The following is a 57,671-nucleotide window of genomic DNA, read 5'->3' as shown; positions in this document are numbered from 1 at the left end:
ATTTAATGTTGTTATTTTATATATATATCTTAAGAAAAAGCTTTTTATACCAGTCACAACCTTTATGGAAAACAGAACAAATACAATTGAAAATAATATTAAAACATCGGTAAATAAAAAGAAGGAAGCAGAAGAGCTTAAAAAACAATATGAAGAAAAGCTTAAGGAGTTAAATGAAGAGGGAAGAAAAATAGTTGAGGAATATAAAATTAAAGCCCAAAGCATTCACGATGAGATTGTTGAGGCAGCAAAAAAAGAGGCAGATTTTATAAGGCAGAGGGCAAGAGAAGATGCAGAACTTGAAATGGAAAGGGCACAGGATGAAATTAAAAAGCAGATTGTATCTTTATCGCTTTTAGCTGCTGCAAAGGCAATTGAAAGGGAACTTGATGAAGAAAAACATCATGCACTAATTAGGGAATTTATAAATAGGGTAGGTGCATAATATGCATGAAATAGTTGCGGCAAAGTATGCTGAGGCACTTTTAGAAGAGGCAAAAGTAACAGGAAATTTAAAGGAATGTGTTGAGGATCTTGATAATTTTTGCAAACTTCTAAAGGAAAATAGTCAGTTTTATGAGTTTTTAGTACATCCAGAGATAAAGGATGATGAGAAGATAAATATAATAAACAGTTCATTAAAGGGTAAAACACCAGATGAACTAATAAGAACAATAATTCTTCTTATAACCCACGATAGAATAGAGGATATATTCCTTGTTAATGAGGAGTTTAAATATAGGTATTATGAACATATTGGAGTAAAGTTTGCACTTGTAAAAACAGCCATAAAATTAAATGATGAAGAAATAGAAGCTTTGAGAAGTAAACTTAAGAGAAAGTATAATTGTGATATTGAGATAGAGAATATTGTTGATGAGTCCTTAATTGGAGGAGTATATCTTAAGGTATCAGATGAAACAATAGATGAGACAGTAAAGGGAAGGCTTGAGAGGATAAAGAAGCAACTTCTAAAGAAGGATGAGGTGATAATATGAGCATAAGACCTGATGAAATAACAAGAATATTAAAAAGGCAGCTTGAGGAATATGAAAACAAATTTGAAATAGAGGATACAGGCACGATAGTTCAAATTGGAGATGATATTGCAAGAATCTATGGTTTAAATAACTGTATGTCAGGAGAACTTTTAGAGTTCCCAAATGGAGTATATGGTATGGCACTAAATCTTGAGGAGTCAAATGTAGGTGCAGTTCTATTTGGAAATCAGCAGGGGATAAAAGAGGGAGATATAGTAAAAAGAACAGGAAAGGTAGTTGAAGTTCCTGTTGGAGAAGCTTTAATAGGAAGGGTAGTAAATGCATTGGGTGAACCAATAGATGGGAAAGGCCCAATAAAGACAACAAAAACAAGACCAGTTGAGACACAAGCTCCAGGAGTTATAGAAAGAAAATCGGTAAAAGAGCCTATGCAGACAGGTATAAAGGCGATAGATTCAATGGTTCCAATAGGTAAAGGACAAAGAGAACTTATTATAGGAGATAGACAAACAGGTAAAACAGCAATTGCAATAGATGCGATTATAAACCAAAAGGGTAAGGACGTAATATGTATTTATGTTGCAATAGGACAAAAACAGTCAACAGTTGCCCATATAGTTAACACATTACAACAGGCAGGTGCAATGGACTATACAATAGTTGTATCAGCTTCTGCATCTGATACAGCACCACTACAATTTTTAGCTCCATATGCAGGTTGTGCTATGGGGGAAGAGTTTATGTACAATGGAAAACACGTTTTGATAATTTACGATGATTTATCAAAGCACGCGGTGGCATATAGAACTATGTCACTACTATTAAGAAGACCACCAGGACGTGAAGCTTATCCAGGGGATGTATTCTATTTACATTCAAGACTTTTAGAGAGGGCTGCAAAGCTTTCGGATGAATTAGGAGGAGGTTCTATGACTGCTCTTCCTATAATTGAAACCTTAGCAGGTGATGTTACTGCATATATTCCAACAAACGTAATTTCCATTACTGATGGACAGATATTCCTTGAAACAGACCTTTTCTTTGCAGGGGTAAGACCTGCTATAAACCCTGGTATATCAGTTTCACGTGTTGGAGGTTCTGCACAAATTAAAGCTATGAAGCAGGTTGCAGGTATGCTAAGAATTGAGCTTGCACAATATAGAGAGCTTGCAGCATTTGCACAGTTTGGTTCAGACCTTGATAAGGAATCAAGGGCACGAATTGAGAAGGGACAAAGACTTGTAGAAATCCTAAAGCAGGAGCAGTATTCACCTATGCCTGTTGAAGAACAGATAGCTATTTTATATGCAGCAATAAATAATTATTTAAATGATATTAAAGTTGAAGATGTTAGAAGATTTGAAAAGGAATATTTAGATTTTCTAAAAACTCATAAGAGAGAAGTTTTAAATGCAATTGTTGAGAAAAAGGAATTAACAGATGAAATTAAGAAGATGTTAGAGGATGCTATTAACGAATTTAAGGGTAATTTTAAATAATATACCCTTCTGGAGGTGTTTTTATGGCAGGAGGGCTAATTGACTTAAAAAGAAGAATAAAGTCAGTACAGAATACTCAAAAGATTACAAAGGCAATGGGGCTTGTTGCAACATCAAAATTTAAAAAGGTTAGAGCAAGGGCTGAAAAGAATGAGCCATATATAAATAAATTCAATGAGGTCATAAAGACATTAGCATTAAGTCAAGATGCAGAGTCAAGTATATATTTTAATAAAAATAAGGTTGATACGGATTTATATATAATTATAACTTCTGATTCGGGGCTATGTGGCAGCTATAATGCAAATGTTATAAAAAGAGCCCTAGAAGATATGGAGGGTAAAAAGGTTAAGCTATTAACTGTTGGGGAAAAGGCAAGGAGCTTTTTTGTAAGAAGGGGATATGATACTATTGCAGAGTATGTAGAGGTTGGCGATTATCCTGTTTATTGGGATGCTGTAGATATTATGAAACACGCAATAGACTCCTATAAAAATGGCGAGGTTAGAAGTGTAAAACTTATTTATACTAAGTTTTATTCGCCTGTTAAACAAGAGGTGGAGGTTTTAAAACTTCTTCCACTTGAAAAGCCAAAGGATAAGGTAAACAGGGAATTTGAGTTTGAACCAAGAGCCAGTAGGGTTTTAGATTATATTTTTCCAAAGTATCTTAACAATATGCTCTACTATGCTATTTTAACAAGTATTGCGAGTGAATATGCAATGAGGATGAATGCTATGGATAGTGCAACTAAGAATGCACAGGAGTTATTGAATAAGCTGCAAACAATGTATAATCGATTAAGACAGAGCAGCATAACTCAGGAGATAACAGAGATTGTAAGTGGTGCAGAAGCATTGAAGGAGTAGGAGGGATAGTGTGAGTAAGGGAAAGGTTGTACAGGTAATTGGACCTGTTGTTGATATAAGGTTTGAAGAAGGCCATTTACCAAGTATATATAATGCAATAAAAATAGATAACAATGGAAAAGAGCTTGTTGCAGAGGTTATGCAGCATATTGGAGATGATACGGTAAGAGCTATTGCTATGGATTCAACTGATGGACTTGTACGTGGTGCTATGGCAGAGGATACTAATGCACCTATATCAGTACCTGTTGGTGATAAGACATTGGGTAGATTATTTAATGTTTTAGGAAAGCCTATAGACAATTTAGGAGACGTAGAGGCAGAGGAATACTACTCAATTCATAGAACACCACCAAGTTTTGAAGAACAATCTGTTCAACCAGAGATGTTTGAAACAGGTATTAAGGTTATAGATCTTCTTGCACCATATCAAAAGGGTGGAAAGATTGGTCTATTTGGTGGTGCAGGAGTAGGAAAGACAGTTTTAATACAGGAGCTTATAAATAACATAGCAAAACAGCACGGAGGACTTTCTGTATTTACAGGAGTTGGAGAGAGAACAAGAGAAGGTAACGACCTTTATAATGAAATGAAGGAATCAAAGGTTATAGATAATACAGTTCTTGTGTTTGGACAGATGAATGAACCACCTGGAGCAAGAATGAGGGTTGCTCTAACAGGGCTTACAATGGCAGAATATTTTAGAGATAAAGGTCAAGATGTGCTTTTATTCATAGATAATATATTTAGATTTTCACAGGCAGGTTCAGAGGTTTCAGCATTGCTTGGAAGAATTCCATCAGCAGTTGGATATCAGCCTACTCTTGCAACAGAGATGGGTGCACTTCAGGAGAGAATTACATCTACAAAGCACGGTTCAATTACATCTGTTCAGGCAGTATATGTTCCTGCAGATGACTTAACAGACCCAGCACCTGCAACAACTTTTACACACCTTGATGCAACGACAGTTTTATCAAGGTCAATAGCAGAGCTTGGTATTTATCCAGCAGTTGACCCACTTGATTCAACATCAAGAATACTTGATCCAAGAATAGTTGGTGAGGAACACTATGAAACAGCACAGAGGGTAAAAAATATTCTTCAAAGATATAAGGAGCTTCAGGATATAATTGCAATACTTGGGATAGATGAACTGTCTGAGGAGGATAAGCTTGTTGTATCAAGGGCAAGAAAGGTTCAAAGATTTTTATCACAACCCTTCTCAGTAGCAGAACAATTTACAGGTATAAAAGGTAAATATGTACCTGTAAAGGAAACAGTAAGAGGATTTAAAGAGATACTTGATGGAAAATACGATAATATTCCAGAAGCAGCCTTCTTTATGGTTGGAACTATAGATGAGGTTGTTGAAAAGGCAAAGGCATTAGGATATGAGGTATAAGAGGTGATGTTATGGCTAAATTTAGCCTGGAGATTGTTACACCAGATAGAAGATTTTTTAAAGGAGAAGTAGATTCGTTAATTGTAAGTAGCCTTGTTGGGAAAATGCAGTTTCTTGCAAACCACACCCCCTATGTTGCCGCACTTTTACCTGATGTTATAAAGATTACACAAAATGGCTTTAATAAGTATGCTGTTATTGCAGGAGGTTTTATCGAATTTATAGATAATGAGGCAATAATAATGGCAGATGCAGCAGAGTGGCCGGAGGAAATAGATAGAGAAAGGGCAGAGGAAGAGCTTGATAGAGCAAGGAAAAAGCTTCAGGCAAAGGATGAAAATATTGATTATCTTAAGGCAAAATTAAAGCTTATGAAGGCAACGGCAAGATTGAAGGCAAGTGATATAATGAACAAAAAATAGAAAATTTGAATAAAACCACTTTTTCATGGACATACTCTTTTATAAAAAGGGGAGGGTGTTAAAATGAAAAAGTGGTTTTGTTTATTATTAGTTTTAATCATTCTGATTTTTTCATTTTGGAATTATCAAAATAAAATTTATTCAGACATTATTGATGCTTGTTATGAAGCAGGTGGTGAAACAATAAATATACAGTTAGAGGGAAGTAGTTTTCTATCAGGTTATAATGATAAATATTTGTTATCAAAAGAGCTAATCAGTGGTTTTGATGTCATATCCTATGAATATACACAAACAGATGAAGAATTTCTTCTTAATGCAATCATACCAAGCGGTTACATAACAGTAAGATTAAGGGATGTAGAGAATAAAATTTATGCTTCCTTAACAGTTTCACAAAATGCACATAATGTGAATATAAATAATATTAAGCAGACTATTTTTATTAACTTTATAAGACATAGAGCAATACCTAAATTTTCAATACTGGTTGTAGGAAGGTTTAATGGAAGATTAACAACAGCACAGATGAAGGAAAAGGCAATTGAAATATTAAAGAGTAAAAGGGCTATTTTTGTAGATGGGATTGAAAATGAAAACTTGGTTAGCGTATCTGCTTTTTTACCAACTTTAGAGGAGAGAAAGAAGTGTGAAGATAGGTATATAAACTTAAACATAGCCTTAAGATATAGTGATTTAAATAAATGCACATATATTTGGATTGGCAGTCCACTTATATTTGAAGAGTATTAATTTTTGGAGGAATATATGATGGAAAGGATTGTTGTAAAAGGAAATAACAAATTAAGAGGAACAGTAAAAATAAGTTCGGCAAAAAACTCGGTGCTCCCTATTATTGCTGCATCTATTTTATGCCACGAGAGATGTGTTATAGATGATGTACCAAATCTTGATGATGTTAAAGTAATGTGTAGTGTACTTGACTCTTTGGGTGTAAATATCAATATGGATATTAATAAAGGTATAATAGAAGTTAAGGATGGTTCTTTAAAAACATTAGAACCTCCCTATGAACTTGTAAAAAAGATGAGGGCATCTTTTTTAGTTTTAGGTCCAATACTATCAAAATATGGAAAAGCAAGAATTTCAATGCCAGGAGGATGTAATATTGGAAGTAGGCCTATAGATTTACATCTAAAGGGTTTTTCACTTCTTGGTGCAGATATAAATATTGGACACGGATATGTGGAGGCGGAGTGTAAAAAACTTAAGGGGAACAAAATCTATTTAGACTTTCCATCAGTTGGTGCAACAGAAAACATAATGATGGCAGCTGTTTTAGCAGAGGGAGAAACAGTAATTGAAAATGCAGCAGAGGAACCAGAGATAGTTGATCTTGCTAATTTTTTAAACAGAATGGGAGCAAATATTTTAGGAGCTGGAACTGACACAATAAGAATTCAGGGTGTGAAGGAATTAAAGGGGACAATCCATCAGCCTATACCAGACAGAATAGAAGCTGGAACCTATATGGTAGCAGCTGCAATTACAAGAAGTGATTTAATAATTGAAAATGTAATTGTAGAGCATATAAGACCTATTATAGCAAAGCTTGAGGAATGTGGAGTAAAGGTATTAGATGTTCCAGGAGGAGTTAGGGTTATAGGAACAGATAATCCTAAACCAGTTGATATTAAAACTTTACCTTACCCAGGATTCCCCACAGATATGCAGGCACAATTTATGGCATATTTATGTACTGTTGAAGGAACATCTATTGTAACTGAAACAGTATTTGAAAATAGGTTTATGCACGTAACTGAACTTAAGAGAATGGGAGCAAATATAAAAATAGATGGTAGAAGTGCTGTTATTGAAGGGGTTAAAAAACTAACTGGAGCAGATGTTAGAGCAACAGATTTAAGAGCAGGAGCTTGTTTGATTTTAGCAGGACTTGTAGCAGATGGTGTGACAACAATTGGAGATATTCAACATTTAGATAGGGGCTATGTTGATATTGTAGGCAAGATGAAGTCTATAGGGGCAGAAATTGAAAGGGTGTAGGAAGGTGCCGTAATGGCACCTTTTGTTTTTTGGCATTGTACCCCCCATAAAGGATTTATCTGGCATTTGTTCATTTGAAAGAGCCCATTGAAATCTTTTATAGGGCTTTTTCATACTTTGGCTAACGAGTGTTTTTTTAACAATTTGAGATGCTGTAATGGCACCTTTTGTTGTTTAGGAATAAATAGAAGAATAGTGAAATAAAATTGTAGTAGAACTTTACGAGGGGGGATTAAGTGAAAAGGGTAACAGGCTTTTTTTTATTTATTTTATTTTTAATGATAGGTATACCCCTAATCATTTCTGGAGGTGTTAGAGAGGATACAAAATTACCCTATTACATATCAAAGATTCAGCAATTTGTACCAGAACCGCTAAAAAAGCCACAGGTTGAGGACAAGCTAAAGGAGGAAAAAAGTGATAAATCAATAAAAATAAAGGTTTTTATTGAAGGACAGAACAAAATAGTTGAATTAGAGCTAGAGGACTACATAAGAGGTGTTGTAGCAGCAGAAATGCCTGCAGCCTTTGATATAGAGGCTCTAAAGGCACAAGCCATTGCAGCAAGAACCTTTGCCTTTGCCAATTTAATTCAAAATGGTGGTTCGGGCTGTGCAAAACATAGCGGTGCTGATGTATGTAGTACTGTTCACTGTCAAGCTTATGTTACAAAGGAGGAGAGATTTAGAAATTGGCCAGCCTCTATGGCAAATGAATATTGGAATAAATTAACGCAGGCAGTTTTAGAGACTAAAGGGATGGTAATAACATATAACAATGAGGTTGCAAGACATATAAAATATCATTCTACAAGCAATGGTAAGACTGAAAACAGCATATATGTTTTTGGATACCAAGAACCATACTTGGTGAGTGTTGAAAGTCCCTATGAGGAGGGAACACCAAGTTTTTCATCAAAGGTTGTTATGAAGAAGCAGGAGTTTATAAGAAGAATAAAAGAATTAAATCCTGATGTAAGTATTAGCAGTAATAATTTAGCAAAGCAAATAAAAATACTTGAATGGACAGAGGGAGATAGGGTTAAAACAATAAAAATAGGAAATAAAACATTTTCAGGAATAGACATAAGGTGGGCTATGGGTTTAAAGTCGGCTTCTTTTACTATAAATATTGACAGTAAAAATGTTACATTTAATGTAAAGGGCTATGGTCACGGGGTAGGGATGAGCCAGTGGGGAGCAAATGAAATGGCTAAAAGAGGTAAAAAATATGATGAGATACTAAAGCATTATTATAAGGGAATAGAAATTAAAAAAATTGATGAATTGGTGAATAAAAAACAGTAATTAAGAGCATCTTACTAAATGTAAGATGCTTTTTTATTCTTATGTATAAAATGTCACAAACTGGAGAAAATACTAATGGAGGTGTTGATAGTGGGAGAAAAAAACATTTTCAAAAAATCAAAATTCTTTAACAAAGACAGTTTCTATGTAATTTTATTTATCTGTCTTTGTATAGTAGCCGTAGCAGCAGTGTTTATTACAAGGAACAACGAAAGGAATATATCCAATAAGTTAGGTGATTCAAAGCTTACTGAAGAAAAGAAGACAACACAACCTAACAATGAACCAACACTAATCGAAGAAAAGACAAAGAACAAGACTGTTCCTGCTTCAAATTTACCAAAGCAAACAACAAGTAATAATCCTCAAAACAGCACTAATAATTCAACTTCAACAAAGAAATCACAGCAAAGTTCAGTAGTTTCCTTCAAACTTAACAAACCAATAGAGGGACAAATAGTAAAACCCTTTGATGATACTAAACCTCTATTTAATAAAACATTAAACCAATGGGAAACTCACGAAGGAATTGATATTGAAGCAGATTTAGGAACAGAAGTAAAGGCTGCTGCTGATGGAAAAGTTTTAAAGATATTTAAGGATGACAAGATAGTTAATACAATCAACAAAACAGGATTTGGTGTAACAGTTGTTGTTGATCACGGTAATGGATATCAAACAGTTTATTGTAATCTTGCTGAGGACTTAAAGGTTAAAGAGGGCCAAAAGGTTACTAAAGGTCAAGTTATAGGAGTTGTTGGAGATACTTCTGTTAGAGAATCCGTTGCAATTGAAGGAAGTCATCTACACTTTATGCTTCTAAAGAAAAATGGTAGTGAATATGTACCAGTAGATCCACAAAAATTTCTAAAGTAAATTAATAAAAAATAAGGTTGCAAACCTAAAGGTTTGCATCCTTATTTTAAAAAAATTATTATAAAAGACTAAAATTTTACATATTATGATATAAGAGTATTTAAGGGAGGTACATGCCTTGAAGGACTATATAGAAGAGAGAGTTTTAGAAGTTGCAAAGTACATCATTGAATCTAAGGCAACAATAAGAAAAACTGCTAAGATGTTTGGAGTAAGTAAAAGCACCATCCATAAGGATATAACAGAGAGGTTGCCCAAAATTAATCCACAGATTGCAAAGGAAGCAAAGGAAGTATTGGATTTAAATAAAGCAGAAAGGCATATTAGAGGAGGGAAGGCAACTAAATTAAAATACAAATCTGCAGAAGCATAATAGCACTCCCTATTTTCTTAACAAAAAATTTACTTTTTAAATAAAGGAAAAAAGTAAAAAATGTAGAATAATTAATTGTTAAGTAAAATTATGTAGGGAGTGTGTCAAATGGGATTTTTTACTGCAAATGACATTGGAATAGACTTAGGAACTGCCACAGTACTTGTATATGTAAAAGGAAAAGGAATAGTATTAAAGGAACCATCTGTAGTTGCTATAGAGAAAATGAGTAATAAAATTTTAGCTGTTGGTGAAGATGCCAAAAGTATGATTGGTAGAACCCCAGGCAATATAGTGGCAAAGAGACCATTAAGGGAAGGTGTAATTTCTGACTATGATGTAACAGAAAAGATGTTAAGTCATTTTATAAAGAAGGCTTACAATAAAAGAGGATGGGGTAAGCCAAGAGTAGTAGTATGTATTCCCTGTGAGGCGACAGAGGTTGAAAAAAGAGCAGTTAAAGATGCAGCATTGAATGCAGGTGCAAGAAAAGTTTATTTAATAGAAGAACCTATAGCAGCAGCAATTGGTGCAGGATTAGATATATCAAAACCAAGTGGTACAATGGTGGTAGATATTGGGGGAGGAACCACAGACGTTGCAGTTATATCCCTTGGAGGGATGGTAGTTAGGTCTTCAGTAAAGGTTGCTGGAGACAAATTTGATGAGGCAATTATTAGATATATAAGAAAGAAATATAAGTTGATGATTGGAGAAAGAACAGCAGAAGAATTAAAGATTAATATTGGATGTGCATTTAAGAGAGAAGAAGATGTTTCTATGGAAATAAGAGGAAGAGATTTAATTTCAGGTCTTCCCAAAAATATAGTTGTAAGTTCTGAAGAGATAAGAGAAGCACTTGCTGAGCCTGTACACGAAATTGCAGAATGTGTTCATTCAGTTCTTGAAAAAACTCCTCCAGAACTTGCAGCAGATATAAGTGATAAAGGCATACTTATGACAGGAGGAGGTTCACTTCTTTGGGGACTTGATAAATTCATAGAAGATAGGACTAACGTGCCTGTTAAGGTAGCAGAGGATGCAGTATCCTGTGTAGCACTTGGAACAGGGAAAGCATTAGATTTTATAGAAAAGCTTGAAGAGGTTAAAATATCAAACTATTAAAAGCACGCATAACTGCGTGCTGCAGATTGTTGACAAACTTAATTGTTAGCAAAAATCTGAAAAGCCCCATGATAGGATTTCAATAGGCTCTTTCATAAGCTTTAGCAATTCTTAGCTTTTCGACTTTGGAAAAGTCCGTAATTCGGCACAGGACGTGCCGAGCCGAGCGGCCATCAGGACGATGGCATCGCGAGGGTAGACTTTATCAAACAAAGAAAAGCTTAGAATTGCTTAGCGATATGAATCGATGACCAATAAATCCTTCATGGGGCTAATCATTGTTTTAAAGTGACTCCTTTGCTGCCTTTATAAAGGCATCTGTTATTACTTTTGCCATCTGCATAACAAACCCGAGTCTTGTAGAATTAAAGGCAAATATATCCGAATTATCCGTTGTATCTACAACTCCTATTATAGAGATATCTCCAACTTTTGGTAATTTTTTACCAACACCCTTTCCAGGAGATACAGGTCCTAACTTAACTTGAATATCACCAACAAAATCAGAATATCCAAGGCAAGCATCTACTGCAATAACAAAATGATGTTTATAATATTGATTAATAAAGTTAATCTTTGTTTCTAAGTTTACTGCGTGGGCAGGATCCTCGAGTGTCCCAATTACAGGCAGATTGAAATTTTTGTCGGTGAGTAAAGTTCCAACTAATGGACCTAAGGAGTCTCCAATACATTTATCAGTACCAATACACAGAATAATAGTATTTTTACGTATAAATTTTTTAAGATATTCCGAAAGCTTATCAACAGCATCTTTATCTTTAAAATGTACCTTCATTCCTATTAAATCATCTCTATTAGGCACATCCTCCACCCCCTTATTTAATATATACACATATATAAAGGTAAATTATTACTAAAATGAATATAAAAAAAATTAAGGGGGAAAATATAATATGAGGAGGGGTGTTATGAAAAGAATATATAGTTACCTTGTAATTATTATAACTATAATAACACTGTATACAATGTTTACAATCAAACCCAATGAAGTTGAGACTTTAGTTAATGAAACAATTGAGGAAAAAGTTTATGATGTTCAAGATGAGAACACAGGCTATATATTTGATGATTTTAATCGGGGTATTAATATAAAGCTTGAAGAAAATAAAACTAAAGATAAAGAAGAGAAAAAAACAAATAAGCAAAGTTTAAATAATATAGAAAAATTAAAATACATATATGATACTTATATAGCGAGTGAATATTACAACATAGACAGCATAGCTGAAACAACACAAGTAGCAACATACGATGTTATGTCTATGGAAAATAAAATAAGCCTTGATGATAAGGCTTATATTTTTTCATTAATAAAATACTTGAAACCTTCTGATATTTTAATATTAAATGACATAATAAAGGATGGGGTTACAGAAAAGGAAGCCGATTATATATTTAAAATTTTAAAGGATAGGCTTCCTAAGGAAAAATATGAAGAGTTAATAGGTATAGTTTATAAATATAGCAATTAATCCTTTTTGCAAATTTTGCTTATTTTTTCTTTATCCCATATATTAAGTTGATCTATATTTGTAATCGCATTCAGTATATTATCCTTTACAAAGGGTATATCGTGTTCAATTTGTTTTATTAAATCCTTCATATATTGTCTCTTTGTTTCACCATTTGCAGGGCAGGGATTTTTAACAACAGGAATATTATATTTATTACAAGCTCCTATTATTTCCTTTTCATACACATAAACAAAAGGCCTTATTAAATATAAATCCTTCCTTGATAAATAGGTTACAGGAGAAAAGGTATTAAGTCTTGCTTCATAAAAAAGTGATAATAAAAAGGTTTCAATGGCATCGTTAAGATGATGACCAAGAGCAACCTTATTACATCCAAGTTCTTTAGCAGTATCGTGCAGTATTCCTCTTCTCATATTAGCACAAAGAGAACAAGGATTTTTTTCTTTCCTAACATCAAATAATATTTCACCTATTTGAGTTGGTACTATTTTAAATTCAATATCAAGCTCCTTAAAATATTCTATTAAAGGTTCAGGGGTATATTCTTTAAAACCCATATCAATTGTTATAGCTACAATATCGAATTTTTCATTAGAGAATCTTTGATACATCTTTAATGCTTTAAGAAGCAGATTGCTATCCTTACCACCTGATACACCAACAGCAATTTTATCGCCATCTTGAATCATATTGAAATCTGTTGCAGCCCTTCGTAGCTTTCCAAGTATTTGTTTCATTTTATCCCACCTTTTAATTACGATTATTTATAGATTAAATTTACAATAAATATTGTTGATTGACAAGGGGGAAGCTGTAGGAGATAAAGTATAGAGCAATGCATAGAAATTAAATAGTATCAAAGAAATTTCTTAAGCAGATAATTTATAAGAAATCTATTGATGCTAAATATAAAATAATGAGTTATTTAAAGAATATAAAAGTATTTTAAAGAAATATGAATATAATCTTAAAAAACAGGGAATATTATATTTGAAAAAAGTTTTTGGCTCTTATATAATAACACTTGTCGCGAGGGACGAATGAAAAAAGCGACGAAAAAGATGAGTAAAAACGTGGGCGCGTAGCTCAGCTGGGAGAGCATCTGCCTTACAAGCAGAGGGTCACAGGTTCGAGCCCTGTCGTGCCCACCACATAAGATGCCGGCTTAGCTCAATTGGCAGAGCAACTGACTTGTAATCAGTAGGTTGTAGGTTCGATTCCTATAGCCGGCTCCATAAGTGGGGCGATTCCCGAGTGGCCAAAGGGGGCAGACTGTAAATCTGTTGGCGCAGCCTTCGGTGGTTCGAATCCACCTCGCCCCACCAATAAATTAAAAATAAAATATTAATATATGGGCGCGTAGCTCAGCTGGGAGAGCATCTGCCTTACAAGCAGAGGGTCACAGGTTCGAGCCCTGTCGTGCCCACCACATAAGATGCCGGCTTAGCTCAATTGGCAGAGCAACTGACTTGTAATCAGTAGGTTGTAGGTTCGATTCCTATAGCCGGCTCCATATATGGGACGGTTCCCGAGTGGCCAAAGGGGGCAGACTGTAAATCTGTTGGCGCAGCCTTCGGTGGTTCGAATCCACCCCGTCCCACCAAAGAGACGCATATGCGTCTCTTTTTTAGTAGTAAATACATCTTTTATAGGTGGTGGATAGTGGTCAATACTCAAATTGAAGTAAGCTTGCCCTAAGCTAAAAGGGCTAATTTGCCTCTAAAATATCACTATGTGGCTTATTGCAGCTTAGTTTTTTTCTATATAACTATTTTATAAGATAATCGACATTCATTACCCAATTATAGAAGTAGGCAACTTCTGTGCTTATTAGTTAAATATAAATAAAAAGTGGTGATTATAGTGAAAAAAATAAAAAAATGGGCAGAAAATTTGTTAAAGCAACTTGAACTATTGTATAAGATATATACATATCCTAAAACACCTTGGTATGCAAAAATATCAATTGGAATAGTTATAGCTTATGCTTTAAGTCCTATAGATTTAATACCAGATTTCATACCTATTTTAGGTTATTTAGATGACCTATTGATTTTACCCTTAGGAATATATCTGTCATTAAAGTTAGTACCTGACTATGTTATAGAAGAATGCAGAGAAATAGAGGTTGACTTAAGCAAATTTAAGGGTAAAAAAATAGTTTCAGCTTTGTTAATTTCAGCCATATGGCTATTACTTATATATTTATTGATTAGAAGGTTATTTAGATAAGATAAGTCCTGCAAATATTTTAATTAAATAAAATTATAAATAATATTATTGACATACATATTTTATTGTGATAATATTACTCAAGATGTTTAAATTGAATACAGGAAACTCTTATCAAGAGAGGTGGAGGGACTGGCCCGATGAAGCCCGGCAACCGGTGCATAAGCACAATGGTGCCAATTCCTGCAGAATTTAAATTCTGGCAGATGAGAGTCTTATGGATATAAGCCTCTTCGTCAGAAGGGGTTTTTATTATGCATTGAAAATTATAAACGGTTTAAATAATATAGTTTATAATTTTCATATCATTAAAAACAAAAGATTGAGAAATACTAAATTTAGTCTCAAAATCCTTCAATTAAAGTGTAAACAATTTTATTTATATATTAAAAGGAGGTAGAAAGATGGCAAGAAGATTATTTACATCAGAATCAGTTACTGAAGGACATCCAGATAAGATTTGTGATCAAATTTCAGATGCGATACTTGATGCTATATTAGCTGAAGACCCAGAGGCAAGAGTAGCTTGTGAGACAGCAGTAACAACAGGTATGGTACTTGTTATGGGGGAAATATCAACAAAATGTTATGTTGATATTCCAAAGGTTGTTAGAAGAACAATCGAAGAAATAGGATATACAAGAGCAAAATATGGATTTGACTGTGATACTTGTGCAGTTATAACTTCAATAGATGAGCAATCATCAGATATTGCAATGGGTGTTGACAAGGCACTTGAAGCAAAGAAGGGTGAAGAAAACGAATTTGCAACTACAGGTGCTGGAGACCAAGGTATGATGTTTGGTTTTGCTTGTACTGAAACACCAGAATATATGCCACTTCCAATAGCAATGGCACATAGACTATCAAGAAGACTTGCTGAAGTTAGAAAAAATGGAACACTTGACTATCTAAGACCAGATGGAAAGACTCAAGTAACTGTTGAATATGAAGATGATAAGCCAGTTAGAATAGATACAATAGTTATATCAACTCAACACAGCCCAGAAGTTACAAGAGAACAAATAGAAAGAGATATGATTGAACACGTTATAAGAAAGGTTGTTCCAGCAAACCTTCTTGATGAAAATACTAAATATTACATAAACCCAACAGGAAGATTCGTAATAGGTGGACCACACGGAGACTCAGGTCTAACAGGAAGAAAGATTATAGTTGATACATACGGTGGATATGGCCGTCACGGTGGTGGTGCCTTCTCAGGAAAGGATCCAACTAAGGTTGACCGTTCAGCAGCTTATGCAGCAAGATGGGTTGCAAAGAACCTTGTAGCAGCTGGTGTAGCAGAAAAGCTTGAAGTTGAAGTTGCATATGCTATAGGTGTAGCAAAGCCAGTTTCAATAACTGTTGATACATTTGGAACAGGAAAGTTACCAGATGAAAAGATAATTGAAATAATCAACAAGGTATTTGATCTAAGACCAGCAGCAATAATTAAGCATCTTGACTTAAGAAGACCAATCTACAGACAAGTTGCAGCTTATGGTCACTTTGGTAGAACAGATTTAGATTTACCTTGGGAAAGATTAAACAAGGTAGATGAAATAAAGAAGCTTATAGCTGAAATGTAATAAGTTAAGTTCTATGCAATATAGAAATGTTGCATAGAACTTTTTATTTTAGATTTTTGTCAAAATTATATTTTAAAGGGTGTAAAAATATTCCCTATTTACAATTTATATAAGTGAAAGGGGGAATTAAAAATGGCAGTAAAAGATTTTAAACAATCATCAACATTACTTATGAAATTTAATATGGGAGTTGACGCAAGAGGAAACGACATAATAAAGGTGGTTAATTTAAGGAAGGTAAAACCTCAAGCAGACCATCAGGCAGTATTTGAAACAGCACAATCTATCTCTACATTGGTTGATGGAAATCTTATTGAAGTTTTAAGACAAGAAGTTCTTGAATTAGTAAATGAATAATGGGGGTGTAGATTATGGCAAAGTCACTTGTTATGGTATTTCAAAATGAAGCAGGTAAGAATGTTTCACTTTCAATTCCAAATGTAAGGGAAAACATAACAGAACAGGAAGTAAAGACAGTTATGCAGGATATTATAAGCAAGAACATATTTACATCAACAGGTGGAAACTTAATAACAATAATGTCTGCACAGGTAGTAAATAGAGAAGTAGAAGAGCTTGCAGTAAGATAATGTTTGGCACTTCATTAGTTGGATGAATGAATAGGCTAAATTTAGCCCCATAATGGATTTTAGGCTGTGACAATAAATATTAAATGAAAAAGTCCCAAACCTTTAATTATAGTTTCTTTAGAGATAATGTTTTATATGTTGTTTTAAAAGTACTATGGACTTTTTCAATATAGGTTTCATAAATACTTAAAGTTTATGAAACGGCCTCAAAATCCATATATGGGGCTTTTGTAAAAATATAAAATAAGTGTTTGTTATGTATTGATTTCAATAAGTTGTAGGTATAATTTATATAAATAATGGAGGGATATTATGGAGGAATTATTTAATCAAATAGCCAATTTTGGTTTTCCGATTGTATTATCAATTTATCTTTTAGTTAGATTGGAAAATAAATTGGAAAAACTAACAGAGAGCATAAATGAACTTTCTAAAAACATATCAAATATTTGTAAATTTTAAAAAAACAGGGTTTTGACATCGAACATATGTTCGATTATAATTGTATATATAACATTTTATATTTACAAAGGGGAGGAGTTTGATGTTAGTTTGCATTAAGCCAGAATACAAAGAGGGTGTTGGGGATTGTACTATACTTATTTATGAGAGAGATGAAGTAGTTCTAAAAAAGAATATAAGATATGGCCTAAGACAAGTTGCAAAACAATATAACCAGGATATAAGGGAGCTAAAATATAAATGTAATAGGATAACAAATTTAGGTAAGTTAACCCCTATAGCACTATCATCTGACACAATATTAGTGCCAATTAAAGTTAGAACTCCAAGGGTTCACAGGGATGGAGGTTACGGATATATAAACTTGTTTTTTATTGAACAAGTTTATGAAAATTTCATATTATTAAATAATGGGAGTAAAATATTTTTTGTAGAAAATAGAAGAAGTATTATAAAAAGAATAAATGTTGCCAAGAATTTAAGTAGTACAATACTTAAAATAGAATATAGCAACATTGTTACAATTTTAAATGAGGTCTTGAAACTTAACGATAAATTAGAGACAATAATACTAAAAAGATAAATTTAGTAGGAGAGAGTTGGATGATAGATATAGAAGGTGTAGTTGAAAATATTGTTTTTAAGAATGAAGAAAATGGTTATACAGTTGCTAAAATAAGGCATAACAAGGATTTGGTTTCAGTTGTTGGTCATATTCCATTTATAAATATAGGGCAAAGAGTAAAGGTACAGGGTGAATGGGTATTTCACCCTAACTTTGGACAACAGATTAAGGTGCATTACTGTGAGGAAGTAAAGCCGTCAACAATAGAGGGGATAGAAAGATATTTAGCCTCAGGCCTTATAAAGGGAATAGGACCTGCTACAGCTAAAAAAATAGTTGAACGTTTTGGCAAAGATTCACTTGATATAATAGAAATGAATCCTGATAAACTTACTGAGGTGGAGGGAATAGGTCCTAAAAAAGCAGAAAAAATAGCAGAATCCTTTAAGGAACAGAGACAGCTTAAGGAGGTAATGGTTTTTCTTCAGAGCTATGGTATAACTGCTGGGCTTGGGATAAAGATTTTTAAACGATATGGAGAAGAAACTAATGCAGTTTTAAAATCTAATCCCTATAGGCTGTGTGACGAAGTTTCTGGTGTTGGTTTTAAAACAGCAGATAGGATAGCCGTTAATTTAGGATACGATATGATGTCGGAGGAGAGGGTTAAGGCAGGAATTAAATATATTCTTTCTCAATGTATTGCAAATGGCCACGTTTATTTACCAAAGGAGGAACTCGTTAAAGAGTGCGTTAAGATTTTAAATGTTCCAGATGAAATAATAAGGGAACAGATAATAATGCTCAACTTAAATAAAGAAATTTATATAGAAAATGTGGATAATGATGAAGCAGTATATTTAAGATATTATTATCTATCAGAGCTTTATGTAGCAAGAAAATTAATAGAGCTTTCGTTTCAAAATTATAATCAGGATTTTGATGAAATAGAGGAAGAAATAAAAGAATACGAAAATGAAAATGGAATAGAGTTTGCAAAAGAGCAGAGGGAGGCTATTGAAAAGGCAGTTAAAAATGGTGTTTGTGTTATTACAGGTGGACCTGGCACAGGGAAAACAACAATAATAAAGTGTATAATTAAACTATTTGAGAAAAGAGGTTTAAGTGTAGTTTTAGCAGCACCTACAGGAAGAGCGGCAAAGAGAATAACTGAAACAACAGGATATGAAGCAAAGACTATACATAGACTGCTTGAGATGGAATATATGCCGGAGAATGAAATACCAATATTTACAAAGGATGAAGAAAGTCCAATTGAAGCACATGCAATCATAATCGATGAGGCTTCTATGATAGATATACTGCTTATGAACAGCCTTTTAAAGGCAGTAGCGAAGGGTACAAGGCTTATAATAGTTGGTGATGTTGATCAGCTTCCATCAGTTGGTGCAGGCAATGTGCTAAGGGATATAATTGAAAGTGGAAGTATATGTGTTGCAAAGCTTAACAAAATATTTAGACAGCAGGACAAAAGTCTAATAACTATTAATGCACATAAAATAAATAATGGAGAGATGCCAATTTTAAATGAAAAGGATAAGGATTTCTTTTTTATCGAATTAGATGGGACACAGAGTTTAAATGATGAGCTTGTAAAGCTTGTATCTGAAAGATTACCAGGGTTTAAAAAGGATATTGACCCTGTTAAAGATATTCAAATATTATCTCCAATGAGAAAGGGAGATGCGGGTGTTAACAACCTTAATATAAGTATGCAGTCTGTTTTAAACCCACCAGCAAAGTTTAAAACAGAAAAGAGTTTTAGGGAATTTGTTTTTAGAAGATTTGATAAGGTTATGCAGATTAAAAACAACTACAATATAGAATGGGAAAGTGTAGTCACAGGGGAAAAGGGAAGAGGAGTATTTAATGGAGACATAGGATATATAGAGGATATTGATTTAGAAAATCAGCAAATAATAGTTATGTTTGATGATAGAAAAGTTGAATATGACTTTTCAAATCTTGAAGAACTTGAGCTTGCCTATGCAATTACAATTCACAAAAGTCAAGGAAGTGAATTTAAGGTAGTAGTTATACCTGTATGCTTTGGGCCACCAATGCTTATGACAAGAAATTTAATTTATACAGGTGTAACGCGTGCAAAGGAGCTTGTTGTCCTTATAGGAAACAGAGCCGCACTAAAATATATGATAAAAAATAATACAATAACAAAGAGGTATTCAGGGCTAAGATGTAGAATAATTAATTATTTAAAGGCAATATCCTGATAAAAGGGAGTGTTCTGTGTGGAGGTATATTTATATAAGGCAAGGGGTAAGGGCGGAAGCATATATGATATTACACTAAATCCTCAGATAGATTTTGAAGTCTTAAGGAAGATTAGGGGAATAACTAATATAGAGATATTAACGGATAAAATAGATTTATGTGTTGCTGAAGAGATAATAAATCAAATTTACAGTGGAAACTTTATTGGTAGATTCATATCTCTTCAGGAGTATTATTTAAATAAAATATTAAAGAGTTATGGTATAAAAAAAGAGAGCAGGTTTATCACAAGTGGTAAGCCTATTCCCAAGGTTGAGGATTTAGAGAGGATAGAGGAATATATAAAGGGAAAGATAATTTCCTTTAGATATTTAATGGAATTAGATGAAATAAAAAATATGGATTATGAATTAGTTATAGATGTAATACAGACTCTGTATTGTGAGAGAAGAATTAAATATACAAAGGCTGTAAAAACCATTAAAAATAAAGAAGTATGTTTTTTGTGTGAAAAGGAAAAATGCGATGTTTGTAATTTTGAACATATTGAGGATGATATACTTCTCTATGCTGCTGACAACTATAATAATTTAAAGCCGCCCCATATTGAACCTATAATAAATAGGAGTTCTATAGCAACAGTTAATACATTGAAGGAAGTAACAGAATTTATAAAGTCTAAAAGGGAAAAAAGTATGCTTCTTTCATCGCCAAAGGCATTTAGCATTGATGTTTTAATAGAGGCAGTTTATGAAGTGTTAAAGGTAGGAGGAAGAGTTCTATATATTACTTCTCCTAAATTTATAAACGAAGCAAAACAGGAGTTTCAAAGTAAAATAAATGGTGCAAGGGTAGAGATAGTTCTTGGGAGAAAGGCAAAACTTGTTGACTGCGAGATAATTGTAACATCGTATACAGATTACCCCTGCTTTTATAAGTCCTTTGATTTAGTTATATTTGATAAAAGGCTGATATTTTTAGATTTAACGAGCCTTCAGGATGAAATTTTCAAAAAAGCAAAAAAAGAGAGAGGTAAGTTTTTGAAAATATCGGTTTCACTAAATGAGGAAGATAAAAAGGAATATAAAGATTTGATTTATATGCCTGTAGATGGAATTAAAAAACCTATGCCTGAACCTATGAATATAATCTCCAGATATTTAGATGGGACAGAGGATTTTATGCCTCAAATGGCAATAGATTTTATACTTTTTACAATAAGCAAGAAAAACAACTTGATTATTTTTGTGCCAGATGAAGGTTATATCCAGAAGGTTTATTATATTTTATCTCAGACTTTAAATATTGATACAGATTTGATAGAGTATTCAACTCATAAAGATAAGGATGGACTCTTTAGATTTATGAAAAAAGAGGGCAGCATATTGATTTCCTCTGATGCAGCTGATGCATATTTAAGCTATGAAAATACAAATGTAATCATTATGTATAGTGACAATAGGGCATATACATTAGAGGCAATAATATATATGTGTCAAATTCCTATGAATTTTCAAGGAAAGAAAATAGGAGAGGTATATTTTGTGTCATGTCAGGAAACAGAAAATATGCAGATAGCAAAATCAACAATAAGAATATTAAACAAGGTTGCGTGGGAAAAGGGATATTTGAAAAAATAGTATTTTTGCTAAATTGCCTGTTAGAGGTTATATTTCAACAGCCATATTTTTGTATTATTTGTGGTAGAGAACTTGACTATGAAGAAGTATATATTTGTGATGGATGTCAAGATAGTTTTGAAAGAGTAACGGATATAGTAAAAATAGATGGACAAGATGATATTTTTTTAGATGAGTGTATAGCACTTTATGAGTTTAAAGGTAATGTAAGGGATATTGTACACGATTTGAAATATAGGGGGAAAAAAGATTTATCTAATGTTATTGCCTATCTAATTAATAAAAATATAAACTTAGATGCGGATTTAATTACGTGGGTTCCGCAGTCTAAAAGAACATATAGGAATAGAGGATATAATCAATCAGAGGAGATTGCAAAGTGTCTATCCTATTATACGAATATTAAATGTGAAGAATTACTTATTAGGGTTAAAGAAACTCAATCTCAAGTATTGCTAAATGGCATAGATAGATGGTATAATGTATGGGATGCTTTTAGTGCAGAGAGGAATTTAAAGGGATTAAAAGTTTTAATTGTAGATGATGTCGTAACTACAGGAGCAACACTAAATTATTGTGCAAAGGCATTAAAACAAAAGGGTGCATATGTAGTTAATGCCATATGTTTTGCAAAGAGTTGTTAATTAGGTTGTATCAGCTGGGTCTGTGGTTGAAAGTCGATGCTAGCCGCAGGCGAAACGACCCACGTAAGTCAGACAAAAGTCTGATGAGCATGGTGCGGTTTAGAAGTAAGTCCTGCCGAAGTAAAACTTCGAGAGGGGGATTAGTGAGAGGCATACACCTTAAGCAAAACCTCCAGCAGGCGAGTGTGGGGGCAAAGACCAGGTCAGCCAGTTGATACAGCCTTTTTATATTTTTTAAAAAAGTCTTCTAAGGGTGGAAGACTTTTTTTGTTTTAACTTTATAATTAAAAAATAATTTTTGGTTAAAATAAGATTAACAAATTTGTTTTATAATATATTGCTTATGTTCGATTAAAATTGTAAGAAAATTAGTTATCAACAACTTGTACAAAAATAAAAGTCTTAAAAATAAAGTTATGCACAGACTTTTACACATTATCCACAGGTATTTATCCAAAGTTTCCACACTCGAACAAATATATTTTGTGTAGTAAAAGTACAAAAAATACATAAAATAAATATAAAACGTAATTAGAATGCTCAAAATGGTTAAAAAATTTTGAAAAGGGAACTTGAACTAATTTGATAAAAATATTACAATATAATAAACAAATTCCCTTATAACATAAGGAAAGGGGTAGATTCTATGAAGTATATAATGACAGGTAAAAATGTTGCATTAACTGATGCCCTAAAGGCAACAGTAGAAAGGAAGCTTGGAAAATTAGAAAGGTATTTTTCAGGAGATGTAGAGGCACATATAACATTAAGTGTTCAAAAGACAAAACAAATAATTGAAGTTACAATACCCTTCAATGGAATGATTCTAAGAGCAGAAGAATCAACTAATGATATGTATTCATCCATAGATAATGTAGTTGAGAAGCTTGAAAAGCAAATAATTAAACATAAAACAAAACTTGAAAAACAAATTAGAGAAGGTGCTATAAAGTTTGCAGAAGTTCCAAAATATGATTTTGATGAGGATGATGTTAATATAAAGAAGATAAAGAGATTTTCATTAAAGCCAATGAATGTTGAAGAGGCAGTTTTACAGATGGAGCTTTTAGGACACGATTTCTTTGTATTTAAGAATGCAGAGACTGATGATGTAAACGTTGTTTATAAGAGAAACGATGGAGGATATGGATTAATAGAACCAGAATTTTAAGAAGGGGCCGTTAGGCCCTTTTAGTTTGTTGAAAAAGTTATATATTGATTAGCCCCATGAAGGATTTCTTGGGCATTCGTTCATTTCGCTAATCAATTCTAAGCTTTTCTTTGTTTGNAAAAGTCCTACCCTCGCGATGCCATCGTCCTGATGGCCGCTCGGCTCGGCACGTCCTGTGCCGAATTACGGACTTTTCCAAAGTCGAAAAGCTAAGAATTGCTAAAGCTCACGAAAGAGCCCATTGAAATCCATTCATGGGGCTTTTTCAAAATTTAGCTAACAAGTAGTTTTGTCAACAATCTCAAGGGGCCGTTAGGCCCCTTCTTCTCTTGGTATCTTATTTTGTATATTTTCAATTAACTCACTTATATAAAGTTTTGCCTCTGATAAACTCATTGCAGTTAAATCAAATGTCGAAGATAAGTTTTTACTAAGTCCCGCTTGAAGGTCTGAAATTATTAGGAGTGAATTTTCTTTTGTTGTTCCCATACGTTTTCTAAAATCCGAGTATTTTGATATATATCTTTGGTAATCACCTGTTTTACATTCTATCCATATAGGAACATCTTTAACTATAAACAGCATATCAACTTCAAAGTTATCGCCATTTGGTAGTTCCAACTGGCAGTTTTGAACAAAGGAAAAGTCATTAATTCCCTTTGTATGAAGCTCACTAATTACAATGTTTAAAATGTAGTTTTCAAGCCATCCACCTGTAAAGAAGTTTATTACCCTACCAACTCTTTGGGGAGCTCCTGTTATAATTCTACTTGATTTTTTATAGGAATAGTTTGATAAAAATGCGTTTTTATAAAGAAGGCTACAAAACTGAGTACAGTAGGTTATAACCTCTTGAGGTTTGTTCTGCATATTAAAAAAGAAACTATTTCCATTTGATAAAGAGGGTTTTATGACAGCATATAATTCCCTAAGATATTCGTATCTATTCCCAAGATAATTAGAGAGCTTCATAAAAATATCATCATCAACATCAGTTTTGTAATTTTTTATCATCATTTTTCGCGACATAATATAATTAATAGCAGTATTTTGATTGTTTAACTCAATGGTATCATTTTGAGTTTCTGAAACACCTATGTGATTTAATTTTTCAATTTTAATTAAATTTTTCTTTAAATTACTCCCCCCATCAATTTTCAAATTTAAAAGTCTAATTTCTTCCCTAAGAAGTTTAACTTCTTCTATTAGTTGATGAAGAAGCATTTCATCCAAAACAACACCCCCCAACATTTGTTATTAAATATATATTCTATGTTTATTTTCCAATTCCTTCTTTTAGGTAAAAAAAAATACCCACATTAAGTGGGTAGGGGGAGTGGTGTATTGGGGGTTTCAAATTTCGTCAAATATCTACATATCTTTACTTTAATTTTACATCCAAAGGTTAATTTTGTCAACTAATTTTTGCTAATATTTTTTTGATTTAACTATGTATAAACACAATCTTAACCTTTCAATATTGATAACGATTGGTTTAAATGATATAATGAAATTTGTATTTAAATTAGTAAAAGAAGGTGAATAAAGTGGGGATTTTAGAAAAAATTTTTGGTACATATAGTGATAGAGAAATTAAAAGGATAATGCCTTTGGTTGAAAAAATAGAATCACTGGAAGAACTAATGTCAAAACTATCAGACGATGAACTTCGTGGAAAAACGTTTGAGTTTAAACAAAGATTAGAAAAGGGAGAAACATTAGATGATTTGTTGCCAGAAGCCTTTGCAGTAGTTAGAGAAGCTGCATGGAGAACATTGGGAATGAAGCACTTTAGAGTACAGTTAATTGGTGGTATTGTACTTCATCAGGGAAGAATAGCAGAAATGAAGACTGGTGAAGGTAAAACGCTTGTTGCTACTTTACCTGCCTATTTAAATGCTCTAACAGGTAAAGGAGTTCACATTGTAACAGTTAATGACTATTTAGCAAAACGTGATGCTGAATGGATGGGAAAAATCTACAACTTTTTAGGCTTAACTGTTGGGGTTATTACACACGAGTTAGATTCAGTTCAAAGAAGAGAAGCTTATAACAGTGATATAACATATGGAACAAATAATGAGTTCGGCTTTGATTATCTAAGAGATAATATGGTTATCTATAAAGAAGAAATGGTTCAAAGAGAACTTAATTATGCAATAATAGACGAAGTTGACTCAATACTTATAGATGAAGCAAGAACACCTCTTATAATTTCAGGTGAAGGAGAAAAGTCAACATACCTATACCAAGTTGCTGATACTTTTGTAAGAACATTATCTAAAGAGGATTACGAAGTTGATGAGAAGCAGCATGCAGTTATTTTGACAGAAACGGGTGTTAAAAAGGCAGAGAGCTTCTTTAAAATAGAAAACTATGCTGATGCAGAAAATATGGAGATACAGCACCACGTTATTCAAGCCCTTAAAGCACATAAATTAATGAAGAAGGATATTGACTACGTTGTTAAGGATGGAGAAATAATAATAGTAGACGAATTTACAGGAAGACTGATGTATGGTAGACGTTACTCTGATGGTCTGCACCAAGCAATTGAAGCAAAGGAAGGAGTAAAGGTTCAAAGTGAATCAAAGACTCTTGCTACAATAACCTTCCAAAACTACTTTAGATTATATAACAAAATTTCTGGTATGACGGGTACTGCACAAACAGAAGAAAGTGAATTTAGAGAAATTTATGGTCTTGACGTTATAGTAATTCCTACAAATAAACCTGTTGCAAGAGTTGATAAACCAGATGTTGTTTACAAAACAGAAGAAGCAAAATTTAATGCAATAGTAAATGAAATTGTAGAAACATATAAAAAAGGACAGCCAGTTCTTGTTGGTACAATAAGTATTGAAAAGTCAGAACATCTTTCAAGTATGTTAAAAAAGAGGGGAATACCTCACCAAGTTCTTAATGCGAAATATCACGAAAAGGAAGCTGAAATAGTTGCAAATGCAGGACAAAAGGGAATGGTTACAATTGCAACTAATATGGCAGGTCGTGGTACCGATATAAAACTTGGAGAAGGTGTTGCAGAACTTGGAGGACTAAAGATAATAGGTACAGAAAGACACGAATCAAGAAGAATTGACAACCAATTAAGAGGACGTTCAGGACGTCAAGGTGACCCAGGAGAATCAAGATTTTATATATCCCTTGAAGATGATTTAATGCGTTTATTTGGTTCGGAAAAAATAAGTAATATAGTTGAAAGGTTGGGAATGCCTGATGATGAACCAATAGAGAGCAAGATGGTTACAAATGCAATAGAACAGGCACAAAAGAAGGTTGAAGGAAATAACTTTGAAATAAGAAAATCCCTTTTACAATATGACAATGTAATGAATAAACAAAGAGAAATAATATACAATCAAAGAAGACAGGTTCTTGAGGGAGAAAACCTTCGCGATACGATATTCAAGATGATAGAGGACGTTATAGATGCAGCAGTAAATTCACACATATCTGATGATAGACATAAAGAAGAATGGGATTTAAGGGGACTAATTAACTATTTTGTAGATGTATTTAACATTTCAGACAAGTTAAGTGTTGAAGAGTTTGATAACTTAAGTAAAGAAGAAATAAGAGAAAAGTTATTAGGCATAGCAACTAATATGTATGAAAATAAAGAAAAAGATTTTGAAGATGACAAGATAAGAGAGATTGAAAGAATAGTACTTCTAAGAACAGTTGATGTAAAATGGATGGACCATATAGATGCTATGGATCACCTAAAGCAGGGTATAGGACTTAGAGCATACAGACAAAGAGATCCAATATATGAGTACCAAATTGAGGGGATGAATATGTTTGATGAAATGATTTATAGTATAAAGGAAGATACTCTAAGATTCCTATGCAGATTAAAGCCAGAAAAAGAAGTAAAGAGAGAAAGAGTTGCAAAGGAAACATCAACAAACTATGATGAATCAGTTAAGAAAACTCCTATAAAGAAACAAAAAGAGGTAGGTAGAAATGAGCCATGTCCTTGTGGAAGTGGCAAGAAATACAAACACTGTTGTGGAAAAAATAAATAATAGGGAAGGTGATTTTAGTGCACGTAATGTTTGAAGAACACTATGCAGCAATTAACCCGATGAGGGAAGCACTTAAGGAAATGGGGGCTTCTCTTTGACATCGCTAATTTAAAGAAGGAGATTGAAAACTTAGAAAACAAGATGAATGATCCAAGCTTTTGGGATGATCCTCAAAATGCACAAGTGGTAACACAAAAATTAAAATCCCTAAAGGATAAAGTAGAAAGATATGAAGACCTTGTAAGAAGGGTTGACGATCTTGAGGTTTTAATTGAGCTATCCGATGAAGTTGAGGATTTGGATGCACTTGATGAAATAGTGCAGGAGAGAAGAGAAATAGAAAAGAAAATAGAAGATTTCAAGATAGAAATACTTCTATCAGGTGAATATGACAAGAATAATGCAATACTTACAATTCACGCGGGTGCTGGTGGAACAGAAGCCTGCGACTGGACTTCAATGCTCTTAAGGCTCTACACAAGATGGGCAGAAAAGAGGGGTTATAAGGTTGACGTTGTAGATATGCTTCCTGGTGATGAAGCGGGAGTAAAGAGTGTAACACTTGAAATAAAGGGTGAATATGCCTACGGATACCTAAAAGCAGAAAAGGGAGTTCATAGACTTGTTAGAATTTCCCCATTTGATGCAGCAGGTAAAAGACATACATCATTTGCTTCTGTTGAAGTTCTTCCAGAAATTACACCTGAACAGGACATTGATATAAGAGCAGAAGACCTAAAAATAGATACCTACCGTTCAGGTGGTGCTGGTGGACAATACGTAAACAAGACAGAGTCTGCAATAAGAATTACACATATACCAACAGGTATTGTAGTTCAATGTCAGACAGAGCGTTCACAGCACGCAAACCGTGATAGAGCAATGAAAATGTTAAAGTCAAAACTGATTGAACTTAAGGAAAGGGAACATAAAGAAAAGATAGAAGACCTAACAGGAGACTTAAAGGATATAGGATGGGGAAGCCAAATAAGATCCTATGTATTCCAGCCTTATACTCTTGTTAAAGATCACAGAACAGGCGTTGAAATAGGTAATGTTCAAGCTGTAATGGATGGAGAAATAGATGAGTTTATAAATGCATTCTTAAAGGGACAAACAGCAAGTGGAAACACAGATGTAGAGTAAAGCACCACAGCCCGTATGGGCTGTGCTTAGATTATTGACAAACCTGTTTGTTAGCTAAAGTATGAATAAGCCCCACGAAAGGATTTCAATAGGCTCTTTTATGAGCTTTAGCAATTCTTAGGTTTAGACGTAGAAAAAGTCTGTAACTCGGCACAGGACGTGCCGAGCCGAGCGGCCATCAGGACGATGGCATCGCGAGGGTAGGACTTTTTCAAACAAAGAAAAGCTTAGAATTGCTTAGCGAAATGAACGAATGCCCAAGAAATCCTTCATGGGGCTAAGCAATATATAACTCAACATTCTGACAGCTCGTGTGGGCTGTACTTTTTTACAATAACTTATAAGTGTACTTTAACAAGTAGTTAGAGCTTATAGGAATAAACCCATTCTTTTCAAAAAATGGAGTAGAAGAATCTATGCAGTCAATTAAAATAGGTAAAACCCCCTTTGTTCTAAAGGAGTTTACAATATCCATAAGAAGCATAGAACCAAAGCCTTTGTTTTGATAATCTTTGTCTATTGCAATTTTAATTATATAACCAAAACCAAGTGTAGCATTAAGCTTGTATATGCTATAACCTATGCAGTTATTATTAGAAATACACAAAGTAATTTTGATATACGGATCCTTTGCCATTTCAATAATATGGTGGGGTTTTAGTTTGAATATATCATCAAAAAAGCTGTTATCAATATCAACCATAGCCTTTGAATATATATTTGAATATGGCACAAAGTAGCAGTTTGATATATTGTTTTTTATATCATAATTTTTTTTAATCATTGTATTTAATTTATAAAGAGGATTAAAGTTTAAGGATTTAAACAACTCTAATTTTTCTTCTGGTATGTTGGCTATATACAGGTCTTCATTAAAAAGGTCTAAAAAAAGTTTTAGCATTTCAGCAAGTTCTGCATAATCCTTTATTGAATATCTAATTATAAGATTGTCATAGTATCTAACGGGATATGAATAGTGGACTGGGTTTATATCAGATACTACCATATACCCGTCATTATATATATTATAAAGCTCTTCTTCTGAAACGTAGCTTGGTTTGTGTTTTATTATCCTTTTTAAATCTAAAATAGTAGCTAAATGAGCCATAATATCACTCTCTTTTACTTGCTATAAAACATATTGATTCTAAAATTATTAATGCAACTATATATCCTAATATGACAGAAGTGAAGGAAAATTGATTAACCACTGGGTTATAAACAAGTTTAGTTCTACTTTCAAGGTATATATTTATTGCATTGAAAACATTTTCAAATCTATCTATATCAATGTTATCAATTGTGTCCTTTGGTGTGTGGATTTTGCTTGTATCATCGTGTATAAAAGTTACTGCATTTATGTTTTCATAGCAGAAGGGAGCGTGGTCGCTGTTATCCTGATAAATATTTTTGCATTTTATTTTTTCCTTAAGTAGTTCTACTAAACTTCTTGAAAAAACACTTCTGTTACCTGACGTTAATATACTTAAAGGTACATCCTCTTTAGAACCTACCATATCAAAATTTATAACCTCAGAATCCTTTAAGTTGAGTCCACTATTTTTCACAAAGTAGGAAGAACCAATAAGTCCCTCCTCCTCAGCATTAAAGGCAGCAAAAATAATATCTCTGTCGTAGGAGGTGTTTTTCAATGCCCTTGAAATTTCAATAAGCATTGCAATGCCAGAGGCATTGTCAAGGGCACCAGAGTATATTACACCATCTGCATCAAACCCAACGTGGTCAAGATGTGCAGAGAAGATTATAGGGGGGAGGGTTTTATCCTTCCCTTCCTTTATTCCTATAATATTGCTTACCTTAACCTTCTTGTAATTTACAGGGCTTTGTATTTCAATATAGTAGCCTTGTCTTTTAAACTCCTCAAGTTCCTTTAAAACCTGTGTCTGAACCGAAATCTTAATAAGCCCCTCTTTATATTCCACCTGTTCCTTATAGGGACTTCTAAATCTCATCATTCTGTCAAAGGAATAAATTACAGCCTTTACCCCATCCTTCATAAGTCTTTTATCATATTCGTAGTTTCCTAAACTCTCGCCTGTTATCCTTGATTCAAATTTAATTGTCTTGTCATCAAGCTTTGCATATATTCTTCCACCCTGTGATTGTCCAGAAATAATTTCTTTAAAATCCTCTCCGTACTTATATTCCTTTATTTTCTTTTTTTCACTGTCAAAAACTCTAAGGGTACATTCTCCCTCAATCAAAGGAACAAAAACCTCAAAGCTTTGGCGGAAGTCCTTATAAAGAGGCTTTAATCCATTCTTTTTAAATTGTGAAATTATATAATCTTCTGCAAGTTTATTTCCCTTATCACCTGCAAGTCTTCCTCTGTATTTATCAGATGATAGTTCCTTTGTTATCTCATATACGTTATGTTTATTAAAGTTTATCGGAGTAAAGGATGTAAACAAAAGGCAGATTAAAATTAGGATTACTGTATAGATTCTCTTCATAAAATCACCTCGTATAATTATATGAAAATATTAGATAAATTAGCATAAGAGAGTAACTGAAACTTTAGTTTAAGCGTATTATAAAATAGAAAATTTATGTGGGGGATTTTATAAATACAGAATAATTAATGGCAGACTTATTTTGAAATTACAAATAGAAAGGGATTCTTTGTAGAACCTATGGATATATTAATTGCAGGAAAAGAAGAATAAATTGTAGCACCTTTTTTTTATCTATTCATAATATGATATAGAGTATAAAATATAGAGGTGATTTTTGTGCCTTTTCCAAGCGAAAGTAATTGGATAATATACACAGAAAATGAACTCCCTATAACAGCCGTTCCTAATAATGTAAATCCCTGTTCAACGGACATTGTAGGAGACCTTTCAAATCCAGCAGCCTACTACTATATTGATCCAGAAACTGAAACAAATAGAGAAGTTTCCTTTAGAATGAGATTAAATCAAACACCGCTTAAAAGTCAGTCAGGTGAATTTAAAGAATTTGCTTGGGGAGTATTTATCAATTTTGGAGTAAATTTAAAATATACCTTCACAATTGACGTTAGCGGCGGAAGTTATAGATTGATAATAAAAAATCCATTTGGGGTAATAATCTATAGCGTGTTAGTTGAAGATGTATTTGGAACGGATATTAGGGTAATTAAAGCAAATACAAAGTTTCCCTGTGCCAAAACACCAGATGACGACTACTTTTTAGATTTTAAAGCACCAATCTCAGCCTTTGAAGGATTTAATTTTGATATAACATTATTTAGCCTTTGCTATTTCACATCTACTCAAAACCAAATTTTGATTAAAGATATAATCTGTGGAGATGAAATAAATAAGTCTGTTGAACCTGAGGTAATGTTGACAAAGGAAGTGACAGATGGCCCACTTTATCCTGAATGTATAGATCCAGAACAGGAAACTACCTGGACTTATACACTTACAGTTACAAATAATTCAGAGTCAACCGCAGAGGGATTAGTAGTTAAGGACGTTATAAATGCAGAATTAGGACTTGAGGATACAGATGTATCTTTAACACCAAGTGGTACAACTTCTGCAGAGTTTGATGAGGAGACATCTACAGTAACTTGGAATATAGGAGACCTTGACCCAGGTAACTTTGAAACATTAGTGGTTACAATAACAGGTTCATTTAAATATTCTGGGTTTAAGATTATAAACTTTGCAACCTTAACTGGGGATAATATAAAACCAGTAGGGCCTGTAAGTGACAAAGGAGTCTGTGTCAATGAAGAACAGGGAGAAATAGAGATAACAAAGACATTAATATATGGGCCTACAGAGATCAATGTGTGCAAAAAAGACAGATGGACAGTAGAGATAAAAGTAACAAATGTTTCGGAAGTTAAGGTGTATGGAGTAAAAGTTGTAGATGTTCTGAATGAAAATTTTGTATTTACAGGTGAAGTACCAATTTATACACCTTCAATGGGAGCAGTATTTTATGACTCTCCAACAAGTACACTTGTTTGGCAGGTTGGAGATTTAGAACCAGACCAAGAGGAAACTTTAACAATACAATTTGATGGATACTTTATAATGACTGGACTTCAATATTTAAATGAGGCACGTGCATCGGCTATAAATGCCGATACAACTGATATCGTTCGTGATGAAGGTGTTAATGTTTTGGCATCTTATGAGAATATGATAATAAATATATCTGGAAAAATAATTGACTGCAAGACAAAGGAGCTTCTTGAGGGAGTAACTGTTAAGGTATATAAACAATGTAGCCTAATTAAAACAGAGGTATTTGATGAAGAATATAGCTTAAATCTACCTGTTGGAGTTTATACAATAATATTTGAAAAGGATGGCTATTATAAAAAATTTATAGCTCCTATAATTTATACAGATGAATATATTAAATACGATGTAAAACTTTTAAAGAGAAAATCAGTAACAGATACTTTTGAGGATAATTTAGATTTATATGTTGATAGAATCGTAGAAAGAATAGATGGAAATATTTTATTAGACCAGATTGTATGCCTTCACGAGAAATATGATTTAGAATGTGGCAGTGATGTAATAGATAGTTTTGAATATAAGATATATGATAATAAAATAATATTAAAGTTTATTATAGAGAAAAATATAATTTACAAATATGAAGGAAAGGATTTAATGATTAATCTTCTTGAGCATTCCATCTGCTACCCGTTAGAAGAGGATGTTTGTGATAAGCAGTTTAAGTATAAATATATTGTTAAAGGATTTAAGTTCTGTAGAGATTTAAGTAAACTTTACAACTACTGTGATATAGAATTTAAGGGATTCTTTGTAGAGCCTATGGATATATTGGTAAAGGGTGAAACAGAGAAGGATTGCTAAGAGTTATCCACTAATCTCAAGGCTTATCCACAGGTTTTGTGGATAAGCTTGTGGAATATTATGTGAAAAAAATGTGGAAGAATGTTGGATAAAAAAATATTGTGTATAAGATGTGGACAAGCTTGTGGATATTGTTGAAAACTTTTTAGAATATTTGAAAAATCATTATTTTTGTAAATATATAATATACTATAATATGATTAAGATATAGGGTGGGGTATTATGGCAGATAACATAGATAAGCAGATTGACGATTTTATAAAAAGGTTATCTGAAAGGTTTGAAACAGTTGAAGATGACTGTGAATTTGAAGATTGCTTTAATGAGTATATAAAGGAGAGTATAGAGGGTGGAATTAAGGATAAAAGGGTTTCATACAACCCCTGTAATGCCTGTAGAAAAAACAGGTAATAATAGATGCCTACAATAGAATATGCAATAGAGAATATATTCCACCTTATGTTGATGAGGATTGTAGAAATTATAAGCTGGCACTTGTGGCAGAAAAGGTTGAAGAAGAAATTTTGGTAAATGTTTTTGAATACTTGATATTTAGAGTAAGTATTAGGGAAATAATAGATAGGATAGATGATGTTGAATGGAGATGTAAGGCGGAAGATATACTAATATCTACAGGATATGATAAATTTATTGAGATGAACTTTGGAAAATTTAATAAAAGGCAGATAATAAGGATGCTTTACAATGTAAACTATGTTCCCTTTGATGCAGATAGAAAAAGAACTCTAACAGAAAAAGAATGCATTACAATGATAAAATATTATATAGTAGTTGCACTTAGGGACAAGGTAAATGAAAGTCTACTTAAAATACTAAGGCTTATAGAACTTGAGCTTGAATATAAAATAGCAGTTATAGAGGATGAAATAAGATATATAATAAAATGTATACTTCAGGAGATTTTAATTACTCCAATTCAATCAAATAACTATAATATAAATTCCTTTAATGTTGTAGGGGCATTAACTGAACTTTTTAAGGTGTTTGATGGGGTTGTAATAAATGGTACAGTCGCAGCAAATGGTAAACACGATCAAAGATCTGATTTTAAACATTTTAGAAATACAATAGAGAAGTATGAAAGGGCAATACGAGTATCCTTTGACTTGTTAACTAAAAAGATAAAGCAGTATGGTGAACTAATAGAGCAAAGAAGATATATTGTTGGATTTACCGGCATTTGTGAGAGGCCAAACGTATTTCCTAAAAATGGTGATAATAAGGATATAATTGTTCCGCCTAAACCTATAATTATTTTAAATCCTGAACAAAAATAGGTTGTCTTTTTTTGATATATAATGTAAATTATTATTGTAATATATATTTTAAAGAGGTGTAAATATATGGGAGATGGGCCTTATAGTAGTAGCTTAAAATAGACCACAAGGGTGCATACTGTTCTGCACCCTTGTGGGGTGTAGAAAGGAGTGCACGGAATGATAAAGATTTATAAGACTATTCAGGACAACACAACGGTAGAGGTTGAAACTATTGAAAAGGGCTGTTGGATTAATGTAATAGATCCAACAGATACAGAACTTGAATATGTTTCAAGTAAGACAGGTATTATGGTTGATTTCTTAAAATCAGCACTTGATGAAGAGGAAAGTTCGCGTTTAGAAATTGAAGAGGATCAATACCTATTTATATTTGACATTCCATTTATTGATGTCGAAAACAAAAAACTAAACTATTATACAATTCCACTTGGTATTGTTTTAAATAATGATTTTATAGTAACAATATGCCTTGAAGAAAATAAAATACTTGAAGATTTTATAAAGGGCAAAATTAAAAGCTTTTATACCTACAAAAAATCAAGATTTATACTACAAATACTATTTAGAATATCGACCTATTACTTAAACTATCTAAAGCAGATAGATAAAACAAGTTCAGTTATAGAAGCAAGGCTTCATAGATCAATGAAAAATAAAGAACTTATACAGCTTCTTGAACTTGAAAAGAGTCTTGTTTATTTTTCAACATCTCTTAAGGCAAATGAGATAACCCTTGAAAAGATGCTAAAGCTTGAAATGATAAACAAATACCCAGAGGATCAAGATGTTCTTGAGGATGTTATAATTGAAAACAAGCAGGCAATAGAGATGGCAAATATATATAGTAACATATTAAGTGGTACAATGGATGCCTTTGCATCAATCATTTCTAACAACTTAAACATAGTTATGAAGTTCTTAGCATCAATTACTATTGTAATATCTATTCCATCGGTTTTTGCAGGACTTTGGGGTATGAACGTACCAGTTCCCTTTGCAGAAAATCCCTTTGGATTTTATATAGTTCTTTTAATTACGGCACTTGCAACAGGAGTTGCAACATATTTCCTTGCAAAGAAGGATATGTTTTAAGGATTTATATTGAAGTTAGGTTTAAGCCTAACTTCACGTTGTTGAAAAAGTTATATATTGATTAGCCCCATGAAGGATTTATTGGGTATTCGTTCATTTCGCTAATCAATTCTAAGCTTTTCTTTGTTTGAAAAAGTCCTACCCTCGCGATGCCATCGTCCTGATGGCCGCTCGGCTCGGCACGTCCTGTGCCGAATTACGGACTTTTTCAAAGTCGAAAACCTAAGAATTGCTAAAGCTCATGAAAGAGCCAAATAAAATCCTTTCATGGGGCTTTTTCATACTTTAGCTAACAATTTGGTTTGTCAACAAAATGAAGTTAGGCTGTGTCCTAACTTTTTGTATTTACAGCCCCTTTTTGTTTAATTTTTGTATAAAATATAGATAATTAAGTAAAAGTTTAGTATAATAAAGTTAAAAATGTTGAAAAAGAGGGTTATTATGACGAAAAGAGAAGTTTGGCTGGGGCATATAATAATTTCATTTATGGTTATTTTGGCATTTTTAATAAGTAAACTTTACTGGACGAATATTCACTTTATAAATACTATAAATTTAATTGAAACAATAATTTATTTTGTTGCAGCTTTATTTTGCTATAGAGCGTATAAAAAAATAAAAATCTCCTACTTTTTAAACATAATGCTTTTTTTAATCTTTTCACTTATTGGGGATTTGATAGATGTTTATTATACTTTAAATATATATCATATTTTTTATTTTATAGCCTATGTAAATGTATTTTTAGCACTTGATAAACTATATAAGCATTTTATGCTCTTGAAGTTCAATAAATCAGTATTAATAGATACATTAATATTTTGTTATGTTTTCATATATACTATATTGTTGTTTTTTTCAAATAATGTATTAAAGGAATTATCCTTTGATATTGTTTATGTCCTATTTGATGTTATACTTCTATTTTATATAGTAATGAATGCGTTGAAGATGACATCAGAACTAAAAATAAGAAGACACGTTATGTATATTATTGCATCACTTGTGTTTTATTTTGTTGCTGATTTAGTATATTTTGTAGTAGGTTCTAATACAAATAATGCCTACACAGGCTTTGCAGACATCTTATATTGTTATACAGGATTAAGTATTATATTTGGTGTACATCACCTACTTAAAAGAGGGATGAAGGATACCATAACATCATATATAAAATCTTCTCTTAAAAGTAAAAGTTTAGAAGTTTATTTTGTATGGTTGTATAGTATATTGTTATTAATATTTGTTATATCCTTTATGAAGTTGTTCAATAATTTTAATTTAGATTTAGATGATACAGGAGTATATGTGGTAATTTTTTCTTTAATGGTATTTAGGATGTTTTCCAATATAAAAACGATAACAGAAAATGTAAAATGGTTTGAATATGAGAATATATATGATAAACTTACACAGTTCTATAAAAGAGAAAAGCTACCTGAAATTCTAAACAAAATAAAAATGTTTAGAAATAGAGTATATCCTATATCCTTAATGCTTATTGATATCGATGAGATGCAGGCATATAACTCAAGATATGGAGTAGAAGAAGGAGATAATAGAATAAGAACTCTATCCGCATTGGTAGATAGGTTTTTAGGTGAAGATTCTATTTGTATGAGATATGGTGGAGATGAGTTTTTAGTCATATTCATAAGAAAAGAAGAGAAGGAAGTAAAGGATAGAATATCTAAATTAACCCGATATATAGCAGAACAAAATAAAGTTCTAAAAGAAAAAATAGCCTTTACCTTCTACAACCTAACATTAAATGAACAAACGGATATAGAAAAGGCGTTGTATAATGTAGAAATAAAGCTATCTCAAAAAAGGATTGCTAAAAAACAGATGGTAAATGATCTAATTGAAGAAAAGAATAGAGAAAAGTTAGAAGAACAGCAGGTTGAGGTGTTAAAAAGTTTCCTTAAGATTGTTCAGCTAAAGGACAGTTACACCGATGGCCACTCAAATAGGGTGGCAGAGTATGCAACACTTATAGCAAGGGAGATGAATCTTCCTGAAAATCAGGTAAAAACAATATATACAGCAGGTCTTCTACACGATATTGGTAAGGTTTTGGTGCCAACCGAAATATTAAATAAAAATGGGCCTTTAACCCAGGAAGAATGGAGTATAATGTCCAAACATCCTATATATGGTTATGAAATAGTATCCTCCCTAAACATACTACAGGATGTAGCTCCTTTAATTAGATACCACCACGAAAGATATGATGAGGCAAAGGAAGGTTTTTCGGGTTATCCTAAGGAGAAGTTTGGAGAGGAGATACCGCTTGGTGCCAGAATACTTGCGGTTGCAGATAGTTTTGATGCAATGATTACCGATAGGCCCTATAGAAAAGGAATGTCAATGGATAAGGCTGTTAGCATAATAAAGGCAGAGGCAGGCAAACAGTTTGATCCAAAGGTAGTTGAGGTGTTTATAAATATAATTGAAGTTGCAATGAGTTTTTAGAAAAAGGTATCTGTTGAAGTTTTTGAAAAAGTTGATAATTAATATATCATTTTTTGAAATTGTTGAGGAACATACTTGTTATCTGAAATTTGGAAAAGCCCCATGAAAGGATGTTTTGGATCTTTCATGAGCTTTAGCAAATCTTAGCTTTTCGACTTTGAAAATGTCCGTAACTCGGCACAGGACGTGCCGAGCCGAGCGGCCCTCAGGACGAGGGCATCGCGAGGGTAGGACTTTTCAAACAAAGAAAAGCTTAGATTTGATTAGCGAAATGAACGAATTCCAATAAATCCTTCATGGGGCTGATTCTTGTATTTCAATATCTAAAAATATAACAGCACATAAAAACATTTAGTTTCGTGTTTTTGAAACAGCATTTTAAGAGTTTTTTACCATAAATCTGATATATAACAGGATTATCTATTTTAAATTTATTGTAACAACCATTGAAATACCAATTAATATGTGATATATTACTTTAGTCAAATTGTTTAAAAATTATGTCAAATTTGTTAAAATTGTAACAATCCAATTTTTATTTACATTTAATAACATTGAATTGGACTCTTTTATAGTTTATAATTAAATTGTTTGAAAATTATAAAAAGAAAGTCTATTATGGTTAATGATTATATTCATTAGCCAATAATATATAATCAAAAATGCCATAAAAATAACAAGCAAGGGGTGTGAATTTGATGAATCAACAAAATTGCTGCTGCTGTGGCGGAAATCATGTTGATGAAAGATTAGAAAAGGTAATGAAGGTTATCGAAGAACACAAGACAGTAAAGGGTGGCCTTATTCCAGTACTACACGAAATACAGGATACATACGGCTATCTTCCAGAGGACATTTTAAAGATAGTATCAAAGGAACTTGATATTCCAATGGCAGAAATATTTGGTGTTGCTTCCTTCTATTCATATTTCTCACTTGAACCAAAGGGAGAACATATAATAAGAGTATGTCTTGGAACAGCTTGCTACGTAAAGGGAGCACAAGGTCTAATTGATAGATTAAGCAAGGAACTAAACGTAGAAGTTGGTAAAACAACAGAGGATGGAAAGTTTACACTTGAAGCTACAAGATGTCTTGGAGCTTGTGGACTTGCACCTGTAATGGTTATAGGTGAAAAGGTATATGGAAGAATTACTCCAGATGATATTCCAAACATATTAAAAGAATATCAAGACAAATAAGGCGATATTATGAGGGAGCTTTCGCTTCATATAATGGACATAATTGAGAATTCAATTAGTGCGGATGCAACGCTTATTGAACTTTTTATTGAAGAGAATACTTTAAAAAATACCTTTACTATAAAAATAAAGGACAATGGTAAGGGTATAGATGAAGAAATGCTAAAAAACATAACCGACCCATTTGTAACATCAAGAACTACAAGAAGGGTAGGATTAGGTCTTTCATTATTTGAAAGCACTTGCTTAAGGTGTAATGGGAGTCTTAAGGTTTACTCAAAGGTAAATGTAGGTACAGAAGTTGTGGCTACAATGGAACACGAAAATATAGACAGGCCACCACTTGGGAAAATTGAGGAAACTGTAGTAACTGTTTTATTGAATCCAAGTATAGATTTAGTATATGAGCATATTTACAATGATAAAAAGTTTGTACTTGATTCAAGAGAGATAAAAAGGATACTTGGCAGTGATGAAATTAATACTCCAGAGGTACTTTTGTGGATAAAGGATTTTATTAAGGAAAATTTAAAAGAAATTAGTGGAGGTGCCTTCTAATGAAAACTATACAAGAATTAGAAGAAATCAGAAAAAGAACCCTTGATAAGGTTAACCAAAGAAAGGATAGAACAACAACAAGAATAGTTGTTGGTATGGCAACTTGTGGTATTGCTGCAGGTGCAAGACCTGTTCTACTTGCGATAATGGAAGAGGTTGAAAAGTTAGGACTTACAGATGTAGTAGTTGCTCAAACAGGATGCATAGGTCTATGCAAGATGGAGCCAATAGTTGAGGTTATAAAGCCAGGTGAAGAAAAGGTTACTTATGTAAAGATGGATGCGGAAAAGGCAAGAAGAATAGTAAGAGAGCACGTTAAGGACGGAAATGTTGTTGAAGAATATACAATGCACGTTATCCAAGGAAAGATATTAAACGACTATAAGGTAGAAAAAGAGTGATTGGAGGGAAAAGCATGGCTTTCTATCGTTCACAGGTTTTAGTTTGTGGTGGTACAGGCTGTACATCATCAGATTCAATGAAGATTTTAGAAAAGTTTAAAGAAGAAGTTAAAAAACACAATATAGAAAATGAAATAGAAATAGTAAGAACAGGATGTTTTGGTCTTTGTGAATTAGGTCCTGTAGTTATTGTTTATCCAGAAGGAGCATTCTATTCAAGAGTACAAATTGCAGATGTTGAGGAAATAGTAGCAGAACACCTTGTAAAAGGTAGACCAGTTACAAGACTTCTATATACAGAAACAATAGATGAGGGAAGAATAAAGTCCCTAAATGAAACAGGATTCTATAAAAAGCAAGAGAGAATAGCACTTAGAAACTGTGGTGTTATTGACCCAGAGAACATAGATGAATATATCGCCTTTGATGGATATAAGGCACTTGCAAAGGTATTAACTACAATGACTCCAGAACAAGTAATTGAAGAAGTTAAAAAGTCCGGTTTAAGAGGTAGAGGAGGCGGAGGTTTCCCAACAGGACTTAAGTGGGAGCTTACTGCAAAGTCAAAGGCAGACCAAAAGTATGTTGTATGTAATGCAGATGAAGGAGACCCAGGTGCCTTTATGGATAGATCTATACTTGAAGGAGACCCACATTCAGTTCTTGAGGCTATGACAATTGCAGGATATGCAATTGGTGCAAATCAAGGATATATCTATGTAAGAGCAGAGTATCCAATAGCTGTTCAAAGACTTAAGGTTGCTATAAAGCAAGCAAGAGAATATGGATTACTTGGAAAGAACATATTTGGAACAGACTTTAGCTTTGATATAGAAATAAGACTTGGTGCTGGTGCCTTCGTATGTGGTGAAGAAACTGCACTTATGAACTCAATAGAAGGTAGACGTGGTATGCCAAATCCAAAGCCACCATTCCCAGCACAATCAGGACTTTGGGAAAAGCCAACACTAATTAACAACGTTGAAACTTATGCAAACATACCTCAAATTATAGTAAGAGGTGGAGAATGGTTTGCTTCAAAGGGAACAGAAAAGAGCAAAGGAACAAAGGTTTTTGCACTTGGAGGAAAGATTACAAACACTGGACTTGTTGAAGTTCCAATGGGTATAACTCTAAGAGAAGTTATATATGAAATAGGTGGAGGAATTCCTAATGGAAAGAAGTTCAAGGCTGTTCAAACAGGAGGTCCATCAGGTGGATGTTTAACAGCAGAACACTTAGATACTCCAATTGAGTATGATACATTAACTGCACTTGGCTCAATGATGGGTTCAGGTGGTATGATTGTAATGGATGAAGACACTTGTATGGTTGACGTTGCAAGATTCTATCTTGACTTTACAAGAGATGAGTCCTGTGGTAAGTGTACTCCTTGTAGAATAGGTACTAAGAGAATGCTTGAAATATTAGATAGAATAGTTGAAGGAAAGGGTACCTTAGAAGACCTTGATAAGCTTGAAGAGTTAGGAAAACAAATAAAGGCTGCTTCACTATGTGGTCTTGGACAAACAGCACCAAACCCAGTGCTATCAACACTTAAGCACTTTAGAGATGAATATATTGCACACGTTGTGGACAAGAAGTGTCCAGCAGGTGTATGTCAAGCACTACTTCAATACACAATCATTGAAGAAAAGTGTAAGGGATGTAGCCTATGTGCAAGACAATGTCCAGTTAATGCAATTTCAGGACAAGTAAAGAGTCCATTTAAGATTGATCAAGACAAGTGTATTAAGTGTGGTGCTTGCTTAGATAAGTGTCCATTCAAGGCAATAGTTAAGAAATAGGAGGTACAAGGAACGATGGAAATGGTAAAGTTAACTATAGATGGAATAGAAGTAGAAGTACCAAAGGGGACTACTGTAATTGAAGCGGCAAGAAAAGTAGGTATAAACATTCCAAGTCTTTGCTACTTAAAGGGTGTTAGCCATACATCAAGCTGTAGAGTTTGCGTAGTTGAAGTTGGACCAAGACTTATAGCATCATGTACACTGCCTTGTGAAAATGGAATGGAAGTTAAGACAAACACTCAAAAGGTAAGAGAAGCAAGAAAGACAGTTGTTGAGCTTCTACTTTCAAACCACAAGAGAGAATGTACTTCTTGTAATAGAAGTGAAAACTGTGAACTTCAAACACTTTCAAAGGAACTAAACATAAGAGATATAAGATTTGAGGGTGAAAGATTAAGCTACGAAATAGATAATTCATCCCCATCACTTGTAAGAGACCAAGAAAAGTGTGTTCTTTGTGGAAGATGTATAAATACTTGTAAAAATGTACAAACTGTAGGTGCAATAGATTTTTCAAGAAGAGGATTTAACACAAGAGTATCAACTGCACTTGATAGAGATATAGCTGAAACAGTATGTGTAAACTGTGGACAATGTATAATGGCTTGTCCAGTTGGTGCACTAACTGAAAAGGAAAACATTAAGGACGTATGGAAGGCACTTGCTGATCCTGAAAAGTTTGTTGTAGTTCAAACTGCACCAGCTGTTAGAGTTGCACTTGGTGAAGAGTTTGGAATGCCAATTGGTACAAGAGTTACAGGAAAGATGGCAGCAGCATTAAGAAGACTTGGATTTGATAAGGTATTTGATACAGACTTTGCGGCAGACCTTACAATAATGGAAGAAGGAACAGAACTTCTTTCAAGACTTGAAAAGGGAGAAAACCTTCCACTTATGACAAGCTGCTGTCCTGGATGGGTTAAGTTTGTAGAACACTTCTATCCAGAACTTATAGAAAACCTTTCAACTTGTAAATCACCTCACGAAATGGAGGGTGCACTAATAAAGCACTACCTTGCTGAAAAACTTGGTGTTGACAAGAAGAATGTAGTGGTTGTTTCAATAATGCCTTGTGTTGCTAAGAAGTTCGAAGGACAAAGAGAAGAACTTTCAAATGAAAATCTACAAGACGTAGACTATGTACTAACAACAAGAGAACTTGCTCAAATGATAAAGGAAGCAGGAATAGACTTTACAAAGCTTCCAGATGAAGAATTTGATAATCCGCTTGGAGAATCAACAGGTGCAGCTGTTATATTCGGTGCTACAGGTGGAGTTATGGAAGCAGCCCTCAGAACAGTATATGATCTACTTTCAGGACAAGATTTAGAATCAATAGACTATGTACAAGTAAGAGGAACTACAGGAATTAAAGAAGCTGAACTTACTCTACCAAACGGAAAGACTATAAGAGCGGCTGTTGCCCACGGACTTGCTAATGCAAGAGAGCTTATGGAACTTGTAAAGAGTGGAGAAAAGCACTATGACTTTATAGAAGTTATGGCTTGTCCAGGTGGATGTGTAACAGGTGGAGGACAACCAATAGTAGACTCAAGAACTCAAGCTTGTATAGATGTTAAGGCAGAAAGAGCAAAGGCTATCTATGATGAAGATAAGGATATGCCAATAAGAAAGTCACATAAGAACCCATACATCATAAGACTATATGAAGAGTTCTTAGAAAAGCCAAACAGCCATAAGGCACACGAACTACTTCATACTCACTATGTAAAGAGAGACAGATTCTAATTGCTATATTGTGTAAATTACATTAGTGTGATAAAATAATAATAAGGTATCCGCTAAAGTGGTTCTACTGCTTTGGGGGATGAAGTTATATAGCCTGATTGCAAGGAGTATTCTGAGCAGGAGGGGAAGGATATAAATAGACTAACTATGGCCATTTTATGCCTTCCAGCTTTTGCTGGAGGGCATTTTTACTTTAGAAGGAGGATTTTTAAAAATGGAAAAAAGGCTTGGAGTTGTTGCAATTGTAGTTGAGGATTTAGAAAGGGCAGAGGATGTTAATTCAATCCTACACGAATTTAATAGTTTAGTAGTGGGAAGAATGGGAATACCCTATAGAGATAGAGGCGTATCTGTCATTTCACTAATTGTGGATGGAACGACAGATGAGATTAGTGCAATGACAGGTAAGCTTGGAAAAGTAAAGGGTGTAAGTGTAAAATCAGCATTAACAAAGAAATAGGTGATAGGATGAAGGAATTAATATACAAGATAGTTGAAGGATATGAACCTACTTTAGATGAAATGGAGAAGATACTTTCTCTAAATGAAGAGGATGCAGAGGTTTTATTTAAGGCTGCAGATGAGGTAAAAAAGAGGTATTTTGGAAATGAAGTACACATAAGAGGAATAATAGAATTTTCAAGCTACTGTAGAGCCGACTGCTACTACTGTGGCTTACGTTGTAGTAACAGAAGCCTTCCAAGATACAGAATGGATAAGGATGAGATAATAGAATGTGCAAAGGAAGCAGTGGATGCGGGATACAGAAGCTTAGTGCTTCAGTCTGGAGAGGATTTATATTATACAAAGGAAATTTTAGGTGAAATAGTAGAGAGGATAAAGGAGTATTCAGATGTTGCAATCACTTTAAGCATAGGTGAGAGAAGCTTTGAAGAATATGAATACCTAAAGGAAAAAGGGGCAGACAGATTTTTAATGAAGCACGAAACAGCAGATGAATCATTATACAATAGCCTTCACCCACATTCAAGTTTTAAAAACAGAATAGGATGTTTAAAAAATTTAAAGACGTTAGGCTACCAAGTTGGAAGTGGATTTATGATAGGTCTTCCAGGGCAAACCTTAAGAACAGTTGCAAAGGATATTATGTTACTTAAGGAACTTGATGTAGATATGGCAGGAATAGGGCCATTTATACCCCATAAAGACACCCCACTTGGAAAATATGATGCTGGTAGTGCATTTTTAACAGTAAAGGCTGTAGCACTGACAAGAATACTTTTAAAAAGACCTCACCTTCCTGCAACAACTGCACTTGGAGTATTAAATACAAAATACAAAGATAAAGTCTTCTTCGCAGGTGCCAACGTAATAATGCAAAAGGTTGAGCCACATAAGTATAGAAGGTTATATGAAATTTATCCAAAGGATATAAAGTTTGAAAAAAGTATAAGGGAAGAAAGGATGGATTTAGAAAACTATCTGTTGAGCTTAGGACTTAAAATTTCAGATAGTAGAGGCGATGCCCTCAAAATTTAGGAGGTTTTAGTATGGAAACTATAAAGCAAACATTTATAAATGATAATGAGATTTTTAAGATATTGGATGAAGCAAAAAAGAAGGCTGAGGATAGGGAATATGTTTTAAGCATATTAGATAAGGCAAAGGGAGCAAAGGGACTTACTCCATTTGAGGCGGCTGTTTTATTAAACATTGAGGATAAAGGGCTTTTAGATAAGATGTTTAAAATGGCAAAGGAGATAAAGGAAAGGATATACGGCAGAAGAATAGTTTTATTTGCACCACTTTATGTAAGCAACTACTGTGTTAATGAATGTGAATACTGCGGATATAAGCATTCAAATTGTTCATTTAAAAGAAAAAAGTTAACTATGAGTGAACTTATTGAGGAAGTTAAGGTTTTAGAGTCACTTGGACATAAAAGACTTGCCCTTGAGGCAGGAGAAGATCCTCAAAATTGTCCGATTGAATATATCTTAGACTGTATAAGAACAATATATTCAATTAAGTTTGATAATGGAAGTATAAGAAGAATTAATGTAAATATTGCTGCAACAAGCGTTGAAAACTATAGAAAATTAAAGGAAGCAGAAATTGGGACATATATACTATTCCAAGAAACATACCATAGAGAAACCTATGAAAAGATGCATAAAAAGGGACCAAAACATAACTACGACTATCATACAACAGCAATGGATAGAGCTATGGAGGGCGGAATTGACGATGTAGGACTTGGAGTATTATATGGACTTTATGACTATAAATATGAAACTGTTGCTATGCTGCTACACGCACAGCACCTTGAGGAAAAGTTTGGAGTAGGGCCTCATACAGTTTCTGTTCCAAGGCTTAAAAAGGCAGAGGGTGTTGACTTAGATAAGTTCCCCTATTTAGTATCAGATGAAGATTTTAAGAAGATTGTAGCAATATTAAGACTTTCTCTACCTTATACAGGAATGATTCTATCCACAAGAGAAGAGCCAAAGTTTAGGGATGAAGTAATAGCACTTGGTATATCTCAAATAAGTGCAGGTTCCTGTACAGGTGTTGGTGGATATGTTGAGTATTATAAGGGAGAACACCACGATGATGAAAAACCTCAATTTGAGGTAGGAGACCATCGTTCACCTCTTGAGATAATAAAGAGCCTATTAAGGGGTGGATATATACCAAGCTACTGCACAGCCTGTTATAGAGAAGGAAGAACTGGAGATAGATTTATGAGGCTTGCCAAAACAGGGCAGATAAACAACGTATGTCAGCCAAATGCCCTAATTACACTAAAGGAGTTTTTACTTGATTATGGTGATGAAGAGGCAAGAAAATTAGGAGAGGAAGTAATAAAGAGAGAACTTGAAACAATTCCTAATGAGAGGGCAAGGGAAGCAACAATAAAGATGCTTGAAAGAATAGAAAAGGGAGAAAGAGATTTAAGATTTTAGGAGGAATACTATGTTAGATACACCAAAGGCAAATAGGCTTCACATTGCAATATTTGGGAGAAGAAATGCTGGAAAATCGAGTCTTATAAATGCAATAACTGGTCAAGAAATAGCTCTCGTGTCAGATTATGCAGGAACAACAACAGACCCTGTATATAAAGCTATGGAACTTCTACCAATTGGTCCTGTTGTTATTATAGACACAGCCGGTATTGATGATGAAGGAGAAGTTGGAGAATTAAGAGTTAAAAAGACAAAGGAAGTTTTGGATAAAACAGACCTTGCACTACTTGTATTTAGTGCAGAAAACACTGATCTATCAATGGAGAAGGAATGGTATTCTCTTTTAAAGGAGAGAAAGATACCTACAATCGGAGTTGTAAATAAGATAGACGTTAAGGATTTAGACGTAGAGGAGCTTAAAAAGGATTTTGATTTACCCTTTGTTAAGGTTAGTGCAAAGGCTAAGATAAACATTGGAAAACTAAAAGAGGCAATACAACAGTATGCACCAGAGGATTATGAGAGAAAGACAATTTTAGGTGATGTAGTAAAGCCTAAGGATTTAGTTGTTTTAGTTGCACCACAGGATATTCAAGCTCCTAAAGGAAGGCTAATACTTCCACAGGTGCAGGTTATAAGGGATATATTAGACAATGATGCACTAGCACTAACTGTAAAGGACAGTGAACTAACTGATATTTTAAGTGCACTAAATAGAAAACCAGACTTAGTTATAACTGATTCACAGGTTTTTGAAAAGGTAAATAGAATGTTAGATAAGGATGTACCTCTAACCTCCTTCTCAATTTTAATGGCAAGATATAAGGGAGAATTAAAAATACTAATAGAAGGTGCAAAGGCTATTGATACATTAAAGGATGGAGATAAGGTGCTGATTGCGGAGGCGTGTACACACCATCCACTTGAGGGTGATATTGGACGTGAAAAGCTTCCAAATTGGTTAAGACAAAGAACAGGTGCAGACCTTGATATAACAGTAAATGCAGGAGTTGATTTTCCAGAAGATTTAACTCAATATAAACTTATAATCCACTGTGGTGCGTGTATGTTTAATAGAAAGCAGATGATGACGAGGATAATAAGGGCAAGGGAGCAGAATGTGCCAATTACTAACTATGGTGTAGCAATCGCATATATGAATGGAATACTTGATAGAGTGACAGGGATGCTAATTTAGCATCCCTTATTTGTTAAAATTTATTATAAATTGTAAAAAATATATTGTATGAATTTAAACGTTATGTTACAATGTTGTAAGTTACGAAAAATGTAATATTATGATATATTTTATCAAAATATATCATAAATTGATATTTTAAATATTCAAGATAGAGGTTTGGTTATTGGTTAAAGAGTTAATCTTAAACTAAATGTTAAAACATTAACCAATAAAGCCAACTAAAACTTTGAGATGAAAAGGTCATATGAGGGGAGGAAAATTATGCAGTCTGTTAGGAAAAAAAGCATTAGTTCAAAGATTATTTCCACATATTTTTTGTTATCCTTTGTACTTGTATTTTTAATAATGTGTATAGTTTACCTTCAGTTTAAAAATGTTATTCAAAATAATGTGCTGGAGTCAAACTCAAATTTTATAGTTGAACTTTTAGATAGGCAGTATGCAGGCGATTGGAGGGTTGAAGGGGAGAAGCTTTATAAGGGAGACAAGATTATTAACGAAGATTATCAAATACTTGATGCTATAAAGAATATCACAAAGGCAGATGTAACAATTTTTTTAAATGATACCAGAATAAATACAACAGTTGTAAAGGATGGTCAGAGGCAGGTTGGAACAAAGGCTGCACAAAATGTAGTAGATAAGGTATTAAAAGAGGGAACTAACTATAATGGAACTGCAGATGTAGTAGGTAAAAAATATGTTACTATATATAAGCCCATAAAGGATAGTACAGGAAAAGCTATTGGTATGATTTTTATAGGTTATCCAGAAAGTTATGTTTTTGGAATAATCAAGACTCCTATGATTTTAATAATTGCTATATCTTTATTAGTTCTTTCACTTGGGGCTACTGCTTTTTATTTAATTATAAGAAGAAATGTAATAAAACCAATAGAAAAACTAAATAAAAATCTAAATGCTGTTTCAGATTTAGATTTCAAAGTTACAGTAGATAAAAAGTTATTATATAGACGTGATGAAGTAGGAGATATGTTTAATAGCCTTGATAAGATGATGAATACTCTAAAGGAAATGGTTAAAAAGCTTTCAGATAGTTCATTAAATCTATTTGAGGAGGCAAATAGTTTAACTGCAGTTTCGCAGGAGATGGCTGCATCATCTGAACAGGTTGCATCAAGTGTTGAGCAAGTGGCAAGTGGTGCACAGGAGCAATCAACAAGCATAGATGAAATAATGCTTGCCTTTGAAAAATTATCTAATGCAATGGATGAGGCTTATGTAAAGTTAAATAGTGTAAAAGATGAAGTTAAGAGTGCTGAACAGAAGGCATCAATTGGAAAGAATGAAATGGATAAGTTAATTTTATCAATTGAAGATATAAGAGCTGCCTTTAATACTGTTGCAGAAAAGTTAAATACTTTAAATGCTTCTGTTTATAATATAAGCAGCATTGCAGATGTTATAAAGGGAATATCAGAACAAACAAATCTATTGGCACTTAATGCAGCAATTGAGGCATCCCGTGCAGGTGAAGCAGGACGTGGTTTTGCAGTTGTAGCAGATGAGGTTAGAAAGCTTGCAGAGGAATCAAAAAAGTCAACGGATGAAATAGTTAACATAATTAATATGATTCAAGCAGAGACAAAGGAAGTATTAGAAACATCAAATAATGTTGAAAGGTTTATAGATAACCAAAAAGAATCAGTTAAGGCAACAGTTTCCTCATTTACGGATATACTATCATCAGTTGAAAATATAACTCCTCTTATAAACGCAACAACAGAGTATGTAGATGAAATGATAGAATATAAAGATGAAACAGTAAGCAAGATAGAATCTGTTAACCAAATAGCAACTGAAAATCTATCAGTTGTTGAGGAGGTAAGTTCATCCTCAGAGGAGCTTTCAGCATCATCAGAAGAGGTTGCGTCAGCATCAGAAAAGTTATTGGCATTGGCAGATGGGCTTAAGGATGTTGTTAACAGTTTCAAGATATAAATTTAAAATTTAAAAAGAGAGGGTATGACCCTCTCAGGCTGTTGAAAAAGTTATATATTGATTAGCCCCATGAAGGATTTCTTGGGCATTCGTTCATTACGCTAATCAATTCTAAGCTTTTCTTTGTTTGGAAAAGTCCTACCCTCGCGATGCCATCGTCCTGATGGCCGCTCGGCTCGGCACCTCCTGTGCCGAATTACGGACTTTTCCAAAGTCGAAAAGCTAAGAATTGTTAAAGCTCATGAAAGAGCCTTAAAAATCCTTTCATGGGGCTTTTTTATACTTTAGTTAACAAGTTGGTTTGTCAATAATCTTAGAGGGTATGACCCTCTCTTTATTATAAAAATTTTGAAAATTTATGATACGATATAGAAATTATTGTAATTTTATGTTATATTTTAATTTATATAGATTAAATTATTTAAAGGATTTGTAAATATATCTGTTGAGTATTATGGAGGCAAATATGGGGTTTAGGAAAAAGGTAAAAATAATGAAAACAGTAGACGTTTTAGATAGTGTTACAAACCTTTTAAATAGAACATCCCTTATATATAAAAGGTGTAAAGAAGAAAATATTATTGTATATGTTGATATAGATAATTTTAAGCTAATAAACGATACCTATGGTCATTTATTTGGAGATTTGTTGCTAAAAAGATTTGCGGAATATATGAAGTCTAAATTACAAGGTATTGGGAATATATACAGGTATTCAGGTGATGATTTTGTTATTATATTTGAAAAAGTAGGGGAAGAATATGCTCTGAATCTACTTGAGAATATTAAAGATGAAATAAAAAATAGTATATATGTCAATGATATAAAGGTTTCTGTATCAATAAGTGCAGGTTTATATAAGCCCTTTAGAAATGAATCTGTTTTAGAGGCTGTTAGAAAGGCAGACATTGCACTACATGAGGCAAAAAATATCTCAAAGTCCCTTATTATAAAGTTTACAAAGGATCTTGAGGAGAGAATAATTGAAAAAACAAAGGTTGTTAATAATGTATATAATGCAATGAAGCAAAATGAAATATGTGCCTATTATCAGCCTATTTACTCTACAAAGGAAAACAAAATAACAGACATAGAGTCATTGGTTAGGTGGAATAGTAGTATATTAGGCCCTGTATCACCAGCAAAGTTCATACCAATAATTGAAGAGGCTGGTTATATAAGAGATTTAGATGAATTTGTATTAAAAAGAGCAGTTAAGGATTTAAAATCAATTTTAGATAAGGGAATAAAGATACAACTTAATTTAAATGTTTCTGCTGAAACATTATCTCATCAATATATTGAACGATTATTAAATGTTTTAAAACAAAATTCTGTTTCACCAGAATATATTAAAATTGAAATTACAGAGACAGCACTTTTATCCAACAAATTAGAGATAATAGAAAGTGTAAGGTATGCAAAGCAAAAGGGAATAAAGATTTCCTTTGATGATTTTGGTTCAGGATATTCATCTATTAGAAACCTTATGATTTTCCCCTTTGATGAGGTGAAACTCGATAAAATGTTTATAGATAAAATATTAGTTGAAGACAAATACTATTATTTAGCTAAAAAGTTTATTGAGGTTTGCCACTATTTTAACTATGAGGTTGTGGCAGAAGGGGTAGAGACTAAAGAACAGTTTGAGGCATTAAGAGATTTAGGATGTGATAAAATACAGGGCTATTATATAGCAAAGGCACTTCCAATAGATAGATTAGGAGAAATACTACTTAAAAATTAGAATTAAGGAGTGTATTATATGCATAAATTTGATCCAAAGAATGCTCAAAAACTTGATAATCCTACAAGAAGAAAATATATGCCTCCATTTAAGACGTTAGAGAAGTTTGGACTAAAACAAAATGGAGAAGGAACACTTTTAGATATAGGATGCGGAATAGGTTACTTTACAATACCTGCAGCAAAAATACTAACAAAGAGTAAGGTTATTGGGATTGATATATTAGATGAAATGATAGAATTTGCGAGGGAAAGGTCTTTAGGTATAGAAAACATAGAGTATAAAAAGTGTGAGGAGTATTCTTTTCCTGTAGGAGATAGCATTTCTGATTATGTTCTGCTGTCAAATGTATTGCACGAAATACAAGATAAAAGTAGGTATATTAATGAGATAAAAAGAGTATTAAAAATTGGCGGTAGGGTTTTTGTAATAGAGTGGAGGAAGAGAGAAACAAATTACGGTCCACCAGCTAACCATAGAATATCTCAAGAAGAAGTTATAAAATGGTTTGAGGAAGAAGGATTGAAGTTTGTTTTGGAAATTGATGTATCTGAACACCATTATGGATTGATATTTGAGAAGTAAATTTTATAGCATTAACCTTAAATGGTTGATGCTTTTTTAGTTTATCAAAAAAATAACATTGAAAAATTTTCGGAAAAATTATAATATTAATATATATCTTATAACGGGGGAATGTATATATGAAATTAAGCAGAATTAAAGAGTTGATAAGTGCGGAAATTTTATGCAATGAAGAGATGCTCTCGATGGAAACTGTATGTGCCTTTGGTTCAGATTTAATGAGCGATGTTTTGGCACTTACTTGCAAAGATACAATTCTTATTACAGGGCTAACCAATATTCAAACAATAAGGACAGCTGAGATGCTCGACATTAAATGCATTATTTTTGTAAGGAATAAAAGACCAGATGAAACAATAGTTGAGCTTGCAAAGGAGAAGGGAATTTGCATACTTGCAACACGTCATACTATGTTTACAACCTGTGGTATACTTTATAGTAACGGATTAAAAGGAGTTGACAAGGACTAATGGAGGAGTTACTTTCTGTTAAATATGATGTAGTTAGTGGTGATTTTATTAGAGGAGGAGAGGCCTCCAGTAATCTTAAAAAGCTGTTAAACCAGCTTGGTGTAAGAAGTGATATTGTAAAGAGAATTTGTGTTGCCTGTTATGAGGCAGAAATGAATATTGTGATTCACAGTGTTGGAGGCTATATTGAGGCTAAAATATATAATGATAAAATTGAAATTACTGCCTATGATTATGGACCAGGTATTCCTAATATTGAACTTGCGATGCAGGAGGGTTATTCAACTGCATCGGATGTTGCACGAGAGATGGGATTTGGAGGAGGAATGGGTCTTCCTAATATAAAAAGAAGCAGTGACGAATTTTATATAAAGTCAGAGGTGGGGAAATTTACAGAAATAAAGATTATAATTTATTTTAATTAAGGTGATAATATGAAACAACTATTCCATTCAGTTGCTTTGATTTCTGAAAAGTGCATAGGATGTACTAAATGTATGATGAATTGCCCAGTTGAAGCTATAAGAGTAAAGGGTGGTAAGGCTGTAATATATAACGAAAAATGTATAGATTGTGGTGAATGTATAAAGGTTTGCCCATATGGGGCTCATATTTCTATAAAAAATTCATTAGATGATATACAAAGGTATAAGAAGAAAATAGCAATACCATCTGTTACCTTATATTCACAATTTGGCAAGAATGTAGAGCCTGATGTTATAAATGAGGGGCTTTTAAAGCTTGGATTTGATGAGGTATTTGACATTACCTTCTCCTGTGACATTGCATCTGAGACATTAAAAAAGGATTTAGAAAGGGTAGAAAAACCTGCAATTTCTACATTGTGTCCAACAGTTGTAAGACTTGTTGAGACTGAATATCCAAGTTTAGTAGGCCATTTAGTAAAAATGCTAACACCAATTGAAATCTCAGCTCTTATAATTAGAGAGAAATATAAGGAAATGGGATATAAAAACGAAGATGTAGGAATATTCTTTTTAACACCTTGTCCAAGTTGGGTTACTAAGATAAGCGAAATATCTAAAAATGAAAATATAAGAATAAATGGTGCAATACCAATAAGCGATATATATCCTAAATTGTTAAAGCATATAAAAGGAAGGGCTGAAGATAAAAATTCTATTATTTCAAGAACTGGGCTGATGTGGGCATACTCTGGAGGACAATGTGAAGCGATTGGTATAGAAAATTCAATTTCTGTAGATGGTATAAAGAATGTTATAAAGGTATTAAATGATGTTGAAAATGGAAGATTAGATGATATAGATTATATAGAAGCAATGGCCTGTCCAAATGGATGTGTAGGAGGACTATTGCTTGTAGAAAACCCATATAATGCAGAAAGAATAACAAAGGATTTAAATAGTAAGATTGATTTTACCTATAAAATACACGATTTTTCCGATATCGAAAGCAAATTAGTAAGTGATGAAGAAAGCAGTGAGCATAGGGATACTCAAAAGATTTCTACAAACTTTGAAAGTGCGGTTAAAATGATAAAAAGTATGAACAAAATAATAAATATGCTTCCAGGAACTGACTGTGGTCTTTGTGGATCTCCCTCTTGTAAGGCCTTTGCTGAGGACGTTGCAAAGGGGCTTGCAAGCTTAAAGGACTGCAAATTTTTAAATGAAGGAGGTTTTAATAATGAAGGTTAAAGATATAGTTGATGCCCTAAATCTTAAGGTTTTAGCTGGAGGAGATGGACTTGATAGAGAAGTTAAGGGAGTTTATACCTGCGACCTTTTAAGCTGGGTTATGTCCCACGGAAAGCAAAATAATGCTTGGATTACAGTTCAAATACATCCAAACGTTATTGCGGTTGCAACCCTTTTAGAGTTTTCCTGTGTAATAATTCCAGAAAATATAGAGGTTGAAGAAGCAACTTTAAATAAAGCTAATGATGAAAAAATACCAGTACTTCAATCCAATTTAAATGCATATGAAATATGTATTGAATTAAATAAGTTAGGTGTATAAATATGAAACTCTATTATGATTTTCACATACACACAGGGCTTTCTCCTTGTGCAGATGATGATATGACTCCTAATAACATAGTAAATATGGCAAAAATAAAGGAACTTGATGTTATTGCTATAACAGATCACAACAGCTGTAAAAATGTTGAGGCCTGTTTAAAGGTAGCAGAAAAGGTAGGAATGTTGGTTATACCAGGTATGGAGCTTCAGACTAAAGAGGAAGTTCACGTTCTGTGCCTTTTTAAGGATTTAGATTCAGCACTTTACTTCCAAGAATTTGTTTATAACAGATTGCCCAACATAAAAAATAAACCAGATATATTTGGAAATCAGATAATATTTAATGAAAATGATGAGATAGTAGGGTATGAGGAGAAATTGCTGCTAAATTCTGCTGACATAACAATAGACGAGGCTTTTTATAGGGTAAAGGAGTTAGGAGGACAATTTATACCAGCACATATAGATAAGGATACCTATAGCATAATATCAAACTTAGGCTTTATTCCAGATTATTTAGATATAAAGACGTTAGAATATTCAAGTTATGAAAAAATCAATAAACTAATTAATAGTAAATTATTAAAAAACACCTATATACTTATTAAGAATTCAGATGCCCACAATTTAGGCCAAATATCAGAAAGGGAAAACTATATAGAGTGCCACCCAGGTGAATTGTGACATTATCCATATTATAGAAATGCCACCTTCTCTGGGTGGCATCTTTTATTTCTTATGATAGTTAAGTCTATTTATCAAAATTGAGTTTATATCGTTGGTTATTTTACCTATGGTTAAGTCATAGTAGAATTTATTTATATCGTGTAATTTATTATTTCTATTGATTCTATAATTTACTTGGTAATTATTATTTGCTTTTATTATGTTTATAATTTTGTTTATAGATGCATTTATATTTTCGGTTTTATTTTTAAAATATTCCTCAATCCAGCTATCAACAATTTTATTTACTTCCTTTTCGATATTCTTTATATCAGACCTGAAGAAGAAATACTTGTCGTTATAAAAGTTTTCAATTATTGTGCTACTTTTAATTGAGGACATATTATTTAAGTATTTAGCAGAAAATATGTTAAAACCATTTCCAATATATTTATTTATGTTTATGTTAGAGTAAATTTTGTTTGTAAGTGAATATAGTTCACTGTCTATATATTTTGCAGACAGGATTGTTAAATCATTAACATTCAAATCAACTTCCATCTTAACCCCTCCCATTTACATTTGTTTAAAAAATGCGGCATACTATATATATATTCAATAAAATAAAAAAATGTGAGAGAAATTAAAAATAAATATCAGAAAATTCAATTGAAATTCTCTCAACATTATTAAAATTACTTATTGTACCTATTTCACAATTTACCTCTTTATCTAAGTTATTTGGCAGTAAAATTATAAATTCACTACCTTTTCCTTCTTCACTTATTAATTTAATTTCTCCCCCGTGCATTTCAATAAATGATTTAACAATATTAAGACCAAGCCCACTTCCTTCGCGTTCCCTTGATAGAGACTTATTTACCTGGCTAAATCTTTCAAAAATTATATCCTGTTTATCAAGAGGTATGCCGATTCCAGTATCCTTAACAGAAATGCAAGTGTATTCTTCTAAATCCCTTATATTTACAATTATTTTACCATTCTCGGGTGTAAACTTAATTGCATTAGAGAGCAGATTTAGTATTATTCTTTCAATCTTATCTTTGTCACATTTTATATATTTTTCTTCTATATCAGTATCGAATATAATTTCAATATTTTTTGAATTAATATAATCGGCAACAGATTGAACTATGTCTTCAATTAAAGATACTATATTGCATACGCATAGGTTAAGTTGCATATATCCAGCATTTACTTTTGTTATATCTATTAGGTTATTAACAAGCCTTAATAGCCTAAAACAGTTTTGTTTTATAGATTTGTTATATTTGTATAGAGTATCATTGTCATCAATAATTTTGTTTTTCTTAAGGTATAATTCTAAAAGCTGTATCGAACCTAAAATGATATTTAAAGGAGTTCTAAATTCGTGGGATATATTAGCAAAGAACTCTGAACGTATATTTTCGTATTCCTCAAGCTCTTTAATTTTCCTCCTGCTCTCTTCAAGTTTTTTAGAATCGGTTATATCCTTTGCATAAATGAATATTCTATCTAAAAGAGTGTTATCTAATATAGGCATTATGTTTAGTTCAAGGAAGTACTCTTCATTTAATCTGTTTACCAATCTGGTTTCAAACTTTATTGGTTCTCCCTTTAACAATGCATCGATTGCTTCTTTACTTGTTATTTGATTTTCTATATTAAACTTGAATTCGGCAAGTGATGCCGAAAGGCATTGAAATTAAAGAATTTTTTGTTCAAAAAAATTAAAAGAAATCATCCCTTTTTAGTGTTAAAATATAATTGCAAAACCAAAACACAAAAGGGTGATTTCTATGAATAGTTTACAACAAAATCAAAAAAATTTAAAGAGGAAAATTAGATTTTTAAACATGAAAGCAAAATTTAATGATACCAAAGTTACTTCTGTAGCAACTTTTTCTTATGTGGAATCCTTTA

The 57,671-nt window shown here is 32.9% G+C and carries 54 protein-coding genes, 6 tRNA genes and 1 riboswitch (1 of these 61 running past the window's edge); of the genes, 53 read left to right on the top strand and 7 right to left on the bottom strand.

Annotated features, from left to right (window positions below; genetic code table 11):
• The 12 genes from A3M9_RS0103070 to A3M9_RS0103015 all read left to right on the top strand — a co-directional run.
• On the top strand, positions 1-445 hold the 3' portion of the coding sequence (locus tag A3M9_RS0103070) for a F0F1 ATP synthase subunit B (RefSeq protein WP_027307898.1). It extends 35 nt beyond the left edge of the window; the window shows 445 of its 480 coding nt (coding positions 36-480); its start codon lies beyond the left edge, outside the window; it ends in the stop codon at positions 443-445.
• Between the two features lies 1 nt (position 446).
• Entirely contained in the window at positions 447-998 is a 552-nt protein-coding gene (gene atpH, locus A3M9_RS0103065; protein ID WP_027307897.1) for an ATP synthase F1 subunit delta, read from the top strand.
• Positions 995-2,500: a F0F1 ATP synthase subunit alpha gene (gene atpA, locus A3M9_RS0103060; RefSeq protein ID WP_027307896.1), complete on the top strand. Its 1,506-nt coding sequence runs from the start codon at positions 995-997 to the stop codon at positions 2,498-2,500. The genes atpH and atpA overlap by 4 nt, the downstream gene beginning before the upstream one ends.
• Positions 2,501-2,523: 23 nt before the next feature.
• Complete coding sequence (gene atpG, locus A3M9_RS0103055; RefSeq protein WP_027307895.1) at positions 2,524-3,369, top strand: ATP synthase F1 subunit gamma; 846 nt, start codon at positions 2,524-2,526, stop codon at positions 3,367-3,369.
• A 10-nt stretch (positions 3,370-3,379) separates the two neighbouring features.
• Entirely contained in the window at positions 3,380-4,774 is a 1,395-nt protein-coding gene (gene atpD / locus A3M9_RS0103050; RefSeq protein ID WP_027307894.1) for a F0F1 ATP synthase subunit beta, read from the top strand.
• A gap of 11 nt (positions 4,775-4,785) precedes the next feature.
• Positions 4,786-5,196: an ATP synthase F1 subunit epsilon gene (gene atpC, locus A3M9_RS0103045; protein ID WP_027307893.1), complete on the top strand. Its 411-nt coding sequence runs from the start codon at positions 4,786-4,788 to the stop codon at positions 5,194-5,196.
• Positions 5,197-5,259: 63 nt separating this feature from the next.
• Positions 5,260-5,949 (top strand): YwmB family TATA-box binding protein, encoded by a 690-nt coding sequence (locus A3M9_RS14100; protein ID WP_027307892.1) that lies wholly within the window; start codon positions 5,260-5,262, stop codon positions 5,947-5,949.
• A gap of 18 nt (positions 5,950-5,967) precedes the next feature.
• Complete coding sequence (gene murA / locus A3M9_RS0103035; protein ID WP_027307891.1) at positions 5,968-7,221, top strand: UDP-N-acetylglucosamine 1-carboxyvinyltransferase; 1,254 nt, start codon at positions 5,968-5,970, stop codon at positions 7,219-7,221.
• A gap of 236 nt (positions 7,222-7,457) precedes the next feature.
• On the top strand, positions 7,458-8,528 hold the full coding sequence (spoIID, locus tag A3M9_RS0103030) for a stage II sporulation protein D (protein WP_027307890.1): 1,071 nt from the start codon (positions 7,458-7,460) through the stop codon (positions 8,526-8,528).
• Between the two features lie 90 nt (positions 8,529-8,618).
• Positions 8,619-9,404, top strand: coding sequence for a M23 family metallopeptidase (locus tag A3M9_RS0103025; RefSeq protein ID WP_027307889.1), 786 nt, complete (start codon positions 8,619-8,621; stop codon positions 9,402-9,404).
• 118 nt (positions 9,405-9,522) lie between these two features.
• Entirely contained in the window at positions 9,523-9,777 is a 255-nt protein-coding gene (gene spoIIID, locus A3M9_RS0103020) for a sporulation transcriptional regulator SpoIIID (protein ID WP_027307888.1), read from the top strand.
• Between the two features lie 108 nt (positions 9,778-9,885).
• Positions 9,886-10,902, top strand: coding sequence for a rod shape-determining protein (locus A3M9_RS0103015; protein WP_027307887.1), 1,017 nt, complete (start codon positions 9,886-9,888; stop codon positions 10,900-10,902).
• 283 nt (positions 10,903-11,185) lie between these two features.
• Here the strand turns inward: A3M9_RS0103015 and yyaC are convergent, their stop codons facing one another.
• Complete coding sequence (yyaC, locus tag A3M9_RS0103010; protein WP_027307886.1) at positions 11,186-11,725, bottom strand: spore protease YyaC; 540 nt, start codon at positions 11,723-11,725, stop codon at positions 11,186-11,188.
• 106 nt (positions 11,726-11,831) lie between these two features.
• Here yyaC and A3M9_RS0103005 point away from each other — a divergent pair, with 106 nt between their 5' ends.
• Positions 11,832-12,395, top strand: a complete 564-nt coding sequence (locus A3M9_RS0103005) for a hypothetical protein (protein WP_143290220.1) — start codon at positions 11,832-11,834, stop codon at positions 12,393-12,395.
• Here A3M9_RS0103005 and A3M9_RS0103000 read toward each other — a convergent pair.
• Entirely contained in the window at positions 12,392-13,135 is a 744-nt protein-coding gene (locus A3M9_RS0103000) for an ATP-binding protein (protein WP_027307884.1), read from the bottom strand. The two genes, A3M9_RS0103005 and A3M9_RS0103000, sit on opposite strands and share 4 nt — an antisense overlap.
• 338 nt (positions 13,136-13,473) lie before the next feature.
• On the opposite strand from A3M9_RS0103000, the gene A3M9_RS0102995 reads away from it, so the two are divergent.
• From A3M9_RS0102995 to hpf, 16 genes are all read left to right on the top strand, one after another.
• Positions 13,474-13,549: transfer RNA gene (locus A3M9_RS0102995), tRNA-Val, on the top strand.
• Between the two features lie 8 nt (positions 13,550-13,557).
• Positions 13,558-13,633, top strand: a tRNA-Thr gene (locus A3M9_RS0102990).
• A 5-nt stretch (positions 13,634-13,638) separates the two neighbouring features.
• Positions 13,639-13,723: transfer RNA gene (locus A3M9_RS0102985), tRNA-Tyr, on the top strand.
• Positions 13,724-13,751: 28 nt separating this feature from the next.
• Positions 13,752-13,827, top strand: a tRNA-Val gene (locus A3M9_RS0102980).
• 8 nt (positions 13,828-13,835) lie between these two features.
• Positions 13,836-13,911: transfer RNA gene (locus A3M9_RS0102975), tRNA-Thr, on the top strand.
• 5 nt (positions 13,912-13,916) lie between these two features.
• Positions 13,917-14,001: transfer RNA gene (locus A3M9_RS0102970), tRNA-Tyr, on the top strand.
• 260 nt (positions 14,002-14,261) lie between these two features.
• Entirely contained in the window at positions 14,262-14,630 is a 369-nt protein-coding gene (locus A3M9_RS0102965; RefSeq protein WP_027307883.1) for a YkvA family protein, read from the top strand.
• Positions 14,631-14,738: 108 nt separating this feature from the next.
• Positions 14,739-14,843, top strand: a riboswitch (SAM riboswitch).
• Positions 14,844-15,034: 191 nt separating this feature from the next.
• Positions 15,035-16,222 carry a methionine adenosyltransferase gene (gene metK, locus A3M9_RS0102960; protein ID WP_027307882.1) on the top strand — a complete coding sequence of 396 codons (1,188 nt, stop codon included), beginning with the start codon at positions 15,035-15,037 and terminating at the stop codon, positions 16,220-16,222.
• 132 nt (positions 16,223-16,354) lie between these two features.
• Positions 16,355-16,579 (top strand): DUF1659 domain-containing protein, encoded by a 225-nt coding sequence (locus A3M9_RS0102955; protein WP_027307881.1) that lies wholly within the window; start codon positions 16,355-16,357, stop codon positions 16,577-16,579.
• Positions 16,580-16,593: 14 nt separating this feature from the next.
• Positions 16,594-16,812: a DUF2922 domain-containing protein gene (locus tag A3M9_RS0102950; protein ID WP_027307880.1), complete on the top strand. Its 219-nt coding sequence runs from the start codon at positions 16,594-16,596 to the stop codon at positions 16,810-16,812.
• Between the two features lie 312 nt (positions 16,813-17,124).
• Complete coding sequence (locus tag A3M9_RS14360; RefSeq protein WP_073247601.1) at positions 17,125-17,274, top strand: YvrJ family protein; 150 nt, start codon at positions 17,125-17,127, stop codon at positions 17,272-17,274.
• An 82-nt stretch (positions 17,275-17,356) separates the two neighbouring features.
• Positions 17,357-17,857, top strand: coding sequence for a hypothetical protein (locus tag A3M9_RS0102940; protein ID WP_027307879.1), 501 nt, complete (start codon positions 17,357-17,359; stop codon positions 17,855-17,857).
• A 20-nt stretch (positions 17,858-17,877) separates the two neighbouring features.
• On the top strand, positions 17,878-20,091 hold the full coding sequence (locus A3M9_RS0102935) for an ATP-dependent RecD-like DNA helicase (protein WP_027307878.1): 2,214 nt from the start codon (positions 17,878-17,880) through the stop codon (positions 20,089-20,091).
• Between the two features lie 18 nt (positions 20,092-20,109).
• Entirely contained in the window at positions 20,110-21,732 is a 1,623-nt protein-coding gene (locus A3M9_RS0102930) for a hypothetical protein (protein ID WP_027307877.1), read from the top strand.
• Positions 21,642-22,376 carry a ComF family protein gene (locus A3M9_RS0102925; protein ID WP_027307876.1) on the top strand — a complete coding sequence of 245 codons (735 nt, stop codon included), beginning with the start codon at positions 21,642-21,644 and terminating at the stop codon, positions 22,374-22,376. Before A3M9_RS0102930 ends, A3M9_RS0102925 begins: the two co-directional genes overlap by 91 nt.
• A gap of 646 nt (positions 22,377-23,022) precedes the next feature.
• A complete protein-coding gene (gene hpf, locus A3M9_RS0102915) occupies positions 23,023-23,547 on the top strand; it encodes a ribosome hibernation-promoting factor, HPF/YfiA family (RefSeq protein WP_027307875.1) in 525 nt (174 codons plus the stop codon).
• Positions 23,548-23,859: 312 nt separating this feature from the next.
• Here the strand turns inward: hpf and A3M9_RS0102910 are convergent, their stop codons facing one another.
• On the bottom strand, positions 23,860-24,780 hold the full coding sequence (locus tag A3M9_RS0102910; RefSeq protein ID WP_027307874.1) for a hypothetical protein: 921 nt from the start codon (positions 24,778-24,780) through the stop codon (positions 23,860-23,862).
• 314 nt (positions 24,781-25,094) lie between these two features.
• Between A3M9_RS0102910 and secA the strand changes: the two genes are divergently transcribed.
• Together secA and prfB are read left to right on the top strand one after the other, a co-directional pair.
• Positions 25,095-27,596 carry a preprotein translocase subunit SecA gene (gene secA, locus A3M9_RS0102905; protein WP_027307873.1) on the top strand — a complete coding sequence of 834 codons (2,502 nt, stop codon included), beginning with the start codon at positions 25,095-25,097 and terminating at the stop codon, positions 27,594-27,596.
• Positions 27,597-27,622: 26 nt separating this feature from the next.
• A protein-coding gene (prfB, locus tag A3M9_RS0102895; protein WP_242826175.1) for a peptide chain release factor 2 occupies positions 27,623-28,742 on the top strand; the annotation gives its coding sequence in 2 pieces (ribosomal slippage) (positions 27,623-27,691 and positions 27,693-28,742; 1,119 coding nt in all).
• A gap of 328 nt (positions 28,743-29,070) precedes the next feature.
• Here prfB and A3M9_RS0102890 read toward each other — a convergent pair.
• A complete protein-coding gene (locus A3M9_RS0102890; protein ID WP_027307871.1) occupies positions 29,071-29,850 on the bottom strand; it encodes a GNAT family N-acetyltransferase in 780 nt (259 codons plus the stop codon).
• A 4-nt stretch (positions 29,851-29,854) separates the two neighbouring features.
• Entirely contained in the window at positions 29,855-31,216 is a 1,362-nt protein-coding gene (locus A3M9_RS0102885; RefSeq protein ID WP_027307870.1) for a M28 family metallopeptidase, read from the bottom strand.
• A gap of 279 nt (positions 31,217-31,495) precedes the next feature.
• On the opposite strand from A3M9_RS0102885, the gene A3M9_RS0102880 reads away from it, so the two are divergent.
• The 22 genes from A3M9_RS0102880 (at position 31,496) to A3M9_RS0102775 (ending at position 55,763) form a co-directional block, all read left to right on the top strand.
• A complete protein-coding gene (locus tag A3M9_RS0102880) occupies positions 31,496-33,592 on the top strand; it encodes a DUF11 domain-containing protein (RefSeq protein ID WP_027307869.1) in 2,097 nt (698 codons plus the stop codon).
• A gap of 222 nt (positions 33,593-33,814) precedes the next feature.
• Positions 33,815-34,003, top strand: a complete 189-nt coding sequence (locus A3M9_RS0102875; protein WP_027307868.1) for a hypothetical protein — start codon at positions 33,815-33,817, stop codon at positions 34,001-34,003.
• Between the two features lie 86 nt (positions 34,004-34,089).
• Entirely contained in the window at positions 34,090-34,890 is an 801-nt protein-coding gene (locus A3M9_RS0102870) for a hypothetical protein (RefSeq protein ID WP_027307867.1), read from the top strand.
• A 159-nt stretch (positions 34,891-35,049) separates the two neighbouring features.
• A complete protein-coding gene (locus A3M9_RS0102865; protein WP_027307866.1) occupies positions 35,050-35,985 on the top strand; it encodes a magnesium transporter CorA family protein in 936 nt (311 codons plus the stop codon).
• 441 nt (positions 35,986-36,426) lie between these two features.
• A complete protein-coding gene (locus A3M9_RS0102860) occupies positions 36,427-38,460 on the top strand; it encodes an HD domain-containing phosphohydrolase (protein WP_027307865.1) in 2,034 nt (677 codons plus the stop codon).
• Between the two features lie 698 nt (positions 38,461-39,158).
• The gene (nuoE, locus tag A3M9_RS0102855) at positions 39,159-39,662 is read left to right on the top strand and encodes an NADH-quinone oxidoreductase subunit NuoE (RefSeq protein WP_027307864.1); all 504 of its coding nucleotides are present in this window, start codon (positions 39,159-39,161) and stop codon (positions 39,660-39,662) included.
• Between the two features lie 9 nt (positions 39,663-39,671).
• Positions 39,672-40,220, top strand: a complete 549-nt coding sequence (locus A3M9_RS0102850; protein ID WP_027307863.1) for an ATP-binding protein — start codon at positions 39,672-39,674, stop codon at positions 40,218-40,220.
• Entirely contained in the window at positions 40,220-40,621 is a 402-nt protein-coding gene (locus tag A3M9_RS0102845; protein WP_027307862.1) for a ferredoxin, read from the top strand. The genes A3M9_RS0102850 and A3M9_RS0102845 overlap by 1 nt, the downstream gene beginning before the upstream one ends.
• Before the next feature lie 14 nt (positions 40,622-40,635).
• Positions 40,636-42,429 carry an NADH-quinone oxidoreductase subunit NuoF gene (nuoF, locus tag A3M9_RS0102840; protein ID WP_027307861.1) on the top strand — a complete coding sequence of 598 codons (1,794 nt, stop codon included), beginning with the start codon at positions 40,636-40,638 and terminating at the stop codon, positions 42,427-42,429.
• Positions 42,430-42,444: 15 nt separating this feature from the next.
• The gene (locus A3M9_RS0102835; RefSeq protein WP_027307860.1) at positions 42,445-44,181 is read left to right on the top strand and encodes an NADH-dependent [FeFe] hydrogenase, group A6; all 1,737 of its coding nucleotides are present in this window, start codon (positions 42,445-42,447) and stop codon (positions 44,179-44,181) included.
• A 214-nt stretch (positions 44,182-44,395) separates the two neighbouring features.
• The gene (locus A3M9_RS0102830; RefSeq protein WP_027307859.1) at positions 44,396-44,641 is read left to right on the top strand and encodes a TM1266 family iron-only hydrogenase system putative regulator; all 246 of its coding nucleotides are present in this window, start codon (positions 44,396-44,398) and stop codon (positions 44,639-44,641) included.
• A gap of 8 nt (positions 44,642-44,649) precedes the next feature.
• Positions 44,650-45,681, top strand: coding sequence for a [FeFe] hydrogenase H-cluster radical SAM maturase HydE (gene hydE, locus A3M9_RS0102825; protein WP_027307858.1), 1,032 nt, complete (start codon positions 44,650-44,652; stop codon positions 45,679-45,681).
• Between the two features lie 11 nt (positions 45,682-45,692).
• A complete protein-coding gene (gene hydG / locus A3M9_RS0102820) occupies positions 45,693-47,108 on the top strand; it encodes a [FeFe] hydrogenase H-cluster radical SAM maturase HydG (RefSeq protein WP_027307857.1) in 1,416 nt (471 codons plus the stop codon).
• A 10-nt stretch (positions 47,109-47,118) separates the two neighbouring features.
• Positions 47,119-48,309 carry a [FeFe] hydrogenase H-cluster maturation GTPase HydF gene (gene hydF, locus A3M9_RS0102815; RefSeq protein ID WP_027307856.1) on the top strand — a complete coding sequence of 397 codons (1,191 nt, stop codon included), beginning with the start codon at positions 47,119-47,121 and terminating at the stop codon, positions 48,307-48,309.
• A gap of 264 nt (positions 48,310-48,573) precedes the next feature.
• A complete protein-coding gene (locus tag A3M9_RS0102810; protein WP_027307855.1) occupies positions 48,574-50,274 on the top strand; it encodes a methyl-accepting chemotaxis protein in 1,701 nt (566 codons plus the stop codon).
• A gap of 466 nt (positions 50,275-50,740) precedes the next feature.
• Positions 50,741-52,021, top strand: a complete 1,281-nt coding sequence (locus tag A3M9_RS0102805) for a bifunctional diguanylate cyclase/phosphodiesterase (protein WP_027307854.1) — start codon at positions 50,741-50,743, stop codon at positions 52,019-52,021.
• An 18-nt stretch (positions 52,022-52,039) separates the two neighbouring features.
• Complete coding sequence (locus A3M9_RS0102800) at positions 52,040-52,606, top strand: class I SAM-dependent methyltransferase (RefSeq protein WP_027307853.1); 567 nt, start codon at positions 52,040-52,042, stop codon at positions 52,604-52,606.
• Positions 52,607-52,725: 119 nt separating this feature from the next.
• Positions 52,726-53,076, top strand: coding sequence for a DRTGG domain-containing protein (locus A3M9_RS0102795; protein ID WP_027307852.1), 351 nt, complete (start codon positions 52,726-52,728; stop codon positions 53,074-53,076).
• Positions 53,076-53,501: an anti-sigma regulatory factor gene (locus A3M9_RS0102790; protein ID WP_027307851.1), complete on the top strand. Its 426-nt coding sequence runs from the start codon at positions 53,076-53,078 to the stop codon at positions 53,499-53,501. Before A3M9_RS0102795 ends, A3M9_RS0102790 begins: the two co-directional genes overlap by 1 nt.
• A 9-nt stretch (positions 53,502-53,510) precedes the next feature.
• Positions 53,511-54,755 (top strand): [Fe-Fe] hydrogenase large subunit C-terminal domain-containing protein, encoded by a 1,245-nt coding sequence (locus A3M9_RS13055; RefSeq protein WP_035165717.1) that lies wholly within the window; start codon positions 53,511-53,513, stop codon positions 54,753-54,755.
• On the top strand, positions 54,745-55,077 hold the full coding sequence (locus A3M9_RS0102780; RefSeq protein ID WP_027307850.1) for a DRTGG domain-containing protein: 333 nt from the start codon (positions 54,745-54,747) through the stop codon (positions 55,075-55,077). Before A3M9_RS13055 ends, A3M9_RS0102780 begins: the two co-directional genes overlap by 11 nt.
• Positions 55,078-55,079: 2 nt before the next feature.
• On the top strand, positions 55,080-55,763 hold the full coding sequence (locus tag A3M9_RS0102775) for a PHP domain-containing protein (protein WP_027307849.1): 684 nt from the start codon (positions 55,080-55,082) through the stop codon (positions 55,761-55,763).
• Between the two features lie 45 nt (positions 55,764-55,808).
• On the opposite strand, the gene A3M9_RS0102770 is transcribed toward A3M9_RS0102775, so the two are convergent.
• Entirely contained in the window at positions 55,809-56,306 is a 498-nt protein-coding gene (locus A3M9_RS0102770; RefSeq protein ID WP_027307848.1) for a hypothetical protein, read from the bottom strand.
• An 82-nt stretch (positions 56,307-56,388) separates the two neighbouring features.
• Positions 56,389-57,372, bottom strand: a complete 984-nt coding sequence (locus A3M9_RS0102765; RefSeq protein WP_242826174.1) for a cell wall metabolism sensor histidine kinase WalK — start codon at positions 57,370-57,372, stop codon at positions 56,389-56,391.
• Positions 57,373-57,671 lie beyond the last annotated feature (299 nt).

The sequence above is a fragment of the Caloramator sp. ALD01 genome, assembly GCF_000472625.1.
In the GTDB taxonomy this organism is placed as follows: Bacteria; Bacillota; Clostridia; order Clostridiales; family Caloramatoraceae; genus Thermobrachium; species Thermobrachium proteoclasticum.
Note: the sequence above shows the minus strand (reverse complement) of the source record. Positions and strands in the feature narration are given on the sequence as shown.

Coding starts and splice junctions, on each gene's coding strand:
- A3M9_RS0102810 (WP_027307855.1), top strand. CDS start 48,574: ATGCAGTCTGTTAGGAAAAAAAGCATTAGTTCAAAGATTATTTCCACA.
- A3M9_RS0102770 (WP_027307848.1), bottom strand. CDS start 56,306: ATGGAAGTTGATTTGAATGTTAATGATTTAACAATCCTGTCTGCAAAA.
- A3M9_RS0102835 (WP_027307860.1), top strand. CDS start 42,445: ATGGAAATGGTAAAGTTAACTATAGATGGAATAGAAGTAGAAGTACCA.
- A3M9_RS0102830 (WP_027307859.1), top strand. CDS start 44,396: ATGGAAAAAAGGCTTGGAGTTGTTGCAATTGTAGTTGAGGATTTAGAA.
- metK (WP_027307882.1), top strand. CDS start 15,035: ATGGCAAGAAGATTATTTACATCAGAATCAGTTACTGAAGGACATCCA.
- A3M9_RS0102875 (WP_027307868.1), top strand. CDS start 33,815: ATGGCAGATAACATAGATAAGCAGATTGACGATTTTATAAAAAGGTTA.
- A3M9_RS13055 (WP_035165717.1), top strand. CDS start 53,511: ATGAAACAACTATTCCATTCAGTTGCTTTGATTTCTGAAAAGTGCATA.
- murA (WP_027307891.1), top strand. CDS start 5,968: ATGGAAAGGATTGTTGTAAAAGGAAATAACAAATTAAGAGGAACAGTA.
- atpA (WP_027307896.1), top strand. CDS start 995: ATGAGCATAAGACCTGATGAAATAACAAGAATATTAAAAAGGCAGCTT.
- A3M9_RS0102795 (WP_027307852.1), top strand. CDS start 52,726: ATGAAATTAAGCAGAATTAAAGAGTTGATAAGTGCGGAAATTTTATGC.
- A3M9_RS0102800 (WP_027307853.1), top strand. CDS start 52,040: ATGCATAAATTTGATCCAAAGAATGCTCAAAAACTTGATAATCCTACA.
- A3M9_RS0102925 (WP_027307876.1), top strand. CDS start 21,642: ATGTCAGGAAACAGAAAATATGCAGATAGCAAAATCAACAATAAGAAT.
- A3M9_RS0102860 (WP_027307865.1), top strand. CDS start 36,427: ATGACGAAAAGAGAAGTTTGGCTGGGGCATATAATAATTTCATTTATG.
- atpC (WP_027307893.1), top strand. CDS start 4,786: ATGGCTAAATTTAGCCTGGAGATTGTTACACCAGATAGAAGATTTTTT.
- nuoE (WP_027307864.1), top strand. CDS start 39,159: ATGAATCAACAAAATTGCTGCTGCTGTGGCGGAAATCATGTTGATGAA.
- A3M9_RS0102850 (WP_027307863.1), top strand. CDS start 39,672: ATGAGGGAGCTTTCGCTTCATATAATGGACATAATTGAGAATTCAATT.
- hydF (WP_027307856.1), top strand. CDS start 47,119: ATGTTAGATACACCAAAGGCAAATAGGCTTCACATTGCAATATTTGGG.
- A3M9_RS0102890 (WP_027307871.1), bottom strand. CDS start 29,850: ATGGCTCATTTAGCTACTATTTTAGATTTAAAAAGGATAATAAAACAC.
- hpf (WP_027307875.1), top strand. CDS start 23,023: ATGAAGTATATAATGACAGGTAAAAATGTTGCATTAACTGATGCCCTA.
- A3M9_RS0102865 (WP_027307866.1), top strand. CDS start 35,050: ATGATAAAGATTTATAAGACTATTCAGGACAACACAACGGTAGAGGTT.
- hydE (WP_027307858.1), top strand. CDS start 44,650: ATGAAGGAATTAATATACAAGATAGTTGAAGGATATGAACCTACTTTA.
- A3M9_RS0103000 (WP_027307884.1), bottom strand. CDS start 13,135: ATGAAACAAATACTTGGAAAGCTACGAAGGGCTGCAACAGATTTCAAT.
- nuoF (WP_027307861.1), top strand. CDS start 40,636: ATGGCTTTCTATCGTTCACAGGTTTTAGTTTGTGGTGGTACAGGCTGT.
- A3M9_RS0102955 (WP_027307881.1), top strand. CDS start 16,355: ATGGCAGTAAAAGATTTTAAACAATCATCAACATTACTTATGAAATTT.
- A3M9_RS0102885 (WP_027307870.1), bottom strand. CDS start 31,216: ATGAAGAGAATCTATACAGTAATCCTAATTTTAATCTGCCTTTTGTTT.
- A3M9_RS0102775 (WP_027307849.1), top strand. CDS start 55,080: ATGAAACTCTATTATGATTTTCACATACACACAGGGCTTTCTCCTTGT.
- A3M9_RS0103015 (WP_027307887.1), top strand. CDS start 9,886: ATGGGATTTTTTACTGCAAATGACATTGGAATAGACTTAGGAACTGCC.
- A3M9_RS0102935 (WP_027307878.1), top strand. CDS start 17,878: ATGATAGATATAGAAGGTGTAGTTGAAAATATTGTTTTTAAGAATGAA.
- atpG (WP_027307895.1), top strand. CDS start 2,524: ATGGCAGGAGGGCTAATTGACTTAAAAAGAAGAATAAAGTCAGTACAG.
- A3M9_RS0102940 (WP_027307879.1), top strand. CDS start 17,357: ATGTTAGTTTGCATTAAGCCAGAATACAAAGAGGGTGTTGGGGATTGT.
- A3M9_RS0102790 (WP_027307851.1), top strand. CDS start 53,076: ATGGAGGAGTTACTTTCTGTTAAATATGATGTAGTTAGTGGTGATTTT.
- atpH (WP_027307897.1), top strand. CDS start 447: ATGCATGAAATAGTTGCGGCAAAGTATGCTGAGGCACTTTTAGAAGAG.
- A3M9_RS0102845 (WP_027307862.1), top strand. CDS start 40,220: ATGAAAACTATACAAGAATTAGAAGAAATCAGAAAAAGAACCCTTGAT.
- hydG (WP_027307857.1), top strand. CDS start 45,693: ATGGAAACTATAAAGCAAACATTTATAAATGATAATGAGATTTTTAAG.
- A3M9_RS0103005 (WP_143290220.1), top strand. CDS start 11,832: ATGAAAAGAATATATAGTTACCTTGTAATTATTATAACTATAATAACA.
- A3M9_RS0102780 (WP_027307850.1), top strand. CDS start 54,745: ATGAAGGTTAAAGATATAGTTGATGCCCTAAATCTTAAGGTTTTAGCT.
- A3M9_RS0102950 (WP_027307880.1), top strand. CDS start 16,594: ATGGCAAAGTCACTTGTTATGGTATTTCAAAATGAAGCAGGTAAGAAT.
- A3M9_RS14100 (WP_027307892.1), top strand. CDS start 5,260: ATGAAAAAGTGGTTTTGTTTATTATTAGTTTTAATCATTCTGATTTTT.
- A3M9_RS14360 (WP_073247601.1), top strand. CDS start 17,125: ATGGAGGAATTATTTAATCAAATAGCCAATTTTGGTTTTCCGATTGTA.
- A3M9_RS0102805 (WP_027307854.1), top strand. CDS start 50,741: ATGGGGTTTAGGAAAAAGGTAAAAATAATGAAAACAGTAGACGTTTTA.